Source organism: Hydrobacter penzbergensis (assembly GCF_900106985.1).
GTDB lineage: Bacteria > Bacteroidota > Bacteroidia > Chitinophagales > Chitinophagaceae > Sediminibacterium > Sediminibacterium magnilacihabitans.
Genome location: NZ_FNNO01000005.1, coordinates 115,343 through 173,013, shown reverse-complemented (window position 1 = coordinate 173,013; position 57,671 = coordinate 115,343). Strand labels below are relative to the sequence as shown.

50 protein-coding genes (2 of these 50 running past the window's edge) are annotated in these 57,671 nt (G+C 45.5%); 16 read left to right on the top strand and 34 right to left on the bottom strand.

Annotation, left to right across the window (positions count from 1 at the left end; translation table 11 throughout):
• The 4 genes from BLU98_RS07505 to BLU98_RS07490 all read right to left on the bottom strand — a co-directional run.
• Positions 1-1,626: the 5' portion of a RagB/SusD family nutrient uptake outer membrane protein gene (locus BLU98_RS07505; RefSeq protein WP_092723416.1), read on the bottom strand. It extends 165 nt beyond the left edge of the window; the window shows 1,626 of its 1,791 coding nt (coding positions 1-1,626); it begins with the start codon at positions 1,624-1,626; its stop codon lies beyond the left edge, outside the window.
• 19 nt (positions 1,627-1,645) lie between these two features.
• Positions 1,646-5,083, bottom strand: coding sequence for a TonB-dependent receptor (locus tag BLU98_RS07500; protein WP_257574800.1), 3,438 nt, complete (start codon positions 5,081-5,083; stop codon positions 1,646-1,648).
• Positions 5,084-5,284: 201 nt separating this feature from the next.
• Complete coding sequence (locus BLU98_RS07495; RefSeq protein ID WP_092723414.1) at positions 5,285-6,475, bottom strand: FecR family protein; 1,191 nt, start codon at positions 6,473-6,475, stop codon at positions 5,285-5,287.
• 77 nt (positions 6,476-6,552) lie between these two features.
• Positions 6,553-7,134, bottom strand: a complete 582-nt coding sequence (locus BLU98_RS07490; RefSeq protein ID WP_092723413.1) for an RNA polymerase sigma factor — start codon at positions 7,132-7,134, stop codon at positions 6,553-6,555.
• A gap of 732 nt (positions 7,135-7,866) precedes the next feature.
• Here BLU98_RS07490 and BLU98_RS07485 point away from each other — a divergent pair.
• Together BLU98_RS07485 and BLU98_RS07480 are read left to right on the top strand one after the other, a co-directional pair.
• A complete protein-coding gene (locus BLU98_RS07485; protein WP_092723412.1) occupies positions 7,867-11,313 on the top strand; it encodes a SusC/RagA family TonB-linked outer membrane protein in 3,447 nt (1,148 codons plus the stop codon).
• 22 nt (positions 11,314-11,335) lie between these two features.
• Complete coding sequence (locus BLU98_RS07480; protein WP_092723411.1) at positions 11,336-12,712, top strand: RagB/SusD family nutrient uptake outer membrane protein; 1,377 nt, start codon at positions 11,336-11,338, stop codon at positions 12,710-12,712.
• Between the two features lie 65 nt (positions 12,713-12,777).
• On the opposite strand, the gene BLU98_RS07475 is transcribed toward BLU98_RS07480, so the two are convergent.
• Positions 12,778-13,125: a hypothetical protein gene (locus BLU98_RS07475; protein ID WP_092723410.1), complete on the bottom strand. Its 348-nt coding sequence runs from the start codon at positions 13,123-13,125 to the stop codon at positions 12,778-12,780.
• A gap of 204 nt (positions 13,126-13,329) precedes the next feature.
• Positions 13,330-13,761 carry a hypothetical protein gene (locus tag BLU98_RS07470; protein WP_092723409.1) on the bottom strand — a complete coding sequence of 144 codons (432 nt, stop codon included), beginning with the start codon at positions 13,759-13,761 and terminating at the stop codon, positions 13,330-13,332.
• Between the two features lie 195 nt (positions 13,762-13,956).
• On the opposite strand from BLU98_RS07470, the gene BLU98_RS07465 reads away from it, so the two are divergent.
• From BLU98_RS07465 to BLU98_RS07455, 3 genes are all read left to right on the top strand, one after another.
• The gene (locus tag BLU98_RS07465; RefSeq protein WP_257574799.1) at positions 13,957-15,519 is read left to right on the top strand and encodes a sensor histidine kinase; all 1,563 of its coding nucleotides are present in this window, start codon (positions 13,957-13,959) and stop codon (positions 15,517-15,519) included.
• On the top strand, positions 15,519-16,271 hold the full coding sequence (locus tag BLU98_RS07460) for a LytR/AlgR family response regulator transcription factor (RefSeq protein WP_092723407.1): 753 nt from the start codon (positions 15,519-15,521) through the stop codon (positions 16,269-16,271). Before BLU98_RS07465 ends, BLU98_RS07460 begins: the two co-directional genes overlap by 1 nt.
• A 99-nt stretch (positions 16,272-16,370) precedes the next feature.
• Positions 16,371-16,616 (top strand): helix-turn-helix domain-containing protein, encoded by a 246-nt coding sequence (locus BLU98_RS07455; RefSeq protein WP_037327610.1) that lies wholly within the window; start codon positions 16,371-16,373, stop codon positions 16,614-16,616.
• A gap of 145 nt (positions 16,617-16,761) precedes the next feature.
• On the opposite strand, the gene BLU98_RS07450 is transcribed toward BLU98_RS07455, so the two are convergent.
• The 12 genes from BLU98_RS07450 to BLU98_RS07395 all read right to left on the bottom strand — a co-directional run bounded on the left by BLU98_RS07450 (position 16,762) and on the right by BLU98_RS07395 (position 38,499).
• Complete coding sequence (locus tag BLU98_RS07450) at positions 16,762-17,340, bottom strand: O-methyltransferase (protein ID WP_139173864.1); 579 nt, start codon at positions 17,338-17,340, stop codon at positions 16,762-16,764.
• A gap of 111 nt (positions 17,341-17,451) precedes the next feature.
• Entirely contained in the window at positions 17,452-20,079 is a 2,628-nt protein-coding gene (locus tag BLU98_RS07445) for a TonB-dependent receptor (protein ID WP_092723406.1), read from the bottom strand.
• A 116-nt stretch (positions 20,080-20,195) separates the two neighbouring features.
• Positions 20,196-20,906 carry a LytR/AlgR family response regulator transcription factor gene (locus BLU98_RS07440; protein ID WP_092723405.1) on the bottom strand — a complete coding sequence of 237 codons (711 nt, stop codon included), beginning with the start codon at positions 20,904-20,906 and terminating at the stop codon, positions 20,196-20,198.
• Complete coding sequence (locus BLU98_RS07435) at positions 20,906-21,949, bottom strand: sensor histidine kinase (protein WP_092723404.1); 1,044 nt, start codon at positions 21,947-21,949, stop codon at positions 20,906-20,908. The genes BLU98_RS07440 and BLU98_RS07435 overlap by 1 nt, the downstream gene beginning before the upstream one ends.
• Positions 21,950-22,077: 128 nt before the next feature.
• Positions 22,078-22,662 carry a LutC/YkgG family protein gene (locus BLU98_RS07430; RefSeq protein ID WP_092723403.1) on the bottom strand — a complete coding sequence of 195 codons (585 nt, stop codon included), beginning with the start codon at positions 22,660-22,662 and terminating at the stop codon, positions 22,078-22,080.
• Positions 22,659-24,047 (bottom strand): lactate utilization protein B, encoded by a 1,389-nt coding sequence (locus tag BLU98_RS07425; protein WP_257574798.1) that lies wholly within the window; start codon positions 24,045-24,047, stop codon positions 22,659-22,661. The genes BLU98_RS07430 and BLU98_RS07425 overlap by 4 nt, the downstream gene beginning before the upstream one ends.
• A complete protein-coding gene (locus tag BLU98_RS07420; protein WP_092723401.1) occupies positions 24,034-24,780 on the bottom strand; it encodes a (Fe-S)-binding protein in 747 nt (248 codons plus the stop codon). Before BLU98_RS07420 ends, BLU98_RS07425 begins: the two co-directional genes overlap by 14 nt.
• Before the next feature lie 41 nt (positions 24,781-24,821).
• A complete protein-coding gene (locus tag BLU98_RS07415) occupies positions 24,822-26,948 on the bottom strand; it encodes a bifunctional aldolase/short-chain dehydrogenase (RefSeq protein ID WP_092723480.1) in 2,127 nt (708 codons plus the stop codon).
• 49 nt (positions 26,949-26,997) lie between these two features.
• Positions 26,998-30,312: a glycosyl hydrolase gene (locus tag BLU98_RS07410; protein ID WP_092723400.1), complete on the bottom strand. Its 3,315-nt coding sequence runs from the start codon at positions 30,310-30,312 to the stop codon at positions 26,998-27,000.
• Between the two features lie 18 nt (positions 30,313-30,330).
• Positions 30,331-31,830, bottom strand: coding sequence for a RagB/SusD family nutrient uptake outer membrane protein (locus tag BLU98_RS07405; RefSeq protein ID WP_092723399.1), 1,500 nt, complete (start codon positions 31,828-31,830; stop codon positions 30,331-30,333).
• A 32-nt stretch (positions 31,831-31,862) separates the two neighbouring features.
• Positions 31,863-35,012 (bottom strand): SusC/RagA family TonB-linked outer membrane protein, encoded by a 3,150-nt coding sequence (locus tag BLU98_RS07400; RefSeq protein ID WP_092723398.1) that lies wholly within the window; start codon positions 35,010-35,012, stop codon positions 31,863-31,865.
• 133 nt (positions 35,013-35,145) lie between these two features.
• The gene (locus BLU98_RS07395; RefSeq protein ID WP_092723397.1) at positions 35,146-38,499 is read right to left on the bottom strand and encodes a glycosyl hydrolase; all 3,354 of its coding nucleotides are present in this window, start codon (positions 38,497-38,499) and stop codon (positions 35,146-35,148) included.
• Positions 38,500-38,671: 172 nt separating this feature from the next.
• Between BLU98_RS07395 and BLU98_RS07390 the strand changes: the two genes are divergently transcribed.
• Positions 38,672-39,703 carry a GntR family transcriptional regulator gene (locus BLU98_RS07390; RefSeq protein WP_092723396.1) on the top strand — a complete coding sequence of 344 codons (1,032 nt, stop codon included), beginning with the start codon at positions 38,672-38,674 and terminating at the stop codon, positions 39,701-39,703.
• A gap of 3 nt (positions 39,704-39,706) precedes the next feature.
• On the opposite strand, the gene BLU98_RS17750 is transcribed toward BLU98_RS07390, so the two are convergent.
• Genes BLU98_RS17750 through BLU98_RS07380 form a run of 3 tightly spaced genes read right to left on the bottom strand, consistent with a single transcriptional unit; the run spans position 39,707 to position 40,902 of the window.
• The gene (locus tag BLU98_RS17750; protein WP_257574797.1) at positions 39,707-39,841 is read right to left on the bottom strand and encodes a hypothetical protein; all 135 of its coding nucleotides are present in this window, start codon (positions 39,839-39,841) and stop codon (positions 39,707-39,709) included.
• A gap of 9 nt (positions 39,842-39,850) precedes the next feature.
• Positions 39,851-40,231, bottom strand: a complete 381-nt coding sequence (locus BLU98_RS07385; protein ID WP_092723395.1) for a hypothetical protein — start codon at positions 40,229-40,231, stop codon at positions 39,851-39,853.
• Between the two features lie 32 nt (positions 40,232-40,263).
• Positions 40,264-40,902 carry a TetR/AcrR family transcriptional regulator gene (locus tag BLU98_RS07380; RefSeq protein ID WP_092723394.1) on the bottom strand — a complete coding sequence of 213 codons (639 nt, stop codon included), beginning with the start codon at positions 40,900-40,902 and terminating at the stop codon, positions 40,264-40,266.
• A gap of 159 nt (positions 40,903-41,061) precedes the next feature.
• Between BLU98_RS07380 and BLU98_RS07375 the strand changes: the two genes are divergently transcribed.
• The 3 genes from BLU98_RS07375 (at position 41,062) to BLU98_RS07365 (ending at position 43,068) form a co-directional block, all read left to right on the top strand.
• A complete protein-coding gene (locus BLU98_RS07375; RefSeq protein ID WP_092723479.1) occupies positions 41,062-41,382 on the top strand; it encodes an ArsR/SmtB family transcription factor in 321 nt (106 codons plus the stop codon).
• Between the two features lie 2 nt (positions 41,383-41,384).
• Positions 41,385-41,882, top strand: a complete 498-nt coding sequence (locus tag BLU98_RS07370; RefSeq protein WP_026774464.1) for an SRPBCC family protein — start codon at positions 41,385-41,387, stop codon at positions 41,880-41,882.
• Between the two features lie 64 nt (positions 41,883-41,946).
• Positions 41,947-43,068, top strand: coding sequence for a pyridoxal phosphate-dependent aminotransferase (locus BLU98_RS07365; RefSeq protein WP_092723393.1), 1,122 nt, complete (start codon positions 41,947-41,949; stop codon positions 43,066-43,068).
• On the opposite strand, the gene BLU98_RS07360 is transcribed toward BLU98_RS07365, so the two are convergent.
• Both BLU98_RS07360 and BLU98_RS07355 read right to left on the bottom strand, forming a co-directional pair.
• Positions 43,046-43,834: a carbon-nitrogen hydrolase family protein gene (locus BLU98_RS07360; protein WP_092723392.1), complete on the bottom strand. Its 789-nt coding sequence runs from the start codon at positions 43,832-43,834 to the stop codon at positions 43,046-43,048. The two genes, BLU98_RS07365 and BLU98_RS07360, sit on opposite strands and share 23 nt — an antisense overlap.
• A gap of 64 nt (positions 43,835-43,898) precedes the next feature.
• On the bottom strand, positions 43,899-44,579 hold the full coding sequence (locus tag BLU98_RS07355) for a GNAT family N-acetyltransferase (protein WP_092723391.1): 681 nt from the start codon (positions 44,577-44,579) through the stop codon (positions 43,899-43,901).
• Between the two features lie 65 nt (positions 44,580-44,644).
• On the opposite strand from BLU98_RS07355, the gene BLU98_RS07350 reads away from it, so the two are divergent.
• The 3 genes from BLU98_RS07350 to BLU98_RS07340 all read left to right on the top strand — a co-directional run bounded on the left by BLU98_RS07350 (position 44,645) and on the right by BLU98_RS07340 (position 46,041).
• Positions 44,645-45,088, top strand: coding sequence for a hypothetical protein (locus tag BLU98_RS07350; RefSeq protein WP_092723390.1), 444 nt, complete (start codon positions 44,645-44,647; stop codon positions 45,086-45,088).
• Positions 45,075-45,572: a hypothetical protein gene (locus tag BLU98_RS07345; RefSeq protein ID WP_092723389.1), complete on the top strand. Its 498-nt coding sequence runs from the start codon at positions 45,075-45,077 to the stop codon at positions 45,570-45,572. The genes BLU98_RS07350 and BLU98_RS07345 overlap by 14 nt, the downstream gene beginning before the upstream one ends.
• A 94-nt stretch (positions 45,573-45,666) precedes the next feature.
• Positions 45,667-46,041 carry a DoxX family protein gene (locus BLU98_RS07340; protein WP_092723388.1) on the top strand — a complete coding sequence of 125 codons (375 nt, stop codon included), beginning with the start codon at positions 45,667-45,669 and terminating at the stop codon, positions 46,039-46,041.
• On the opposite strand, the gene BLU98_RS07335 is transcribed toward BLU98_RS07340, so the two are convergent.
• The gene (locus tag BLU98_RS07335; protein ID WP_092723387.1) at positions 46,038-47,018 is read right to left on the bottom strand and encodes a GlxA family transcriptional regulator; all 981 of its coding nucleotides are present in this window, start codon (positions 47,016-47,018) and stop codon (positions 46,038-46,040) included. The two genes, BLU98_RS07340 and BLU98_RS07335, sit on opposite strands and share 4 nt — an antisense overlap.
• Before the next feature lie 211 nt (positions 47,019-47,229).
• Between BLU98_RS07335 and BLU98_RS07330 the strand changes: the two genes are divergently transcribed.
• Both BLU98_RS07330 and BLU98_RS07325 read left to right on the top strand, forming a co-directional pair.
• The gene (locus tag BLU98_RS07330; RefSeq protein ID WP_092723386.1) at positions 47,230-47,670 is read left to right on the top strand and encodes a VOC family protein; all 441 of its coding nucleotides are present in this window, start codon (positions 47,230-47,232) and stop codon (positions 47,668-47,670) included.
• Positions 47,670-47,879 (top strand): hypothetical protein, encoded by a 210-nt coding sequence (locus BLU98_RS07325; RefSeq protein ID WP_092723385.1) that lies wholly within the window; start codon positions 47,670-47,672, stop codon positions 47,877-47,879. Before BLU98_RS07330 ends, BLU98_RS07325 begins: the two co-directional genes overlap by 1 nt.
• On the opposite strand, the gene BLU98_RS07320 is transcribed toward BLU98_RS07325, so the two are convergent.
• The 5 genes from BLU98_RS07320 to BLU98_RS17550 are packed head-to-tail and all read right to left on the bottom strand — an operon-like array spanning position 47,842 to position 51,367.
• Positions 47,842-48,432, bottom strand: coding sequence for a c-type cytochrome (locus BLU98_RS07320; RefSeq protein WP_257574794.1), 591 nt, complete (start codon positions 48,430-48,432; stop codon positions 47,842-47,844). The two genes, BLU98_RS07325 and BLU98_RS07320, sit on opposite strands and share 38 nt — an antisense overlap.
• 11 nt (positions 48,433-48,443) lie before the next feature.
• Positions 48,444-49,085, bottom strand: coding sequence for an SCO family protein (locus BLU98_RS07315; RefSeq protein ID WP_092723383.1), 642 nt, complete (start codon positions 49,083-49,085; stop codon positions 48,444-48,446).
• Positions 49,082-50,764, bottom strand: a complete 1,683-nt coding sequence (locus BLU98_RS07310; RefSeq protein ID WP_257574792.1) for a cbb3-type cytochrome c oxidase subunit I — start codon at positions 50,762-50,764, stop codon at positions 49,082-49,084. The genes BLU98_RS07315 and BLU98_RS07310 overlap by 4 nt, the downstream gene beginning before the upstream one ends.
• 10 nt (positions 50,765-50,774) lie before the next feature.
• Complete coding sequence (locus BLU98_RS07305; RefSeq protein WP_051347954.1) at positions 50,775-51,233, bottom strand: cytochrome c oxidase subunit II; 459 nt, start codon at positions 51,231-51,233, stop codon at positions 50,775-50,777.
• 11 nt (positions 51,234-51,244) lie between these two features.
• Positions 51,245-51,367 (bottom strand): cytochrome c oxidase subunit 2A, encoded by a 123-nt coding sequence (locus BLU98_RS17550; RefSeq protein ID WP_139173863.1) that lies wholly within the window; start codon positions 51,365-51,367, stop codon positions 51,245-51,247.
• Positions 51,368-51,566: 199 nt separating this feature from the next.
• Here BLU98_RS17550 and hemN point away from each other — a divergent pair, with 199 nt between their 5' ends.
• Positions 51,567-52,946 (top strand): oxygen-independent coproporphyrinogen III oxidase, encoded by a 1,380-nt coding sequence (gene hemN, locus BLU98_RS07300; protein WP_257574790.1) that lies wholly within the window; start codon positions 51,567-51,569, stop codon positions 52,944-52,946.
• 14 nt (positions 52,947-52,960) lie between these two features.
• Here the strand turns inward: hemN and BLU98_RS07295 are convergent, their stop codons facing one another.
• The 5 genes from BLU98_RS07295 to ric are packed head-to-tail and all read right to left on the bottom strand — an operon-like array spanning position 52,961 to position 56,736.
• Entirely contained in the window at positions 52,961-53,389 is a 429-nt protein-coding gene (locus BLU98_RS07295) for an RrF2 family transcriptional regulator (RefSeq protein WP_092723381.1), read from the bottom strand.
• Positions 53,390-53,393: 4 nt separating this feature from the next.
• Entirely contained in the window at positions 53,394-53,717 is a 324-nt protein-coding gene (locus BLU98_RS07290; RefSeq protein ID WP_092723380.1) for a metal-sulfur cluster assembly factor, read from the bottom strand.
• Positions 53,714-54,979, bottom strand: coding sequence for a hypothetical protein (locus tag BLU98_RS07285; protein ID WP_092723379.1), 1,266 nt, complete (start codon positions 54,977-54,979; stop codon positions 53,714-53,716). Before BLU98_RS07285 ends, BLU98_RS07290 begins: the two co-directional genes overlap by 4 nt.
• A gap of 4 nt (positions 54,980-54,983) precedes the next feature.
• Positions 54,984-55,778, bottom strand: coding sequence for a DUF2249 domain-containing protein (locus tag BLU98_RS07280; RefSeq protein ID WP_092723378.1), 795 nt, complete (start codon positions 55,776-55,778; stop codon positions 54,984-54,986).
• Positions 55,756-56,736 (bottom strand): iron-sulfur cluster repair di-iron protein, encoded by a 981-nt coding sequence (gene ric / locus BLU98_RS07275; protein WP_092723377.1) that lies wholly within the window; start codon positions 56,734-56,736, stop codon positions 55,756-55,758. The genes BLU98_RS07280 and ric overlap by 23 nt, the downstream gene beginning before the upstream one ends.
• A 170-nt stretch (positions 56,737-56,906) precedes the next feature.
• Between ric and BLU98_RS07270 the strand changes: the two genes are divergently transcribed.
• On the top strand, positions 56,907-57,671 hold the 5' portion of the coding sequence (locus tag BLU98_RS07270; RefSeq protein ID WP_139173862.1) for a hypothetical protein. Its footprint extends 450 nt past the window's final position; the window shows 765 of its 1,215 coding nt (coding positions 1-765); the start codon lies at positions 56,907-56,909; its stop codon lies beyond the right edge, outside the window.

Here is a 57,671-nt window from a genome sequence, read left to right as displayed (position 1 = left end):
CAGGTAATAGACCGGTGCATTCGCCGGCAAACCGGGAACCGGTTGTGCAGATTGTGCATTCCGCCAGATCGCAATATCGGGTACGCCATCGCCGGTTACATCTATGCCACCCAAAGCTGCTACATAAATACCTTGCGAAGGCTGTGCCAATGCGGGTCCTGCTTTCCAACGCAGCAAGTCGTTCCAGCGCTGTCCTTCACAGGCCATTTCAACGCGACGCTCTCTTCTGATCTCCAATAAAACGCCCTGGTTGTTTCCACCGGTTAAAGGATACCTGGCCATTTGCGCCGGATCGGGGCTGGCATTCGCGGCGGCCATATTCAGATCGGGCATCGCCACCCTCCTGCGTAAGAGGTTGATGGTTTTATCCAGATCTGCCTGTCCCAGTGTTCCCAGTTCTGCTTTGGCTTCTGCGTTGGTTAGTAATATTTCGGCGTAACGGAAAATAGGCAGGTCGGTGTAATCGGCATACCATCCCTGTCGTTGGTTAGGATCACGTGGGTAGAACTTCACTTGCAACATTCCACCGAAATCGGGTTTGATCAGGTAAGGTTGTCCGCCGGGTGTAGTGGAGAATCCCGGAGGCATGATGGTCTCCGCCATGCGCGGATCTCGGTTCTTGAACATCTGCACAAAATCCTGCTTATCGAAACCTGCCTGTGCGGTGAAGGATGTTCCATCGGTCATGAGAAAATCATTGGCCAGGCTGCGGCTCAATGCCCACTGCCAGTCAAGCACCACGTGTGTGTTATTGGCTACGCCCTGGGTTTGATCGTTCTTTTGTAAGAAGATGACTTCTTTGTTGCCAGATAAACTGAGACTGGAAAAGATGGCGCGAAAGTTAGCTGCACCGGCACCTGTGTTGTAAATGGAAAATCCGCCATTGGCTATTACCGTATCGGTTGCAGAAGCTGCGCGCTGTAAAAAGCGCTGTGCCGTGTTTTGCAGGTTCAGCTCTGTATGGTACTTCCTGAATGTGCCTTCAAAGAGCGCTACCCTTGCCAGCAAAGTGTATGCAGCCCATTTGGTAACGCGGGTATTGGTTCCGTTGTTCATGGAAGTACCAACATTGGTGGCAGCAAATTCCAGGTCGTTCATCACAGAATCCATTACCATAGCGCGCGGATCGCTGGCTTTGTAGAGCGACTGATCGGAGGTTTGCATCACGTGTGAATACCATGGCACATCGCCATATCTTTTCACCATATTGAAATAAAAGAGTGCGCGGTAGAAACGGGCAATGCCAATATAATGGTTGATAGCGGCCTGATCGCCGGTGGTCCTGGACATATTGTCGAGCATGAAATTGATGCGACGCAGTTTATCCCAGTTGTTCCATCCTCCCACATTGTCGGGAGAGAGTTTACCCCTGATGAGGTTATCCAGTTCAGCGCCTCCGTTATAAATGGATATGTCGTCGGAGAAATTATCGGCAGAAGGATCGCCGTAAGCAGCGCCCATCATGGAATAGAACCCATTGGTATATGTTTCCAGATCGCCAGTACTCTTGAAGAATTGATCGCTGGTGATCTCTGTTTTAGGATCGCGTTGCAGGAAATCTTTGGTACATCCCGTTAAAGCAGCGATCAAACAAAACGGTGTTATGTATTTAATATATCGTTTCATGATTCAGTAATTGGATGGATTAAAAGTTAAGGTTCAAGCCAAACGAATAAGTGCGCTGGAAAGGATAAATATCTCCGCCGCGTTTAGCGCCTAATGATTCCGGATCAAGCCTTACTTTTGTATGTGTGAACTCGAACAGGTTTTCAGCACTGGCATAGAAACGCAACCTGCTGATCCCGGCCCTTCTCAATAACGATTGTGGAAGCGTATAACCAACGGTCAGGTTCTTACAACGCAGGTAGCTGGCATTTTGCAGGTAGCGATTATTAGGTATAGCCAATTCCTGCATCCAGTCTTCCGCTATATAAGATTTCACCCTGGGGAAATAACCATTGGGATTGGTGGGTGTCCAACGATCCAGGTTCTGAACAGTAACGTTGGTCCATGGCTGGGCGTAAATTCCCCAGAAATAAATATTGCTGGGCTCCGGGTACCAATCTCTCTTTGCAATTCCCTGCATGAAGATGCGCGCATCAAAGCCCTTCCAGGAACCGGTAAATTCAAAACTGTAAGGGAGGTGTGGTGAAGAGTTGCCGATCTTATACAAATCACCCGGATCACTCACTGTATACTTTCCAAAATTCACTTTGCCATCTTTGTTCCTGTCGGTGAATTTGAGATCACCTACATAGAAAGTGTAGTTGTTATCGTCTTCCCCCACTGCAGAATAATCTTTGGCATTGATCTCATCCTGTGATTTGAAGAAACCGTCTACACCAAGACCCCATATCTCTCCCAGTTCCTGTCCTTTATAATAGTTATTGAGTGAAAGGGTAGGATTATCGAACCGTGTAATCCATGCCTTGCTGTTGGCCAGTGAAGCCGTGAAGTTGTAATAGAAATCAGCGCCGGCAACTTTCACTTTATCATGCCATGATAATTTCAATTCAAATCCTTTGGTTTGCATATCACCTGCATTCACCATAGGTACGCCAGTACCAAAAACCGCAGGCAATGTTTTACCAGGCACCAGCATTCCGTTTACTATCCTGGAATATTTATCGAAGTTCAGTTCCAGGCGTTTATCCAGTAACAACATGTCTACTCCGAAGTTGGTGGTATTCACTTTCTCCCAGGTATAGCTGGGTGATACGGCGCCGGGAACATTTACAGCAGAAGGCAGACTGCTTCCGAGTATCTGGCCTATCTGCGGTGTAAAACTCATAGTAGGTATATAACCATATTCCGATACAGATGCCTGGTTACCCAACGAACCATAAGATGCCCTGAATTTCAGGAAGTCGATACTTGTGGCTTTTTTGATACCGGCAAAGAAAGATTCTTCAGAGATCACCCATCCTGCAGAAGCAGAGGGGAAGAAGCCCCAGCGATCGTTTTTAGGGAAACGTGAACTACCATCGTAACGGCCATCCAGTTCCAGCAGGTAACGGTCTTTGAAATTGTAATTCAACCTGCCGAAGAAGCCCTGCACCGCCCATTCGCGAATGGTTTCAGATTCCGTCATGGAACCTGTACTAAGGTTTACGGTAGGCAGGTTATAAGAGATCAAACCATTTCTTACTGCTGAATTGGAAATACTGCTGCGTTCTTCCTGGTTGAAACCGGCCAGTACGCTTATGAAATGGTCACCGAATTTTTTATGTGCGTCTGTATAAAGATTGTACACATTGTAATTGGTGTTGTTCGTTTTATTGGTAGATGATCCGGTAAGTCCGCCCGCATATTTTACAGGCCCATTGGGTCCGTCTATGTAAGGAACAGGTATCTCATATCTTTTTTCGAGACTGGATGTTCTCTTGAAAGTAGCGTCTCCCTTGATGCTCCACAAATTTTTCAGAATAGAAGCATTGAAAGAGAATGTGCTCTGGTAATCATTCAGTCTTGAATCGGAGCGGCCGCCCTGCTGTATAGATCCCAACTGGCTGGCGCCTGCCGAAGTCCAGCTACCATCGGGGTTCTTGGGCACATCGAAAGCAGATTGCCTGTTGAGGTTCCAGAAATAATTCCCGTCGAGGTAAGTGGGTGAATTGTACAGTATGTTGGCGAAGCTGGTGTTATTACTAAACGTAAGCCAGGGTGTTACATTGAAATCAACCTTACCGCGCATGTTGTAACGCTTGTAGGTATCGGGGTTGTAACGTATGATACCATCCTGGTTATAATAATCCATAGAGAAGTAATACGCCAGTTTATCTGTCTTCTGTGAAAGGTTCAGGTTAATGTCTTGCGAAGGAGCAGTTTTGTTGTACCCTTCTTCGAGCCAGTTGGTATTGCCCATGTACAGGTACTTGTTGGGATTATTAGGATTCACGATCACTGCAGGCAGTGATGGATTCTGTGAACGCTGTTTGGCATAGTCTACCATATAAGCAGGCCATGCCGGGTTGTACAGGGGAAAGGCTGCCTGGTTCTTGATGGTGATCGCAGTGTACGGGTCGGTAACAATCTCAGGCAGTTTACCCACGGTTCTGTACGAAGAATAGGCATTGACGTTAACGTTGAGTTTATTGTTCTTGCCCGATTTGGTAGTAACCAGTATCACACCAAAAGAAGCCCTGGCGCCATATATGGCAGCGGAAGCGGCGTCTTTCAGCACAGTTACGCTTTCTACATCGGTAGGGTTCAGGTAAGTCAGCTCGGCTTGTGTAACGGGAATATTGTCTACCAGTATCAGCGGCTCTCCGCCATTGATGGAAACGGCGCCGCGTATGTTCAATGCAGAAGCGGTGTTAGGTCTTCCATCGCCATTGGTAATATTGAGGTTGGCAACCAACCCTTGCAATCCGGAGCCAATATTGTTGATGGGGCGGCTTTCGAATTCTTTAGCACCCACTTTATCGGTAGCACCGGTAAGGTTGGCCTTGCGCTGTGAAGCATAGCCCACTACTACAATTTCATCTACATTGGATTTCTGCTGTTCCATTACAATGTTGAGCGTGGCGTTTTTGGTAACACGTATCTCAACGGACTGGTAACCTACATAAGAGATCACCAGGGTACCGCCCTGTTCGGGTATCTCCAGGGTAAAGCTGCCGTCGTTGGCTGCCGTAGTGCCTCTATTACTTCCTTTCAGTTTGATGTAAGCACCGGATAACAGTTGCCCTTCGGCAGAAGTTACGCTTCCCTTCACCTTGATGGTGGGTGGCGGTGGAGCTGGTATAGGTGCAGGTGTGATCGCAGCCGGTTCAACAGTAACGGCTTGCTTTTTCTCTTTTACCACGATCGTCTTATCGATGATCACATAGCTGAGCGGTTGATTTGCAAAGCATTGATTCAGGGCTTGCTCCAGCGATGCGTTCTGTACATCGATATTTACTTTCCTGGATTCTTTCAAGGTCTTGTTCTCGTACCAGAAAAAAAACCGGGTCTGTTTTTCGATCTTTTTGAAGACCTGCTCCAGGCGGGCGTTCCGTTCCGAGAGGGTAACGGTTTGCGAGTAGCCGTTGGCGTTCGCTTTCAGCAGGCCCACGATGAAGAAGAAAATAACGAGTCTCATGACCAATAACATTTGAGCAATTGAATTCCTCCTTTTTTTACCGCAGGGGGAACTGCAAAGAGCTGGTAAATGCATAACTTTGTTTTGTTCCGATGACCTCGGAACAGGTTTGGGTTAAAAAATAAGCAGTGTCAACAATTGTATTTATGGATTAGCCCGACATTCTCCGGGTTCCGGGCCAACGGAATCCGGTTTTTTATGCTAGGGCATTACTACAATTCTTTTGTTTTCTATTTTGAAATGAATATTGCTTTGTTCCAGTATCTTCAGCACATTCGAAGCATTGGTGTTCCTGCTGATCTTTCCTGAGAACTCGCGTTCGGAAATATTACCTTCATAGCTCACTTCAATATCGTACCACCTTCCTATCTGGCGCATGATGGTTTTGATATCGGCATTGCTGAAATCAAAAAGGCCATCCTTCCATGCCATCACAGATTGCAGGTCCACGTCGTCATTCAGTTTGATATCGCTGTTGGCATGCATACTCGCTTGCTGACCGGGCGCCAGTAATTGTGAGCGATGGGTGTTGAGCTGGGTAACATTTACTTTACCCTGCAGCAGGGTTACTTTCACAGCAGCTTCATCGCTGTAAGCATTCACGTTAAAATGAGTACCGAGTACACGTACTTCGTTATCGCCATTCTTTACAATGAAAGGCATGGCGGCATTGTGCGCCACTTCGAAATAGGCTTCGCCGGTAATCTCCACCCTTCTTTCTTTACCTGCAAAGGCAGCGGGAAAATGCAGTGATGAAGCGGCATTGAGCCAAACCTTTGTTCCGTCTGAAAGCACAACCTGGTACTGACCGCCTTTGGGTGTGGCGATGGTGTTGTACCGTATTTCTCCTGTGTTGCCACTGGCTGTGTTATAAGCCAGCTCACCGTTGTTCAGCTTCAATATTTTGGTATTGCCTTCCTGGCCCAGGGTACCGTTGTGGGCGCTGTCGAGCAGGATGGTAGATCCATCGGCCAATGTAAGTATCGCTTTATCGCCACCCGGTTTGAAATCTTTAACAGCAAGCGGGCCTTTTTCATGGATGTTTTTTCCTTGTTTGTTGAAGAACAGTCCATAACCGATTGCTACCGCCACCAGTACAGAAGCGGCTACAGCCATTCTTCTCCATAAAACAGGCACCACTTTACCGGTTGGCTGTTTCTTTGAGGCAGATGCCTGAATATGTTCGGACAAGCTTTGGTACACTTGTTTTACTTCGGCAGTGTACGATTCCCTGTCGGGCAAGGATTCCAGTTGCCTTTGTACCAGGCTTTTCAGTAGTTCGGGGTCGTTGCCTGTTTCGAATTCCTTCATCAGCCACTCGGTTTCTTCCTTTGAGCATTCGTTATTCAGGAAACGGGCGAACAATTCTTCCAGTCTTTCGTTTGGAGACAAAATTTTGCTTTATAGCTAATACAATCCTGGAGAAAAATCCCTCTGCCCGGAAATTAAAAAAGTATGTTTCCTTATTGTTAACAGCTCCAAAGGGTAACCAACAAGGCAGGGATGATGAGTTCTTTGTTTTTGATACAATATTCCCTGAGAAAGCGGTTGGCTTTTACAATATGGTCGCTGATGGTGGAGATGGAAATGCCCAGCAGGCCGCTGACTTCATCGTAACTTTTGCCTTCTACCTTACAAAGCTCAAACACCTGCTTCCGCTGGGGCGGCAAGGATTCTATGGCGTTATGCAGGAAACTCTTTTGTTCTTTGGAAAAAAGGGTTTCTTCTACGTGTGCGTATTCTTCGGAAGATTTGGATACCAGTTGTTGCAGCAGCGCTTTTTCGCGGGAAGCTTTTTTATAGAAGTTGCAGACCATGTTCTCTGCAATGCGAAAAAGATAGGAGCGAAAAGACTTTTCTGTATCGATATGCTGCCGGTGGTCCCATATTTTCATGAACACATCCTGCAATATTTCCTGGGCTATCGATTCAGATTTAAGCAGTTTTAATAAGTTACCGTATAATCTTTCACTGTATAAAAAATAGAGCTGCTTAAATGCCGCTTCATCACCGGCAATCAATTGTTCAAGCAGGTATTTCTCATTACACATAACAATATCACCTAAGTGATTTGATTAATCGGAGGCAAAGTTAAAACCACTGAAAATTCAATGGTTCGCCGTCAGATTAACTTAGCATTACCAAATCTAGTGACTTGTTTTATACATTGATGTAAGTGTAATAAATCACACAACCGATTGCGTTAGGATAAAAATGAAAATGTAATCTCTGACACAACAACAATCATCTCTTACTGTCAATCAAAAAAAATATGTACACTTTCATCCTGATTATTTTTTATTGTAAGAACGACTGCTTCGAGATACAGATAAGTCCCATTGTTAAAGTACGTGTTTCTATTATGGTCAACTATGATACCCGGCGCCTTGTATAATAGATATACGAATTGAAAAAAAATTTCTGAGTATGAGTAAAATAATAGAAAATACCCTATCTTAGAGTTAGAATACACCCTGCTTACAAGTTACATTTTAGTATTATAGTGGCTTTAGGGGGGAGGAAATCTTGCGGACTGCATTTCAGCGCTTTCGCATTCAAAAAATGGACAAAACATTTATTCCTAACAATCACCTATAGGAAAGTGAACATTGAGTATAAATACGCTATCGCTTTTGTAAATACCAAACCTGGTATTACGCAGCATAATAAGGGTCAGCACATCCTGAGTACTTGTTATGCGCGTAAGCCAAAAGCGCCCGTTTAGTTCTTTTCTGCATTCCCCCCGCTTTATTATTCTTTCTTCATTTAAAAACTAACTGCCAATGAAACATCTCTGTGGCGTAATGGCCATGGTATTGTCCATGCTATACGCTTTCCCTCAATCGAAATTACCCGCTTCTAAATCCAATACCGGCGTACTAAGCATTGGAGATACATTACCTGCTATAGCTATACAAGTGTTTGATAAGGGTAACATTCAATCATCAAATACGGCTTCATATAAAGGAAAAGGGCTACTATTAGATTTCTGGGCCACTTGGTGTACGGCCTGTTACAAGAAATTCGGGCTGCTCGATTCTTTACAGAAAAAATACAGCAATCAATTGCAGATAATATTGGTATGCGCCAAAAATACCGGTGACAACAGGGAGAAGATCGATGCATTTACTAAGAACATTACTGTTGACCTTCCTTCCTTCAGCCTTCCCGTAGTAATAGGCGATACCATTGCAGACCACCTGTTTCCACACAAAATAATTCCTCATTATGTTTGGATAGACGCCCATGGCGTTATCAAAGCAATAACTGGCTCAGAACCTGTAACTGAGGAAAATATTGCAAGGCTGTTGAGTAACAAGTCAATTAAAAATCTTCCAACAGAGCTACCCGAAGTGGTTGTGCAAACCGGCTACCAGTCTGTGCCCAAAGAGCGGGCTACAGGTTCATTTACCCAGATAGACAACAAATTGTTTAACCAGCAAACCTCTACCGACGTGTTGAGCCGGTTAGAAGCTATAGCCAGCAGTGTAATGGTTGACAGGAAAACTGGAGTCGGGATGATGATCCGGGGGCTCAGCACATTGTCCGGAGACAAAAGCCCCCTTATTGTTTTAGACCAATTTCCCTACGAGGGAGATATTGGCAATATAAACCCCAATGATGTTGAAAGTATTACCCTGCTTAAAGATGCTGCTGCAGCTTCTATTTGGGGCGCAAGGGCGGGTAACGGGGTTATTGTAATCACCACCAAAAAGTCAAAGTTCAATCAGCCCATTTCGGTCGAGCTGAACACCAGTATTTCCATTATAACCAAACCGGATTTGTGGTACCTGAAACAAATAAACAGCAGCGATTATATTGATGTGGAACGAATGCTTTTCAGCAAAGGATATAAATTTTCCGATACCGCATCTATTAACAAGCTGCCCTTTAGCCCTGTTTATGAAATACTGTTTCAGCAACGAAGAAACGCCATTAGCGAAAACGAAGCAAATGCCCGTATCAACGCTTTAAGGCAGGCAGATGTGCGCAACGATTTCAGCAAATATTTCTACAGGAATGCCGTAAACCAACAATATGCATTCAACGTAAAGAGCGGCAACTCCAATTCAGCCTGGCTGGTATCGGGTGGTTACGATAAGAACATCAGCGAATTGTATGCGCCTTATTCGCGCGCCAGCCTTCGGTTCAATCATACAATGACGCCCGTAAAGAACCTGCAGGTTTCGGCAGGTGTTTATTTAGCTGAGTCCCGCACCGGCAGCGGGCGCCCCGCCTACGGAAGCATATCTATGGCAAACAGCGCCCTCCCTCCGTATACATCGTTTGCCGATGCAAACGGGAACCCTTTACCGGTTGCAAAATCGTACAGGCAGTCTTACCTCGATACGGCCGGCAGGGGCAGATTGCTCGACTGGAATTATTACCCTCTTACCGATTACTCACACACGGCTTTAACTGGTTCAACACAGGATGTACTGGTAAACCTGGGCATACGCTATTCGTTTAACAATGCCCTTTCTTTCGACATAAAATACCAGTATGAAAAGGAAGCATCTGCCAACAGCGTGTTGAGTAGTGAACAGAGTTACAGCGTACGCAATTATGTAAACCAATTTACCCAGTTGGGAAATACCGCCGCCAACGACATTTACAGGGTGCCGAGAGGCGCTATGCTTGACCTGTCTTCTTCAACCATGACAGTGAACAACCTGCGCGCGCAACTGAACTATAGCCATACATGGGGCAGTAGCAGCTTATCGGTAATAGCTGGCAGTGAAGTAAGAGAAGCGCATATTACCGGTAATAGTGGCCGGTCGTACGGTTATAACGATAATACGCTTAACACTGCCCAGGTAGACTATGCTACGCCATACCCCACCTTTATAACAGGATACAAAGCATATATCGTTGACTACACCAGTTACACTGATTTGCTGAATCGCTTTGTGTCTGTTTATACGAATGGGGCATACACCTATAAGAATAAGTATACAGTTTCTGTCAGCGGCCGTAAAGATGCTTCCAACGTATTTGGGGTAACAACCAATAACCGTTGGACGCCTCTCTGGTCGGCCGGGATCGCCTGGCAGATTGACAAAGAACGCTTTTATCATGCTGCAACATGGCCTTTCTTGCGATTGAGGGCTACTTACGGCTATAGTGGTAATGTAAATCAAAAAATTCCGGCCCTTACGACTATTTCATACTTATCCAATTCTCCATACACAGCAACACCCTCCGCTGTTATTAAACAATATGCCAACCCGGAATTAAGATGGGAGAAAGTAAGAACCCTGAATATGGGTATCGATGTCAGATCAAAAAATAACAGGGTATCGGGTAGCGTGGAATTTTTTATAAAACAGGGAATAGACCTGATGGGAAATACACCTATAGATTATACTACCGGCATTGGCAGTACTATTACAAAGAATGCAGCTTCTATGAAGGCACACGGGATAGATATTGATTGCAATAGCCTGAACATTGATCGCACATTCAAATGGGTTACACAATTAAACCTAAGCTGGTACACCGATAAAATAACCCGTTATTATTTGTCATCGAAACGGGCAAGCAATTTCATCAATGGATCAAGGCCGGGAATATCGGGCCTGGAAGGCTCACCGGTATATTCCTTCTTTTCTTATCAATGGGCCGGGCTGGACCCAGCCACAGGTGATCCGCAAGGGTATTATAAAGGCCAGGTAAGTAAAGACTATAATACATTAATGGGTAATACCATTGTTATCAACGATCTGGTATATCATGGCAGCGCTATGCCCACATTTTATGGTTCAATGGGCAATACTTTTTCATGGAAAAACTGGTCGGTAACCGTAAGAATGATGTACAAATTCGGCTATTACTTCAGAAGAAACACCATTTCCTACAACAATTTGTACGCTTCCGGGATAGGGCATGCCGATTTTGCCAAAAGATGGCAATACCCGGGAGATGAAAAAATAACCGATATACCTTCTTTAATATACCCTGCCATATCTGCCAGGGACGGTTTTTATCAAGCATCTGCTGCTACCATCAGCAATGCCAGCCATATACGGTTGCAATACGTTACCATAAACTATGAACTGGATAAGCAGAAAATAAAGCAATTGCCTTTTAAGCAAATACAGTTATACTGTAATGCAAGTAACCTGGGTATTCTTTGGAGTGCAAATAAATACGGCATAGATCCCGATTATTCTGAATCAGCCACACCACCGTCCATTTCTTTTACGGCAGGGGTTCGCATCAACTATTAATACACTTGTTAAAAGATCAATTATGACAACAATAAAAAGACCAATCATATATGCCATCATACTATGGGCTATCATCGGTAGTACCGGCTGGTCATGCAATAAGTATTTAGAAGCCAAGCCCGATAAAAGACTGGCAGTTCCTAATACACTGGAAGAGTTACAGGCGTTATTGAACACTTATACACAAGTGAACAAGCGAGATATTACTACTGCTGAATCCTGTGCCGATAACTTCTATCTTACCGATGCCGGTTGGGCTTCTTTTAACGAATACAAAAGGCGGCTCTATACCTGGCAAAAAGATTATGTGATTGAACCAATAAACGAATATTCTAATAGTGATTGGGGCAACTCTTACAGGCTTATCAATATTGCCAATACAGTCCTGGATAACATTCATAATATAAGTACCAGCCAAAATAACCTGCTTCAATGGAGCAACATAAAGGGGCAGGCGCTTTTTTGGAGAGCCAAATGTTTTCAGCAAGTAGCTTTTGTATGGGCGCTGGCTTATGATAAAAGTACTGCAACGAACGACCTGGGAATACCGCTGCGCTTAGACGCTGATTTTAACAAGCCCTCCGTTCGCTCTACAGTAAAGGAAACCTATGATCAGATCATCAGAGATCTTATGGAAGCAATTCCTCTTCTGCCAGAAGTTCCTGTTCATGTGGTAAGACCATCCAGGCCTGCAGCTTATGGTTTACTGGCGCGCACTTACCTTTCTATGCGGCAGTACGATAGTTGTGCTAAATACGCTTCGCTTTGCCTCTCTATTAAAAACGATCTGATGGATTATAATAAGGATATTAATGCTGGAGCTGCAGCTCCCATTCCACAATTCAATACAGAGGTGGTTTTTGAAAACCTGGCATCATCGTTTGAAATGCTGGGGCCTAAAGCTATTGTGGATTCTATGCTATATGCCTCTTACGAACCCAACGACATTAGGAAAGCCGCATTTTTCAGAAGCAACAATGATGGAACATATGGCTTTAAAGGGCATTATAGCACTGGTCCTTTTGGAGGAATTGCTACAGACGAAGTGTATTTGATGAGAGCGGAATGCAACGCAAGGGCTGGAAAAACCATTGAAGCGATGAATGATCTGAATTATTTGCTTATAAAAAGGTGGAAGAAGGGAACCTATGTTCCATTAACGGCTACTGATGCTACCGATGCAGTTTCGAAAATACTGGCAGAACGCAGAAAAGAACTTTTATTCAGAGGATTGAGATGGATGGATATCAAGCGGTTGAACAAAGATGGGGCTGGCATCACCCTTAAACGGGTTATCAACGGAGAAACCTTTTTACTGCCCCCCAATGATCCGAGATATGCCGTAGCAATACCCGAGGACGTAATAGCCACAACGGGTATGCAGCAAAATCCGAGATGATGAGAAAGGCATCTTAAGGATCAAAAGGAATAGAGCGTAACGCTCTATTCCTTAATTTGTTTTTGTCATTTTATTTCCTTGTAAGAAGTAACCTCAGGTTTCGAAAGCAGTGTGCTCATGCTATTACTTTGAGCATCGAGGAAAGACTGCAATGAGGTTGGTGAATTGAGTTCAATAGTACATGGCAACTGTACGGTTGGCGGAGTAGGGCATTGTGGTGATGGCTCACTTGTTACATCGGTATAGTTGCTTGCTTTGAAAGCTGCATCGCTCTCATTATTGGTCAAATTGTAACGCCAGATAGTAGCTGCGACTTTCTTGCCTGCTGTTGTTTTGAAAGACATAGCAGGAATGGCAATAGCAACTGTAGATGCCAGAGCGAATAACGCCAGTAATTTTTTAGATTTTTTCATGATTCAGGCTGCTTTTATAATCTCAAAAAACAGAAAAAATTCTTAGATTAAACGATAAGCCGGAATATACTTGCGGCTGTTTAAGTGTTTATACAAAATCAGCTAGGCTTTTATGCTTCGATTTTAAAACATACAAAGCATGTTTAACAATTACTTACTCTTTTCTACAGGTTTTCAGTATCCCCTGTGCATGCATGTTTTCTATTAAGGTGTGGCGATGTTACTCACCATCATCGTGCAGGAACTGCATGAGCAACCCGTTTTTACCCCACCATCACTGCCAATAACCGTAGTTACCTGGCAATCACAGCCCGTACCGTCACAGTATACACTGCTAAAAGCAACTTTATTGCCTGCGAGTAATTGCTTTTGAATGACCATTTTGCCGATCCCTTTATCAGAACGGTAGGAGACAAATGCATAGCTTTTCTCCTGGGTGCCCGCATAAGTAATCTGCTCTATTCTCTCCAGCTTACTACCGGGCGATACTCGGTTCAGCGCAGCTTGTAAAACCCGGTGCATTTCCCGGTTGCCCTTAAAGAAAGACGGCCTTTTATAAGAAACTTCCGCCGCATGGGAATTATTTATACCAGCGGCTAATGACAAAACAAACAATAAGTTGAATAAGGTTTTCATAAACATGGTTTTGAATGATGAATCTGCAGGTGATCTGAATTACACTCAAAACTGTTCAAATAAGAAAGCGCCATCAGGGCCCATCAGTGATTGGTAAGCAACCGATGTGAATTCGGTATGGCTTTTCAATAATCCGCTAGGTGATTGAATAGTTATTAAATAATTATTACATTGGATTGATAAAGAAGTATGGGAATGAAAAAGTTTTACTTATTTGTTTTCATGTTTTCAGGTTTCATTGACCTATGTAATGCGAATGCTCAGTCAGGCAAGAGGTACATCATTACGTTCATTGCAGAAATACCGCTCATGATTGAATCTGGTATTTATTCACGAGAATTATCGGCTAAAGAATCGTTTATTACAGTTTCGGGCAGACTTAGAATAGCATTGGCTCCAAGGGGAAAAATGGTTCAAAGTGATCATCTTTTTCAAACCGGCAACCCATTGAAAAAAGAACGGATCGCTCAAATAGAATACAGGTATTTCATCAATCAATCTGCTGTCAGTAAATGGCAAAACTTACATTATAAAGATCAGGAAAGAAATGCTTTTCCGCATAGCGGATTATTGATTGATACTGTATTAAGAATAGCCGAGAAGCTGACCATCCAGTTCAGATTCAAAACAAAGACAAGTATTATTCAGCAACATATCTTTAACCGGCCTCAGCTGATGCCCATTGTCGGCGCCTATCGATGTAAACAACTATACAACTCCGTTGACAACCATCATACCGCTAAAGCTGTAGCATCAGGGAAAGACATAATTCCCGGATTCAACAGTCTACAAACAACTTCCATAAATGTTACCCCGGGGAAATACCCTGAATTCCTCATTAATAAGCGCTCGCTGAACAAAGATTCCTGTATTTTTTATAGGGTCAAGAATGTCAAAGACAGGAATCACAGCGATTGGATATTGACCGGTCACCTGATAGCGCTTCCGCAGATCAAGGCCGGTCAGCAATACCAATTGGATATCAAATATGCCGGCGCCGATATACATAGTAGTTACCACGTAATCGCACTGCCTTTCTGGTATCAAACATCAATAGCCAAAAGCCTGATCCTTGCCTCATCCGTGACAACGCTGTTGGGAGCTACTTATTCTTTGTATCAACTCAGATTAAGAAAAGAAAGACAAAAATTAAAACAGGCGCTTTCCCAGTTAAAAACCGTGCAAAGCCAATTAAACCCGCATTTTGTATTCAATGCACTGAATTCCATTGAAGGGCTGATTACAAACAAAGAAAACCGAAAAGCAAATGAATACCTGTCTTCTTTTGCCGACATTATGAGGGCAACCCTCAAAAATAGCGGCCATTTATTGATTAGCTTATCGCAGGAGATTGATATACTCGAAAAATACATCCGGATTGAACAACTTCGTTTCGAGTTCCAATACAATATCATCATTGATCCTGCCCTTAATCTGCAGGCCATAGAATTTCCTCCCATGTTGTTGCAGCCATCTGTTGAAAACGCAGTGAAACATGGCGTGGCAGGAATGGGTAATGCTGGTAATATCATCATTGTCATTGGCAGAAGGGGAAATAGTCTTGAAATTGACATACAAGACAATGGAAAAAGATTTTATCCTTCTGACAAACAAAAATCCGGGTATGGTATTCTATTCACGAAAGAACGAATCGCCTATTTAAAAAAACTGTACAAAAAAGAAAAGATTACATATAACCTGGTTCATGCTGATAGCGGAACGTCCGTCCGTTTCTTTTTTAAAAACTGGTTGGTCTAATGATACGAGCTGTAATCATAGATGACGAAAGAAAAAACATCACACACCTGCGGGGCTTGTTAACTGAACATGCCAGCCGGGTAAATATTGTTGGGGAAGCATTCAATGCAGAGCAGGGGCTATCATTAATCGCCGCTGCTCATCCTGATCTCGTTTTTCTTGACATTCAGATGCCAGGCAAATCAGGATTCGATCTGTTGTCAGCAATCAGCGACTATGACTTTGATGTCATTTTTGTAACTGGTCACGATCAGTATGGCATTCAGGCAATTAAGTTCGCTGCTTTGGACTACCTGATGAAACCCGTGAAATCAGAGGAGGTTTCCCTGGCACTTTTAAAAGCGGTATCAAGACACCAAAAGAGACAAACACAGGAACAAATTATGAACTTGTTTTCTTTACTCAATAATCCACAGAAAGAACACCGCATTGCCCTTCCGTTGCTGAAAGAAATCAGGCTGGTGAATCCGGATGAAATAATCCGTTGCGAGTCTGTCAATAATTATACTAATTTTTACCTTCAATCCGGCGAAAAGCTCCTGGTATCCAAAGGCATTTACGAATTTGATGAAATGTTAAAAGACTACCAGTTCATTCGGTGTCACCAATCCCATCTCATCAGCCGAAAATTCATTCGAAGTTTATTGAAAGACGACAACGTGCTTGAATTGTTGTTAACAGATGGTACACGCATTCCGGTATCCAGGCTTAAAAAAGAAATGGTAAAAGAAGCTTTGATTAGTAAGAAATAATCTGTTTTTCTTCCAGATGCGGGTATTATATCATGTGTACAATCAAAAACTCTCCTATAGGTGATTGTTCAGGGAGAAAGATTTGTCCACTTTTGGACAATGCCCAATAAGCAAGTGGAAAAAACCAAGATCGATCACTATGCGATCGAGCGGGTCAAAGCAAAAAGACTCGAACTGGGAATGTCTCAGGCCGATCTTGCTTATGCCCTGGATATGTCCGTTGGCTTTATTGGCAAGGTTGAAAGTCCTAATTACCCTTCACATTACAATCTTAAGCACCTCAACGATATTGCGAAAATATTGAAATGCAGCCCACAGGATTTCCTGCCGAAGAAGCCCTTATAATTGTATTCTTAAAAGAAAGGCATTTAAAAAAACAACATTACCCTTATCATCTAATGGAAGCAGGTTATGTGTAGCCAGCTTCCATATTCTTGACAGATCAAACGCTGTTCAGAAATTGGTCTTTTACGCTCACAGTTGTGATGATCTATTTTTTCACTGCAATAATGATCCCGCTTGCCCAGGCTTGTTTTGTCACTACCAGGTCTTCTCTTGCTTCAAGGCATGCGATCAGTTTTGTTGCTTTATCCTGGTGCCCCTCCGGCCAATTGGCTTGCGGTAACATATCGTCTATGATATAGAGACCTCCTTTGTTCAGCATCGTCAATACTTCGTTGAGGAGCAGGTATTTCCCATGCCAGGTATCCGCAAAAATAAAATCAAACCGTTGATGTTTATTGCTTGCTATCCATTCGCCGCCATCGGCCTCTACCAGGTTCAGGCGATCATCAGGTTCAAGATTTTCTTTGGCGATCTTCAAAAAAGAAGGGTCGTTGTCTATGGAAACCAATGTAGCTGCCAAATCCATCCCGTCGAGTATCCATGAAGTAGATAGACCCGTACCTGTTCCTAATTCCAGCAATTTACCCGATGGCCTGGAAGCAGCGAGGGTTCTCAACAATGAACAAGTTAACACATCGGATGCCATGGTAAACCCCGATGATTGCGTAGCCACAACAATATTATGATATGCGTGGGGAAACGGCTGGTTGATCTCTTCTGTCAATGACGTAACTGTTTAAACGTTCAACAATAATTAATGCAGGGCCGGTTACTTACATAACCAGCCCTGTATTTGCTAAAGATACGTTTATTTTTAGTGAGTCGAAAACAGGAACTATTGCATGTTCACTCCTTCCATGCCACCGCCCTGGTTCTTGGTATTCTGGCGCTTGAAGAGCGACAGGTCCATCTTGCCAAAACGGTAAGTGAAATTCAATCTCACCATCTGCGGGTTGTTCAATCGATAATAATCCTGTGAGAAATAAGCGCTCTCTGAATGCTGGTCCGATTTACGCGTGCGGAAAATATCATTCACAGACAAAGTAACCGTAGCTGCATTGTTCTTCAGGAAACTCTTCTTCACCGCAAGATCCATGCCCCAGAAAGGTCTTACATATCCTTGTGAAGCCGATTGTGCCTGTTGCATGGGCGGACCGAAACCACCAGGACCATTGTTCACGGGCAGGTTGGTTTTAGACTGGTAATCGGCCGTAAGCTGTATGCTCACATTTGAAGGCAGTTTGAATGTACTGTTTAGTTTACCGAACCAGCTCCACAAAGCATCCTGGCTGTTGCCTATATTAGTGGTATTGATCTTTGAATTGTACAGGTTCACATTAGTGGTAAGGTCCCAGAACTTGGTTACGCTGTTCACGGAAGTAAGTTCTGCTCCCGCAGAATAAGCCGAGTTTGCATTGATGAATGTATTGATCAGGTCTTGCTTACCGGTAAGCGGGTTCGTAGATTTATCAAGAAAACGTGTAATCAGGTGATCGGTGTATTTGTAATATACCGAAAACAGGAGACTGTTGTTACCCTTGAAAGTTTTGCCGTAAGACATTTCACCCGAGTAGGTGAATTCCGGTGTAAGCGCCGGGTTACCCCTGGTAATGTTCAGGCTGTCTGTATAATCTACATAAGGTATGAGCTGGAAAAAATTCGGCCGGTTAATACGCCTGGTGATGCTCAACTGCAACTCTTGCTGCTTCTTCAGCTTTTGGCTCAGGAACAATGAAGGGAACAGGCTGATGGGATACTTGTTGCTGAACTGCTCGCCCGTATTGGTAAGCTCGCCGGTATAATCGGAACGCTCTGCACGCAAACCCACCTGGTAACCGAAATTCTTGATCTTGCTGGTTACCGAAACATACGCTGCATATACATTGTTGTCGTTCTGATAATTGTTGGTGGCAGAACCCAGTTTAACCATATCCGGCGAACCCGGTCTTTGCAAAAAGGTTTCGTTGTTATTGACCAGGTGATTCAACTGCGCCCGAAGTCCGGTCTCCAGTTTTGTTTGATCATTGAAGGGCTTCACATAATCGGTCTGTATGGTCATGAACCGGTTGTTTCCATCACTCACTACCTGCTGCAATTGTGTGCCAGCTACGGTATTGCCCTGGTAATACTGCGTAGTGTACAGGGAATTACCTTCGTTCTTACCTGAGAAATAGTTCATGTCGGCAGTGAGTTCTTCACCAGCCTTGGGGAAATTGTGTTTGATACCGAACTGCAAACCGCTGGCATTGAACTCACGGTCGCCCGTGGTGGCGCGCCGGCTTAATCCGCTCAGTTTGCCGCCGTTCAATAAAGTATCGGTTTGAATATCGATGGTTTCTCCGGGCTTGAACTTACCATGTACTTTGATACCTGCCAGTGATATGGTAGTACGGTTGGTAACAAAATAATCCACACCCAGCCTGCCGAAAAGAAAACCTCCCTTTGTTTTGTTGTCGTTCTGCTGCAATACGTGTGTGAGTGTATCGCCGTAGTTGAGGCGGTTGGTAGTACCGCTGGTATGATTGCGCATCTGGTTGGTCATGGTAGCCAACGAGATGTTGAATTTGTTTTGGCGAAGGCTGAGGTTACCGCCTCCGTTAAAACCACCGCGACTGTCCACTCCTGCCATCAGGTTTCCATTATAACCCGTTTTTTTATTTTTCTTGAGCACGATGTTGAGGATGCCTGCAGTACCGCCTGAAGCGTCGTATTTGGCAGAAGGGTTGGTGATCACTTCCACACTTTCAATGGCATCGGCCGGAATCTGGTCGAGCGAAAGTGTAGTGGGACGGCCATCTACATAGATCTGCGGAGCAGCATTGCGCAGCTTCACATTTCCGTCGATGTCTACCTGCAAGGAAGGTACGTTGCGCATTACATCCACAGCCGTTCCACCACTGCTCACCAGGTTCTTCTCTACATTGAATACTTTTTTATCAATATCCATTCTCAGCAAAGGCTTGGCAGTAGTGGTAACCGTTACGGTTTGCAATTGTGTTACGTCTGTTGTGAGCTTGATATTGCCCAGGTCTTTGTCGAATGCGTTGAGCGCTGCGCTCAACCCCGCCATGGCGTTGCCGCCCGATTGGCCCTGGCCCGCCGCGCCTGCGCCTCCGCCGGCAGGCATTTTCATCTGAAAACTGAGCATTTGCTTATAAGGCTTATAACCGGTAGCGGCAATCTTCAATTGCAGGGGCATAAAAACAGACAACTCCTCGAAATTGAATTCACCACTGGCCTTCGTGATGAAAGCCTTTACTGGCAAATCTTTCTTCTTTTTGGAAACGCTGTCGTAAGCACTCCTGGTAATCACAACCGACACATCGCTGATGCCTTTGCCGGTGCTGTCTACCACTTTACCATATACATGACCGATATTGGCATTCATAGGGCCTTTCGTTTGGGCGCCGGCCATAAACGCCATACAGAGGGCTAATAAAGATGTGTACAGGTACTTTTTCATATCATTATCATTTGCTTGCACAAAAATATCTTGCGGTAAGAGGCGGCATCCCGTAAATGAGATGAGTGGCTAAAATATTGCGACGAAACGGCCGAATGCCATACCAACGGACATGCTCAAAGCGCTTTTCCGGTCAGCGCCGCCAGTGCATCCCGGTAAGCATCGCCAACAGGCAGCTCCCGGGTTCCAATGAACACGGCATGTTTGCGCACCGACGTAATATAACGGGTGGAGACCAGGTAGGACTTATGGATACGAAGAAAGAGCGGCGGGGGTAACTGTTCTTCAACAGATTTCATGCTCACCCTCGCTATCAGCGGTTTGGCAGTACTTTGCAGGTGGATGGCCACATAATCTTTCAGTCCCTCTACCCATATCACATCTGCATACGCAACTTTCACCAGGCTGTAATCGGCTTTGATAAAGAAAAAATCTGTGGCAGTTGCCTGTTGTACCGGCCCGGTATGTTTCAACTGGTGCCATTCCTGTGCCTTGTTACAGGCCTTGATGAAGCGGTCGAGTGAAACGGGTTTCACGAGATAATCGATCACATCGAGGTTAAAACCTTCCAACGCATATTTATCATATGCAGTAATGAGAATGAACATGGGTTTCCTGGTGAGGCTCTGGATGAGTTGCAACCCTGTGAGGCCGGGCATCTGGATATCTACAAACACCAGGTCGATCTCTTCTGTCTGCAACAGTTGCAGCGCTTTGATGGGATCGTCGCAGGCTGCCACCAATTGCAGGAAAGGCACTTTGCCAATATTATCTACCAGCAGTTCCAGCGCCAGCGGCTCATCGTCTATGGCTATGCATTTTAACATCAGGAAAGTTGTATTTGCAGGGTAATGGTAAACAGGTGATCGTGGTTGGAAATATTGAGCTTATAGGCATCATTGTACAACAACTGCAGCCTTCTTTTTACGTTGGCGAGGCCGATGCCTGAAGTTTTGTCTTTCTCTTCAACAGTCATTCCATTGTAGCGATTCTCAACGGAAAAGTTCAGCAGGTTCTTTTCTGCCTGCAGGTTGATGTTGATCATCGGGTCTTCGAGCAACGTGGTACCGTGCTTGAAAGCGTTTTCCACAAAGGGTATCAACAGCATGGGCTCTATCTGGTAATGCTCATTATCGGCCTGCAGGTCTACCTGAACCCTTACTTTATTGCCAAAGCGCTGCCGCTGCAGGTCGATATAACTCTGCAGGTATTCTATTTCTTTATCGAGCGATACTTTTTCTTCATCAGCTTCATACAACATATAACGCATGAGCGAGGATAGTTTGATCAGCGAGGGCTCGAGCAGGTCTGATTTTTTTCGGGCCAACGCCACCATATTGTTCAGTACGTTGAACATGAAATGCGGACTCACCTGCGAACGCAGCAAAGCCAGCTCTGTTTTCAGGTTCTCGTTTTCTTTTTCAGACAGGCGCCTGTCTTCTCCAATTTTATCACTCACCATACGATAAGTGGTACTGCCGGAGAAAATGAGCAGGTAAATGAAAAAATTGACCAGCAGGTGTGGTCCCACACTGAAAACCTTGGTGCTAACCAGCAGGCGGAACAGCGAAGCGCTGGTGAACAGCAGTAAGAACAACAACAGCAATTGCGCAAATGCAAACCACCAGTAACGTTTCCTGTAAATAAAACGCGGCACCAGCCAGAAAGCATTGAAATAAAAAACCGATACCCAAAGGACATTCATAATGAGGCCAAAAAGAAAGAAGGTCCCGGGTTCGTCTACCGGTTTTTTCGCCCCTTCGTTTTTATAGGAAGAACGCAGGAGGTACGGCAGAGAAAATAAGAATAGCCAGGTAATCACGTGGAGAGAGAACACCGCCCATTTTTGCTGGTACCATGGCTTTTTCATGGCAGCAAAGTAGCCATTTATTGCACACCCGGCAGGCAGTCCGGCCCTTTCTGCGACGAAACAGGTCTTTTCTGCTACCAATGGCAGCAACAGCTCTGGCAAAGTTCTACTTGAAAACTGGCTCGTGTCTACAAGAGATATACCGTCAGTTGCCTTGCCCCGTGCGCACCAATCACCAGCGACTGTTCGATATCTGCTGTTTTAGACGGCCCTGCAATGAATACTCCAAAACCATTTGTATGCAAGGATATTCTTTCCATGGCCTGGTGAAGGGTAGGAACAATGGCACTTCGCTCCAGCACCAATACCAGGTGCTCGCAGATAAACGGCAGCAAGCGATGTGGCAGATGCCGGTCTTCCAGCCATATAGCACCGTTTTCCGCCACACCCAGTGTTCCCGGCAGCCAGGCCTGGTATAATACATTCAACCCAGGGGCGGTAAGGGTTTGAGCCAGTAGCGCATCAGTTTCGCCGATGGCCGCAACGCCATTGAGGATGAAATGTTCCGATAACCGCATTGTTTCCAGCGCCTCGCGTACCCGGCTAACATGATCTGCCTCTACAATAGTGGCTCCGATGTTTTGCAGCGATTGTTTGAACTGCACCAGCACATCGGAATAGTGGATGAGCACCCTCTTATCTATTGCAGGTATTGCAACCGGTGAAGGTTGGCTGGAAGCGATGGCATTCAATATTTTTTCTCTCGCACTCATGGTGTTTTCTTCTGTTGCAGGTACCAGTTACGAAAGCTTTTTGCCGGAGGGGCAGGCATTTCTCTTTGCTTGTACCAGGGATTGTATCGACGATGGAGCAGTCCGGGCAGTTTATGCATCACCCACCGGCCCATGCCGCCCGCTATACGATAAAGTACAGGATGTGCGAACAGCAGGGCCATTCCTTTCATACCCATTTTTTTACCGCCTGATACATATCCCTCTGCTGCAACCACCTGTCGCCATTTCCATAACTGCTCGTGGATGTCAATTTTAACTGGACATACATTGCTGCAGGAGCCGCAGAGCGTAGAAGCAAAAGGCAGATCTGCATGGACTTTGAGGTCGGTATTGGGGTTGAGGATAGAGCCGATGGGACCCGCCACCGCCGTATGATAGCTATGTCCGCCGCTTCTGCGGTACACCGGACAGGTATTGAAACAGGCGGCGCAGCGGATGCATTTGAGTGAATTCCGGAAATCACTGCGACCTAATTGGCGGCTACGGCCGTTGTCTACAATCACCAGGTGCATGACCTGGCCCGTCCGGGGTCTGGAATAATAACTGGAATAAGTAGTGATGGGTTGGCCAGTGGCACTCCGCGCCAGCAGGCGCAAAAACACCGAAAGGTGCTGTGCTTTGGGAATGATCTTTTCAAAACCCATGCAAGCGATGTGCACCGGAGCTGCATGTACTCCCATATCGGCATTCCCCTCGTTCGTACATACCACAAAACCGCCGGTCTCGGCTACGGCAAAATTCACACCGGTGATAGCCACTTCGGCATCGATGAATTTTTCACGCAGGTGCTCCCTGGCCGCGGCAGTAAGATATTGTGGATCGTAATTCCCTTTTTTGGTTTGCAGGTGTTCATGGAAAGTATGGCTCACCTCTTCTTTCTTCAGGTGTATCGCCGGCAATACAATATGGCTGGGTGACTCTTTTCTTAACTGAACAATGCGTTCGCCCAGATCGGTATCCACCACCGTTATTCCCTGTTGTAATAAATATTCATTGAGATGGCACTCTTCGGTGAGCATGCTCTTGCTCTTTACAATATGCGTTGCACTGTGTTGGCTGATGATACCATGTACGATGCGGTTGTGTTCAGCCGCATCAGCTGCCCAGTGCACGCGGATGCCATTGGCGATGGCTCTTTCCTCAAATTCAAGCAGGTACTGCTCCAGTTGCGAGAGGGTATGCGCTTTGATGGCAGAAGCCCATTCGCGCAACTGCTCCCATTCGGGAAGACCATGCGCAGCCCTGTCGCGCTTTTGCCGAACCATCCACAGTGTTTGATCGTGCCAGTCGGTACGCTGCTCGTTGGCAATGAACTTTTCTGCTAAAACAGCATGTTTTTCTCTCGGCATCCTATCTGTTGTCATGACCGCTGTTGAGAATTTCCGCAATGTGAATGACCTTAATACCACTGCCTTTGCGCCTGAGTATTCCTTCGAGGTGCATGAGGCAGCTTACGTCGCCTCCTGTGATATAGCTTACCTGGTTGTACTCGTGTTCACGTATCCTGTCTTTCCCCATTTTCACACTCACCGCTTCTTCAAATACACAAAAAGTGCCTCCGAAGCCACAGCACTCATCGCTTCTATCCGGGCTTCGCAACTGCAATCCTTTTACCATATTCAGCAACCGAACCGGCTTGGAGAAAACAGGTGTTCCCTGCTCTGTCATCGACGAGAGATGCAGGCCACGCTGTCCGTGGCAACTGTTGTGTAATCCTACGGTGTGGGGGAAGCTGGCCTCTATAGTATCTACCCGCAACACATCGGTAAGAAATTCCACCAGTTCATAAATATGTTCCCGTATATGACTGGCTGCACGTTGCGCTTTGCGGCTAACAAGGTGCTCTTTTACATGCAGTACGCAACTGCCCGACGGAGCTACTATATAATCGCAACCTGCAAAATTTGTCACGAAATTTTCATCACAACCCTTGCTCAAAGAAGCAAACCCGCTGTTGGCCATGGGCTGGCCGCAGCAGGTCTGGTTCAACGGATACAGCACTTCGCATTGTAATCTCTCCAGCAACTGCAGTGTGGCAATGCCTACCTGCGGATACAACTGATCTATATAACATGGTATGAACAATCCAACCTTCATCAACCTTTCATTTCCTCTGTAACCGAATAATATTTGTTTTTTTACCGCACAAATGCCGGGGCAATGCCCCCGTCTACGCTGAGTATATTGCCGGTAGATTTATTGAGCAATCCTCCTACAAACGTGAAGCAGGCATTGGCCACATCTTCGGGCATAATGACTTCCTGCAGCAGGGTGCGTTTGGCATAATATGCCGGCAGCTCTTCTATCGTAACACCATAGGTTTTGGCCCTTCCTTCGGCCCATCCGCCGCTCCAGATATTGCTTCCCGAAATAACAGCATCGGGGTTCACTGCGTTCACCCTGATCTTATCGGCACCCAATTCGGCTGCGTTGAGTCTTGACAAATGCAGTTGAGCCGCTTTGGCAGAGCCGTAACCGGCGTTATTGGGCCCGCTTACCAGCGCATTTTTACTCACAATGTTGAGCACGTCTCCGCCAAAACCCTGCTGGCGCATGATGGCCACCCCTCGCTGCGTAACCTGGAACTGCCCCTTTACCAATACATCATACAGCAAATCCCAGTCCTGCTCGGTATGGTCTTGCAACGATTTAGAAATAGACAATCCGGCATTATTCACTATAATATCTACACCTCCAAATGCCAGTATGGCCATCGCAAAAGCCTGATTGATCGTATTGCCGTTGGTTACATCCAGTACGCCTGCAGCGAACATATCTTTCCCGAACAAAACTGTAAACTCCTGCCTGGCTTCTTCCAGCCGCGCTGCATGATTATCATTCAGTATCACACAGGCGCCTTCTTCGGCAAATTTCCTGGCGATGGCTTTGCCAATGCCACCCGCGCTGCCGGTAACCAACGCCACCCTGCCACTCAAAGCCTTAGGCCTGGGCATGCGTTGCAGCTTGGCTTCTTCCAGCAACCAATATTCAATATTGAACGCTTCCTGCCTGGGCAGGGAAGTATAAGCCGAAATGGCTTCCGCTCCGCGCATCACATTGATGGCATTGATATAAAATTCTGCGGCAACCCTTGCCGTTTGTTTGTCTTTGGCAAATGTGAACATGCCAATACCAGGATACAGGAGCACAACGGGGTTGGGATCACGTATGGCGGGACTGTCCGGATGCCTGCAGTTGTTGTAATAGTCGGCATACATTTGCCTGTAAGCAACAAACAACGGCGTTATCTTTTCTTTGATACGAACAGTATCTGTAAGATCTTCATCCGGCGCCAGGTTCAGCACCAGCGGCGATATTTTGGTTCGCAGGAAATGATCGGGACAACTGGTACCCATGGGTGCCAGCCGGTGCAGGTCTTTTGAATTGATGAATTGCAATACACGTTCATCATCGGTAAAATGGCCGATCATTCTGGTATGTGATGAACAGAAACCACGCAATATGGGAGCCAGTTTAGCTGCCTGCTGCAACCTTTCAGGCTGCGTCTGTGATTGCACAACAGCGCCGCCGAAAACAGGTCCTTTCTTACCGTCATGGTCTTCCAGGTATTGCGCGCAGCGTTCGATCACTTCCAACGTATTCAGGTAACAGGCATACGCTGTATCACCCCAGGTAAAAAGTCCATGCGATCCCAGCATGATGCCACGGATACCGGGATTGGCATCCAGACAGGCTTTCAGCTGCAGGCCCAGGTCGAAGCCCGGCTTCTGCCAGTTCACCCAGCCAATGCTGCCCTGAAACAATTCTTCTGTAATTTTTTCTCCGTCTTCGGACGCGGCGATAGCGATAGCCGCATCGGGATGGAGGTGATCGATGTGTTTGAAAGGAAGGAAACCATGCAGCGGTGTATCGATGGACGGCGTTTTCGAAGCCAGATCGTAAATACAATGGTTGAACAACCCTACCATCTCATCTTCACAGGCAATACCACGGTAACGGCTTTTGAGGTTACGCAGCCGGTCTACATACAACGCAGCCAGCCCGCTTCTTTTCATCGTACCCAGGTCGCCGCCGGAGCCCTTCACCCACATCACTTCCGCTTCATCACCGGTAAGCGGATCTTCGGCCATGTCTTTACAGGATGTATTGCCACCGCCGTAATTGGTCAGTCGCAGATCAGCTCCCAACAGGTTGGAACGGTACACCAGTAAAGCCACTTCATCTCCCGCCAAAACTGCGGCTTCTGCCTCATTCCATAAATAGCTTACGTGCTTGAATTTTTCTGTTTCTATGTTCGTGTTCATGCTATAAGTTTTAGATAATACCTCTACCTGATTGTTCATTTTTCACATGTTACTGCACCGATAAAACCTGCACGGGTCCCAATAAGCCTGACGGCAGCAAAGAGGAACTTGCCTTATAAAAGGGCATAGTGGTATACGTGTATTTCTTTTGGATGCCCGGCTGCAGATCGCCGATCAAACGGTTTACCCAAAGATTGGTAACTTTTACCTGCAATATATTTTCACCGGGTTTCAATGCATGGGTTACATCTACCCTGAAAGGTTTCTTCCAAACAATACCCAGTGATTTACCATTTACAATTACTTCTGCAAGATTTTTGACATCTCCCAAATCCAACCAAAGTTTTGCATCTTTTGCAAACCAGTTCTTATCGGCGGTAATTGTTTTCAGATAAGTGCCTGTGCCGGAAAAATATTTGATGCTTTCCTCCTTATTTTCTGCCCATGACAACAGTTCATTTACGGTAATGGAAGCAGGTGCACCACGATCTTTTTGGAAATTGATGGTCCATTCCCCGTCTAGAGTTGCCAGCTTGTTTTCTGTTGCTGCAGGCAATGTAAATGAAGCGGCAGGCGCTTTGTCTTTGAATACCACAAATACGGCATCGTTAGGCTGCAGGTGCAGTGCCACTTTGGTAAACTCATGCTCGATGCTGTAAGAGACCGGTTCCGTTTTACCGGTTTCAGGATGCCATACCTGTGGCAGTTTGCCAGCAATACGAAATGTTGCTGCAATATTTTTTGCATCGTTCTGACGGTTGTTTACCCAATACACATCACGATCTGCCAGTTTTCTGTGTACATACAAAAGTTTGGTCTCCGCTTCCGGTTTACTGTAAGTAAAATCGGGCATCACCTTTAATGAAAGCAAGGCTTCACCCAACGTTTTACCTGTCATTACTTTTTCGTTGGCAGTACCCCATATTTCATTTACAATACGCTCGAATTCGGCTTGATCGTCGCTCAACCCTGCTGCTGTTTCCGGCTTAACACCCGCAATGGTGGCACCCTCTTTAACCAGTTCCTTTATCTTACGCAAAACAGGTAGTGACATTTTTTTTGCATTGCTGTCCAGCATCAATACCTGATAGTGCATACCTGATGGTGTTACCAGCTTTCCTTCTTTTACCGATAACAAATTGATCAGCGCATGGGCATTGATAAAGTCATAGTTATAGCCTTCCGGAACATCGGGCAGTTTTGCTCCGAACAGGGAAGTGATGTTGTTGTCTTCGCCATAGAAGTAAACCACATCGGCTATAAACTTACCTTGCTGCAGCAGGTAGCTGCTCCGGGCCAGGTAGTCTGTCCATGCTTTCGCCTGACCTGCCCAGGTTTCATGACGGGTAAACCACTGACCAAAAGGGCCCAGGCCCAGGCCGGGAATTTTATCATCCACCGGTTGGTGAACAGAAGTGTGGATCACAAAACGGTTGAGGCCGCTGGCCAATTCCAGATCGGCCGTTGGTTTTAAATTTTCAGGAGAGTAAGACCAGGCATTGTTTGAAAAACCACCTGCCGTCAGCGATTCAGCTGCTACCAGGTTCTGGCCATAGATATGTGCTACGGATGCCGATTCGCGGATATCGGCTTGTGCCATAGTTTGGGTAGAGCCTGATGATGTCCACATAGCCGACATGGGTATAGCAGCTTTGCGTTTCACATCCATGCCATCAACAATATATACACGGCCGTTCTCGTGCGATTCGGTATAACGCTGCATACCATATTTAGCCAGGATACCGGTAAGCTGGTCGTAGTGATTCTCTGCTATCAGTTCGCCAATTGTTTTACGGAAGTCCCACAAGAATTTTTCACTTTCTTCAGCGCTTTTTATGATGGTTCCGGTTAGAACCGGCATCCAGGGCAACAAGCTGTAGCCGCGCCTGTGCTGGAATTCCTGCACCATTCCTGGCGTCCAGTTGTTTTGTCCCGCCTCGTAACTATCGGTAACCATGTATTGTAAACCCCTGGCCCCCATCAAACCCCGGGTGGCACTCTTGTATTGGTCCAGGTAGGTTTCAAAATAAGCTTTGATGGCAACAGCATCCAGTTTATCTACTTCCAAACCTGTGGCTTCGGGTGAAGCAGGATGGTTTTGTTTACCGGTAAGTGAATAACCAAAACGTACGATCTTCCAATTACCTGCTGGAGGCGTCCAGTTGAGCGTGCCATCGGCATTCATCTTGCCGGTTATATCTATGACGTCTGCCGTAGCTATAGCATCAGTTGTAGCCGGCGTTGCATGCTGACTGAGATTGGTGGTGGTGGCAAAACCGGCTTTTTCTTCAAAGTGATTGATGCGCGTAACAGGATGCAATACAATTTCTGCAACTTCAGTTCCCTTGGGCAGCTTGGTGGCAGTCCCGCTCAAACTTCCATAGTTCATAGGAGCAGGAGGGTTTTTAAACGTTACACGAAAATACCTGGCAGTTGTGGCCGGAATGGTAATCGTTTGTTGCGCAACAACGCTCAGTGGAATAAACGCAATCCGGTGAAAGTTGGTACCGTCATCACTCGCTTCCAGGCTGCGGTCTTCAGATGTGCCGGCCATCCCAAAAACCCTTCTGCTGCCACCACCAACGACGGTAATGGCTTTGATGGTCTGGGGTTCCGCAAATGCATATTGAATCCAGGCAAATCCACTTGCGGAATCGGCTGGTAAAAGGCTGGTCCTGGCCAGGTCTCCATCTGTTAATTGTTCCAGGGTAAAATTCCCGCCGCTGGAACTGACTCCGGGATGCAGTTCCTGCATAGACAGATCTGCTGCCGATAGGCGATAGGCGATGACTGAAATATCTTTGTAATACTGCGGAGGCGTTACTGCTTGACCGGTAGCACCAAAAGCCGGTTGAACCGGTATATTCTGAAAATCGCCGGTAGTAGCCGGAGGCTTTGGCAGGCTACCGGTAAAAGGCTCACCGCCCTTTATCCGTATCTCGTTCCACACCAGTTTTTTCATGCCGTCTTTAGCAGGCACCCAAGGACCACCACTTTCACTCCAGCCGGGAGAGCCGGCGATGGCCATTTCCAGATGCAGTGAATCTGCGAGCTTTGCAGTAAAATGAAATGCATCTTTCCATTCTGGTGTCATATAACTCAATCGCTTCTCCACTATTTGCGGTGTATTCAACGATGCGTCAAAATTCTGAAACCCGCCAATGCCAGAGCGGTACATCCATAAAAGGTCCTTGGCAATGCCATCTTTGGTAATGTTACCATTCATCCAATGCCACCATACGCGAGGCTTTGCAGCATTGGGGGGTGCTATAAACCCTTCCAGTAAACCATCGTTTTTTTTTGTTTGGGAAAAACCAGTGATTGATAAAAGGGAAGCGGCAGAAAATATAATCAGCTTTTTCATCGGTTACTGTTTTATTTTTTATTGCGGATTCTGTGCGAGGTTATCGAGCGTTACTTCTTTTTGTGGGATCAGCAACAGCAACTTATTCGGATTGACGTTATAGGAACCGATAGGATAAGGTTGCGTGGGTTTCAGCAGTTTTTCCCTCGCACCGTTTGCATTCATGACTGCTACCGCTTTTCCTGAACGAACAAGATCATACCAGCGATGGTTTTCAAAAGCCAGCTCAACCTGCCGTTCTTTGAAAATCAGGTCGCGCAGTGTTGCCTGGTCGATCACCGCAAGGGGCAATAATCCTGTTCTCGAATGTGCATGCACCTGGTTCAGGTAGGTTAGGGAAGATGCCTGGTCGCCCGATTCATTGAGGCATTCGGCAATCATCAACAACACATCGGCATAACGATATACCGGAAAATTGTCGTTGGTTCTGCCAATGTCGGCAGGGGCGTGGTTGTATTTTTTAATATAAGGGATCATTTTCCCCTTGAGCGGGTCTGACGGATTCATGGAAATAAAATCAGTGCCGATGGAAATGTTTTTGCGCAGGTCGGTACTGTCATACGCATCGATGAGATCCTGCGTTGGAATATTCCATCCACCCGGATTGGAAGTAGTTTTGGGATCTTTTGTGACGGCGCTTCCCGAAGTCCATGGCGCAAACTGGTACATGAATGTGCTGGAGAGCTGCGGATCTGACCCCAGGTACTGGATCTCAAAAATAGATTCTGCATTGTTTTTATTGGCCGGGTCAAAAATGGCAGCATAGCTGGGCAGCAGCTGGTAGCCGATCGCTTCCACTTTTCTCAGTTCCGTAAGCGCTTCCGTTGTTTTTTTACGGGTCAGATACACTTCCGCCAGCATCGTTCTGGCAGCCCCTTCCGTGGCCCGTCCTACATCTGCTCCTGTGTATTTTTTGGGAAGCTTACTGGCTGCATCTGTTAAGTCGGCAATGATCTGGGTATATATATCATCTACAGAAGCTCTCCCCTTAGACTTGGTTTGATCGGTGGTTTGTGTTGATGTGGTCCGCAGCGGAACACCACCCCATTGGCGCACGAGGGTGAAATAATGAAAAGCCCGCAGAAATTTCATCTCACCGGTGTATTGGTTTTTATTGGCATCCGGCATATTGACTGTACCGATATGATCGAGCACTTCATTGGCACGGTCGATGCCGGTATACAAACGCTGCCAGAACGTACTCAACGGTTCATCTGTTGCCTGTGACACAAACTGTTCCATCAGTTCCCGCTGCTCCAGTCCGCGGTTTGTATTGTTGTAATGAAAAGTGGTATTGTCTGAACGCATCTCTCCGAATATCCAGTAGTCGGCCAGCCCCATTTGCAATACCGAGTTATAGGCGCCATTGACAGCCTGTTTGACCTGCGACTCGTTGCTGAAAAAATTAGAAGCGCTGATGATGCTTTCCGGATCACGCTGTAAGAAATCTTTGGTACAACTGCCCATGAACAGTGAAACGGATAAGGCAGATAAGTATAGATAATTATGCTTTTTCATTGTTGTGGTTTTAAATGTTTTCCATAGAAATACTAAAAAGTGAAGTTGACGCCCACTGTATAGATACGTGCCAAAGGATAACCAACAAAGTCTTCACCCGGCACCAGCGCGTTGGTACTGGCGTTACCTGAGATCGTATTCCTGCTGATCTCGGGGTTGCCTCCGCTGTAGTTGGTGAAAGTGGCCAGGTTCTGTGCACTCAGGTAAATACGTGCCTGGTGTATGACTTTGGACCTTTGCAACAGTTTGGCACCCACTGTATAACCCAATGTAATGTTTTGAATGCGCATAAAACTTCCATCTTCTACCCATGATGAGTTAACATCCCTGTACATAACCCTGGCGCCGTTGGTAGTAGGCGTTTTACCATCTCCCGGGTTCTGCGCCGAGCGCCAGCGATTGAAATAATATTCATGGGTAACATTGAATACACCATCGATATTGTTCAGGAACTGTTTCGATGTTTTCAGTATCTGGTTGCCCTGCGAACCCACCAATACAACATTCAGGTCGAACTGCTTATAGCTGAGGTTGTTGGTAATGCCGTAAATGAAATCGGGTTGTGGTTTGCCAAGTACGGCAAAATCTTTGAAAGGCTCTACCACACCATTGCCGTCTATGTCTTTGTATTTGATAGATCCTTCAATAGAAGAAACATGCTTGGGCACTTTGGGATCCATGATATCTGCTTTGCTGTAAACTCCGTCGATCACATAACCAAAGAATTCTGCAATGGGGTGCCCTACCTGGGTAATATGCGTAAAGTTGCCTTCTCCGCTGCGTCCGCTGTAAATGGGTGCATTGTTATCATTCAATGCCAGCACTTTGTTTTTGTTGAACGCGATATTGGCGCTGGTAGTCCACTTGAAATCTTTCTTAGCGATATTGGTTGTAGTGATGCCAATTTCTAAACCCTGATTCTGGATCTTACCGGTATTGATGGTGGCCGTAGTAAAGCCGGAATTCAACGGTAATTCTGTGTTGTACAAATTGTTCCGGCTGATCCGGTTGTAATAATCAATGGTAATATTCACTTTTCTGTTGAACAGGCTAAAGTCGGCACCCAAATCAAACTGGCTGGCTTCTTCCCAGGTCAAATTGGGATTGTTCAGTGAAGTAACCACCCGTCCGCTCGCAATTTGTCCGCCGAAAACATAATTGAGGGTGTTTACATTCGACAGGTAAGTGTAGTTACCGATGTTGTAGTTACCCGACAATCCATAGCTCGCACGCAATTTGAATTCATTCATCCATACAATGTCTCTCAGGAACTTTTCCTGTGAAACCACCCAGCCAATGGCTGCAGAAGGGAATGTACCATAACGCCTGTTTTGGCCAAAACGTGAAGAGCCATCTGAACGGATCGTTCCGGTCAAGATGTATTTGTCTTTATAAGTATAATTAACACGGCTCAGGTAAGAGATGACCGCCCATTTCTGGATATCCTGGTTCCAGGCGCTGACCTGCGTGGCAGCGTTGATAGATTGAACCGTATTATCGGGGTAGTTGCGCGCTGTGAGCGAGACAACATTCGACTTTTCACTTTGCGCCGAATATCCCGCTACTATATTCAATCGATGATTGGTTCCGAAAGATTTATCGTAAGTAAGCAGTATCTCCGACAGGTAGTTGAACCTGTCACCACGCACTGTATTGGAAAAGGGCACTACCGGAGGCGGTGCATTCAAACCGGTAGGTACAAAATCGGGGTTGAACATGAATGAATTGAACTCGTTGTAGTCAATATTCATGCTGTATTTGGCTGTAAGTCCGCGCACCATCTGCCATTCTGCATAAGCATTTCCCAATCCTCTGAAGTTCTTCAACCTTGTGCCCGCAAATTCCAGCACATTGAGCGGGTTGCCCATGCCTAAAGTGCCGGGCGACTGTATAAAGGGAATGCGTTTGCCATTTGCATCGGTTATGGGTATCAACGGACTCAACCAGTTGGAACTGGCCAGCAAATCGGTGAAGCCATTCTCGAAGTTGGATAATTGCTGGACACTGTATGTGGGTGCCAGATTCAACCCTATTTTCAACTTCGTGCCCAGGTTGGTTTCTACGTTTGTTCTGATGCCATAGCGTTCATATCCTGTATAACGTACCGTACCATCCTGCTTCAGGTAATCGAGTGAAACCAGGTAACGGCTATTGTCTGAGCCACCGCTGATGCTGGCATTGATATTATGCTGCATGGCATCCTTCAGCAATGCATCATACCAGTTGGTGCCCGTGCCATATTGAGCAGGGTTGCGGTATTCAACAGGAATATCTGTATCGGCAGGTACCTGTCCGCGCGCCGCAAAAGCATCAATAATGATCTCTTTCCTGAACTGCGCGAACTCCCTTGCATTCAACATATCGGGTCGTCCTTTCTGTGGAACCTGTTGCAAGCCGGTATAGGCATTGACATTCACAACCGGCAAACCTTTTTTACCACGCTTGGTCGTAATCACCACTACACCATTTGCGCCCCTTGAACCATAAATAGCGGTGGAAGAAGCATCTTTCAAAATCGTAACGGACTCTATATCATTCGGGTTGATGGAAGCCAGTGGGTTGGACAATTGACCGCTTGCCGATGGCAGTGGAAAACCATCTACCACAAACAACGGCTGGTCGCCTGCCCCGATAGAGCCAGAGCCTCTGATCTTAATATTTGTACCTCCACCGGGTGTTCCTGTAACAGAACTGATCTGCACACCAGGCACCTGCCCCACGAGTTTCTGGTCAATACTTGATACAGGCGCATCTTTAAAAGAATTGGCAGAAACAATAGACAAAGCGCCGGTAACATCCTTTTTTCGCTGCTGTCCGTATCCTACCACAATAACATCTGACAGTGCCTGTGCCTCTCCGTTCATACGGATGTTCAGGCTCACCGGCTGGTTGCCATCAACAACAGCCTTTACTTCTTTTGTTTCAGCACCTACATAAGAAACAACCAGTATATAATTACCGTTGTTGAGGTTTTTTAAGAGGAAAATACCATCGGCTCCCGCGCTGGTGCCGCGCTGGCTTCCTTTGATCATGACAGAAGCGCCACTGGCAGGCTCTCCCTTGGAGTCGGTTATTTTACCAGAGATAGAACCGGATTGTGCATGCACCGCAGAAGCGATGAATGTAAGCATAAGGCAAAACAGCCCAATGGCCAGATTTGGCCATGTTAGTTTTTGTTTCATTTGGCAAGCGTTTGTAGGGTTTCGAATCTATTAAAGCGTGGTCTCTAATTTTTGACAAGGTAGAAACAGGCAGACTGTTTACTGTCCTGCGCTTACTGCACTGTCCTGTTCCATCCCGTATTGAAATGATGGGTTATTGCGTAACAGATAAAAGTTTTACTGGGCCTAATAATCCAGATGGCAACAGCTTTGAATTCGCCTGGTAAAAAGGCATTGTTGTATATGTGATCTTATGAACAACATCCGGTTGTGCATCTCCGATCAGGCGGTTTACCCAAAGATTGGTAACCTTGATATCTATTGCGTTGTCTCCCGCCTTCAAAACATCTTTTAGGTTCACACGGAAGGGCTGCTTCCAAACAATACCCAGTGTTTTTCCATTGACTGTTACTTCAGCCAGGTTCTTTACTTCACCAAGGTCCAGCCACAAAGATGATTGACTTGCTAACGATGTTTTATCAACAGTAAGTGTTGTATGGTAAGTAGCTGTTCCTGAAAAATATTTTATACCAGGGTCTGCATGAGTAGTAAAAGAAACAAGTTCATTCATGTTAATCGATTCAGGCGCTCCCCTGTCTTTTTGAAAATGTACCTGCCAGGGCCCATTTATTGTTGCCAGTATTTTTTCAACAGCAGCAGGCTGTGTAAACAGATGTGTTGTTGCTTTTTTTCTGAAAACAACAAACACTGCATCGTTTGGCGTTAGCGAAAGTTGCACACTGGTAACGCCATTTACTCTTTTATACGCAACTTTTTCCGACACGCCTGTTTCTGCATGCCATAATTCCGGTTCTCTTCCGGTGATACGGAAACTTGCCTCCAGGGCTTCGTTTTTATCGTTCCGGTTATTCACCCAGTACAGATCTCCATCGGCCAGTTTGCGGTGTACATATAAAAGACGGGTATCGGTTGCTGGCTTTGTATATGCAAAGTCTGGAACAATGTTCAGGGCCGTCAATACTTCTTTCAATGGTTTATCTATCAATACATTTGCACGACGGGTATTCCATATCTCATCTGTCAACGTTTTAAATGTCGACTGATCATCGCTCAGACTGGGCGTACTTTCCGGCCTCACACCGGTAATGATTGCTCCTGCTTTTACCAGCGCATTCAATTTTCGTAAAACAGGAAGGCTCATTTTCCTGGCATTGCTGTCCAATACCAACAGGCGATAAGTCATGCCGCTGGGTGTAACCAGTTTACCTTCTTTTACAGTGAGCAGGTTAATCAGTGCATCGGCATTGATGAAATCATAATTATAACCCTCCGGTACCTCCGGTGGCTTTTTGCCGAACAGCGCGGTGATGTTATTGTCTTCTCCATAGTAATAAACGATATCTGCCACAAATTTCCCCTGCTGCAACAGGTAAGAGCTGCGGCTGAGATAAGTAGTCCATGCCATGGCCTGCTCTGCCCATGTTTCATGGCGATTGAACCACTGGCCAAAGGGTCCAAGACCCAGGCCGGGTATTTTATCATCCACAGGCTGGTGAACAGAGCAATGAATAACAAAGCGGTTCAGGCCGCTGGCCAGTTCCAGATCGGCGCTGGGCTTTAAAGATTGAGGATCGTATATCCATGCAGCTGCAGGAACACCTAAGGCAGTCAACGATTCGGCAGCTACCAGATTCTGGCCATAAATATGTGATACGGAAGCAGACTCGCGAATATCCATGGTATGAGCCGTTTGGTCGTTGTGGTTGATGAATATGTTGGGGGTCCACAATGCCGACATAGGCACTGCGGCAGTCCTTTTCACCTCCATGCCATCAGCAATCAAAGCCCTTCCGTTTTCGTGCGATTCTGAGTACCGTTTCATGCCATATTCTTTCAGAATACGGGTTAGCCCGTCGTAATGGTATTCAGCAACCATATCGCTCAGGGTTTTTCTGAAGTCGAACAGGAACTGTTCGCTTGCTTCAGCGCTCTTCACAATATGTCCGGTTAAAACAGGCATCCAGGGAATCATGCTGTATCCGCGGCGTCGGTGGAATTCAGCGGGCATATTGCCTGTCCAGTTTTGAGCACCCGCTTCCCAACTATCGGTAATGATGTATTGCAAGCCACCTTTATCGCCCATCAGACCACCGGTAGCTTTTTTATATTGATTGAGGTAATTGGTAAAATAATCCCTGATGGCCAGTGGATCCAATTTATCTACTTCCGGGCCTGTGGCTTCGGGAGAAGCCGGATGGTTATCGATGCCCAGCAGAGAATAACCAAAACGGATGATCTTCCATTCACCGCCTGACGGGGCCGTCCAGTTCAATGTACCATCAGCATTCAATTGATGGGTAAGATCGATCACATCGTTAAGAGCTACCGGATCATTAGCAGGAGCTGTCGCTTTTTCATACAAACCGGTGGCTGGTGCAAAGGCATCTTTTTCTTCAAACATCTGGATGCGTGAAGCGGAGTGCAAAACAATTTCTGCTATTTCGGTGCCTGGGGGCGTGACCGGCGGTGTATTGACACCTACCAGGGCCTGGAAAGGGTTGCCTTGTGCCGGAGGGTTCCTGACGGTTATGCGAAAACAGGCCGCCCTGGTTTCAGGTATGGCAATGGTTTGCTGTAATATGCTGCCAATGGGAATATGACAAACAAGTCTGAAATGAATACCATCATCACTGGCTTCCAATGCGCGCGCATCGTTGGCATCGCCCCCCCTGCCAAAGAGTCCCGGTTTGCCACCGCCTACCATAGTGATAGCCTTGATGGTTTGTGGTTGAGGAAAAGCAAACTGTATCCAGGCATATCCGTTTATGGAATCCCTGGGCAGCAGGTGGCTGGTGGCCAGGTCGCCGTCTGTTAACTGATCCAGGGTAAAATTTCCTCCGCTGGAACTAACAACAGCTCCTAATTCTGCTAGTGATTGGTCTGTTGCAGGTAATTTGAAAGCGATCACAGCAACATCCTTGTAAAAGACAGGAAGTTTGGTGCGTTCAACAGACAGTATCATATCCGATTGTTTCGGTATGTTCTGAAAGGGACCGGTAGTACCGGAAGGCGCGTCTATTTTGATACGGGAAGTGCCGCCTTTTACGCGCAATTCTTTCCATACAATTTTTTTCATCCCGTTTTCCGGTTTTACCCAAGGCCCTCCGCTCTCGCTCCATCCCGGAGAACCTGCGATGGCCATCTCCAGCTTCAGTGAATCGGCCAGTTTCGTAGTGAACCGAAAAGCATCTATCCAATCGGGCGTCATGTACGTCAGGCGTTGCTTCACAATCTGGGGTGTCATTAAACTGGCATCAAAGTTTTGAAAACCGCCCACCCCCGAGCGGTGCATCCATTCAAGGTCTTTGCGTATTCCGTCTTTTGTAATATTACCATTCATCCAATGCCACCATACCCTGGGTTTAGCCGCATTGGGAGGCATCGTAAATCCGGTGTAGAGATCATCTTTTTGCTGAGAGCCTTTTGTTTGTGAATAGCAATAGATGCATACGATCATTGTTGAGAAAACAGCAAGGAGTTTTTTCATGTTGGCAAGCGTTTGTTGATGCAGGAATCAGTCTGGGAAGGAATCCCGGGCACTGAACAAGGTAGAAACAAACAAGAGATAAACTGTCCTGTGCTTACTGCACTATCCTGTACCATCCTGCATGACGACTACAAAAAAGAAATAGTGCTTACATTCACACTATATACTAATAATGTCATCTGAAAATATATACAACGTCGTTCGCATCGATGAGCAATCCATTACACCTAAATACCTTCAGCTCACGAATTCAGTGCTGCAAGCTATTGAGGAAGGAAAAATTGAAAAAGATTACCTGCTACCTTCTATCAACGAGATGAGTTATGAGCTGGAAATATCAAGGGATACAGCAGAGAAAGCATACAAACAGTTAAAGTCACTGGGTATCATCGGGTCGGTTCCTGGCAAGGGTTATTTTGTTACCAAGACAGACTACAAACAAACGATCAAAGTATTCCTGTTGTTCAATAAGCTGAGTTACCATAAAAAGATCATTTATGATTCTTTTGTTGCTACGCTGGGTGAGCAGGCAATGATTGATTTTTACATTTACAACAACGATTTTCCTCTTTTCAAGAAATTATTGCAGAACCGGAAAGGTGATTATACCCACTATGTTATCATTCCTCATTTTCTGGAGGGTGGTGAAAACGCTGCACAATTGATCAATGAACTTCCTGCTGGCCGCCTCATACTGATGGATAAACTGATCGATGGCATTAACAACAAGTTCGGTGCTGTATACGAACATTTTGAAAGCGACATTTTTCAAGCGCTCAGGGAAGCGTTGCCCAAATTAGAAAAATATGATACCATCAAGATCATTTTCCCCGCTTATACTTATTTTCCTGAAGAAATACTGCTTGGGTTCCATTCTTTTTGCAGCGAATATGCTTTTGCCCATAAAGTAGTTCACGAGATTGCCAAGGAGCCCATCCAGGAAGGAGAAGTTTATATCAACCTCATGGAAGATGACCTGGTGGTGTTGCTGGACAAAATTCAGCAGACCAAGCTGGAAGTAGGCAAGAATGTAGGCATCATCTCTTATAATGAAACTCCCTGGAAAAGATTTATCCTGAACGGCATCACTACGATTTCCACCGATTTTGTAAAAATGGGCGAGATCGCTGCCAAACTGGTACTTAACAACGAGCGAACAAAGATGGCTGTGCCTTTTTCCATCAATTTGAGGAATTCATTGTAGCTTTTACGGGTAAATATTACTCAGTTGCAGTTTAATCGTCTTTTTTGCAAAGCCGGGTGCGTCAGTGCCGATACCTGGTAAGATCTTGAAAAAACCAATATTCGGACCGGCGCTCCCGGCTTGTTTCGTTTCATACACACTTCAGGTTTAGGATACTTTGATACGTTCACCCGTTGCGTCGAACATATCCATTAAGTTACCTGCTACATGGTCATCATCTTTTTTCTCCAGCTTGATGAACACATCATATCCTTGGGCGCTAAAATAAACTGTGACTGATTTTTCCTTTTCTTCCACTTTTGTAAACTGGGTAGTATCGGGTTTTTCTTTTGAAGTAAGATAGCCCGTAAGTTTACCGTCTTTACGTTCCAGGTTGAAGATCATTTTACTGTCGCCATTCGGAGTACCTTTTACTTCTATATTCCACTTGCCAATAAAATAATCAGGGGCAGAAGGCGTTTGCGCCCTGGTTTGCAAAGACAAAGCCAATAAGAATAAGGCAGAAAAAAAAGAGCAAAGCTTTTTCATAATCGTAATTGTTTTGTTATTAATGTTTGAGTTTAAACGTGAATAGCGGCTGCTTTTTCTTTGACTCGCATCTTGGTAAGATGTTGGATATGCGCTTCAAGCAATTGAAGGCCTTTGGGAGTGCAAAAGCCTCTGATCATCACTGCAATGGTATTGAGCAAAATATCGAAAGATGTTGTCTTGAACTGGTTGAATTGCCCTTCGCGGGCGATGGCTTTGAACAAAACAGATATGGCTTCAAAAATCACTTCCGTGATGATGCCATGCAGGAAAAGGTCTTCCGCAATTCCCCTCTGAATGATTTGGATCAGTTGTTTCTTGTATTTTTTGGTCAGCAATGCCTCGTATTGCTCATGCAATGCAGGATAGTAATAACGTAAATCCTGGTAAAATATCTTATTAACATTGTACTCTATTTCAATGCCTGAATACCAGAGATCAAAAAACAAGGCGACCGTGTTATACGTAGCCAGCCTTTTTTCCCATTCTTTAAAGCTTTGTTTATAAAGCAAGTATAAAGCTTCTTCTAACAACTGCTCTTTATTGGCAAAATATTTATACACGGTTTTGGTAGAAATACCGAGTGGTTCGACAAGCTTTTGGATAGACACTTTACGAATGCCGTAATGCAGGAATTGCTGAAGCGAGGTTTGGAGTATCTCTTCTTTCATCTGGCAGGAATGGAAAATAAACAGTGTTAAATATTTTCCACTCAAAGGAAGTGGAAAATATTTATACAAAGAAATTTTCCTTTAAGATTTTCCCAGAAAAACTTGCAACTATAAAGTTGCGTATTTATATTTGCAACCATAAAGTTGCATATTATGGTTATGATAGCCCGTCGCGATGTCTTCCAGGCCATCGCCGATCCTACCCGCAGAACGATCTTAAGCCTCCTGTTGGCCCAGGCCATGACACCCAATGCGCTGGCCGAACATTTTAACAGCAGCAGGCAGGCCGTATCGAAACATGTGAGCGTACTGGCCGATTGTGGCCTGGTACGTCAGGAGCAATCGGGCCGCGAAATTTATTATCACCTCAACACAAAAAAAATGAAAGAGATCGATGCATGGCTCGAACCTTTCCGCAAACTATGGGAAGGTCGCTTCGGCCAATTAGATACCCTACTTGATAAACTTAAAAAACAATAACAATGATCAACACACTTGAAACCAAGATCACGAGAGACCCTTCGGGTAAAAAATTGATTGTGACGAGGGAATTCAACGCTCCGCTCGAAAAAGTATGGAGGGCATGGACAGAGAGCAGCTTGCTCGATGAATGGTGGGCGCCCAGGCCTTACAAAACCGAGACCAAATCTATGGACTTCAAAGCAGGCGGACGTTGGCTCTATGTGATGGTGAGTCCGCAAGGCGAACAACACTTTTGCAAAGTGAGTTTCAAAAGCATCGAGCCTCAAAAAAGTTTCACTGCGATAGACAGTTTTTGTGATGAAAACGGAAACGATAGCGGTATAGCGCCTTCCATGCATTGGTACACACGCTTCCAGACTGCAGGCGATGGCACGCTGGTAACGGTGGAAGTGAGTTTTGACAGTGCAGCCGACCTGGAAAAGATTGTGGAGATGGGCTTCCAGCAAGGATTCACCATGGCACATGGCAATCTCGACGAATTGCTGGCGAAATATTAAACGCATTTTTAACAGCCCCGGGCCCATGCAAACGCTTAATTTTAATAGCATAAAACCAACCCTTATGCTATCTAACAGAAGAAATTGGCTGAGGCAAATGGGCCTGGGTGCTTTAAGTATCAGTGCTTCCCGCCTGAATGTTTTTGCAGAGAAACCATCTCCCTATGCGTTTCACAAACTCTCTTCCGGTGAAAATCTCATCAGACTCCGTTCGAATGAAAACCCTTATGGCCCTTCGCCCATGGCCCGTGTTGCCATGAATGAACACGTCAATACGAGCAACCGGTACAATTGGGATTTATACCCCGAATTGATCGACGCAATTGCCCGCAAAAACAATCTTACGCCTGGTTATATCTTGTTGGGTGCAGGCTCAACAGAAGTGCTTGACCTGACTTCCAGATTAGCCGCGCTGAATAAAGGTAGTTTTGTGATGTCGCTTCCCACTTATCCTTTCTGGTCTGCGACCCTGGAAAACCTGGGATTAAAAAAAATCAGTGTTCCGCTGACAGCCGATAAGAAGAATGATCTGCCTGCCATGTTGAACGCCATCCAGCCAGATACACAACTTGTTTACCTGTGCAACCCCAATAATCCTACTGGAACGATTTGTAAACATGATGAGCTCGTACATTTTATCCAGGAAGCATCTAAAAAAGCATGGGTATTGGTAGATGAAGCTTATATCGATTTTACCAGTGAACAATCTTTATCGCACCTGGTGAGCGAAAACAAAAAACTGGTGATTGCCAGAACATTTTCCAAGATATATGGACTCGCAGGTGCGAGGGTAGGATATGCAATGGCAAACCCCGATACCATTGAACTGCTCAGCCGGATGCAGTCATGGCCCAATGGCGGCATTAGCGTGGTTTCTGCAGCAGCGGCACTGGCTTCATTGAAAGACGAGGCTTTCGTGAAGCAAACATATACATTGAACCAGGAGGCCAGGAGCTTTACCATTGAGCAAATGGAGCTACTGCATATTCCCTGCATTCCATCGCACACCAATTTCATTTATTTTTCATTGGTCAACCATCAGCAGGATTTCTTTGCACAATTGAAACAGCACAATATCCTGGGAACCGATATTTATGAAAAGCAAGGTAAATGGTCACGAATTACGGTGGGTACAATATCTGAAATGCAGAAACTGATCAACGCTATTGATACAGCACATGCTTAAACCGTCTGGCCAATAAAGCAGTTGCTTTTGCAGCATCTATATCTGCAACGATCACGCCTGCCTCGCGGTATGGTGCGTTTGTTATACAAGTGCCATCTGGTGCAATGATGGAACTCGCAGAGTCTGGATAAAGCGAAGCATAATTGCAACTGGCAAAATAAATAGTGTTCTCCATAGCCCTTAACATGGCTGCCTTTTCATAATAGGGATTCTCTTTGGCGCCCCATTCCATAAGCGTTACTCCATTGGTATTACTGCCGGTGAAATGCGGGTGAAACACAATGCTGGCACCTTGTTGCGCAGCCCATCTTACAGATTCGGGATACCGGAAGCCTTCATGGCAGATGGTGATGCCAAATCGCAATCCTTTCACTTCAAAAATATGTCGCTCTGTTCCCGCAACCCATAGTTCATCTTCAGTAGGATCCAACTGGTTCTTTGTCTGGAAGCCCAACACTTCACCTTTATCAGAGATCACATGGGCAATATTCATTACTCCGTTCGGGCTATGCCAGTCCATCGGCACAATGATCGCAATGGCATATTTTGCTGCAATGGCACATACTTTATCAAGCGCCGATTCCAACGATTCATGCGAGCGATCTTCAGCAGCGTATCCCATACCAGGATAACCTGGCAGATAAGATTCCGGGAAACAAATGATTACGGCTTGTTGCTGTGCGGCTTCTTTCGCCAGCTTTTCAAGCTGGTACAATCCATCTGCAATAGAAGCAGGAAACGGAGGTGAAGCCAATGCAATTTTCATACTGCAAGTAAGTACAATTTCTTTAGAAAACAATTCCCAGTTATGTCTATTAAAATGAAGTCAGCTATCTGCAAAATTTTGTAAAATCAATACTTCTTCTGCGACTGAACCCCAAGTATTGATACAACCGGATGGCTCTTTCATTGCTCTGGGCTACATGTAAGAATGGAATGATGCCTTGTTCCAGGTTTTTATTAGATACATGTGCTACCAGTTGCTTTGCAAAACCACGGCCGGCAAAATCGGGATGTGTAACAACAGCACTGATTTCTGTAAATCCATCCATTCTCATCCGTTCACCGGTAACTGCAACCAGGCGGCCTTCGATCCGGATACCAAAATAATCTCCCATCAGGCGGGTGTTATGTTTATAGTAACCTGGTTGCACTAAGTTGATCAGTTCGTACACCTCATCTTCATTGGCTTCGCCTAAAGGTATTATGGTTTCAGTAATAGGTGCAGGGATATGGGCACTACAAACCATTTGTTCGCACGCCAATCTTGTCAGTAATGAGTAATGCGCAGGTAGCTGCGGCAGATCACCGATGATGAAAAAGGGTTCATGCTGTTGAATCAGTTGATCAAACTGATCTTGCACACTTTCATTTCCAGTCTGATACGCTGTAAAGGCAACCACATCTGGCCGGTATCTTTTCACGACTGTATTGCCTATCACAAATGCTGCATGCGTTTCTGTAAGCGCATGCCAGGCAGGGTTATCTAGCTTATGGTATTCCTTGCTCATCTATTCAGATAACAAGTTAGCACATTTTCAAAATTGCATGAATCCCTTATTAACTTTACCATTGTATGTCCGGCGTTTATCATTGGTTCACCAGGTTATCGGTCAGGCACAAAACTTTACTGTTACTGGCCATAGGCTTGCTGTTGGCCGGGTTGATCAATTATTATCTTTTTCAACCCCAGATACTGTTCTTCGAACCATTCCATCCTGTTCGAAGGTCATTGAATGATCATTCTTTTTTACAGCTTTTTTTAATTGGCTACTTTTCCGATGCTGCGTGGTGCAGCGCGCTGATGCTGGTAACCGTTGTACTTTCCGAACACAGGGTATTGTATTTCAGGAATAAATTGCTTATCTTCCTATTGCCATTCGCCATAGAAGCAGCACAGGGGTTCGGATTGCTCAAAGGAACATTTGACTGGTACGACCTCCTCACTTACGGATCAGTGGAATGCGCATCCATTATCCTTTTCCCAAGTCTAATATTTCCCCTGTATGAAAAGAAATAAAGCAGACCTGCTGTCGTTTACCATTGTATTGACTTTTCTGTTGATGGCGGTTGCCAGCGCGCCTCCTCGCCAAACTTATCATTCCAAACCCCAGCCTTGCACCAAACACCAACCCATCAATTATAGCCCCGTGTTGGTGAAAGTCAACATCACTGGCAGTTATAACATGAAGGATATAACAGAGGTACAACGCATACGACCCACCCTCGTACTGGACGATCTCAACATTGCAAATTATTCCAAGTACAAACTGGCCGATGGCGTTACGCCCAACCTCAACCTGTACATTACGCTCAACAATGATAACTACGGGCACTATGGCGCTTCCGTAACCGCTTATGTGTATGATGGTGATTTTAACTTTACCATCAATACCGATTATGTGACCCTGGAAAAACTCTATTCCGATATTGCCTATAAGATCAATGGCTATGTCACCGGGGGATGGTGTAAGAATTGCCCCAGTCCGTGTGTGATCAATTGATCATCAGAGCCTTGAATAATCCATCAAAATAATGCTACCGTCATGACTTGGGCTTCATGAATAAAATCAGTATATTCATTCATAAACCATCGCTATGAAAAAAGTAAAAATCGCTTACTGGATCGTAACTGGCATCCTGTGCCTGATGATGACTTTCAGCGGCATAGTGAATGCCATGAGTACACCTGAATCAATTACATTATTCAAATACCTCGGCTATCCCAACTACCTCATTCCCTTCCTGGGTATTGCCAAATTGCTGGCAGTAGTTGCCATCTTGTTTCCAGGCTTTCCGCGACTCAAAGAGTGGGCTTATGCCGGTTTGATTATTGACTTTACCGGAGCGCTTTACTCATCGATTTCCGTAGGTGATCCCGCATCGCAATGGAGCTTCATATTGATCGGACACCTGTTGGTATTCGCGTCTTATATTTTATATCACAAGAAGAAAGCGGTACCTGCCAGTTAAACGGCGATCATTTCTTTATTGTACCGGTTGCGATAAGCCACCGGTGAAAGACCTGTTACCTTACGGAAAATGGTTCTGAAGGCTTTGGTATCGGAATAGCCTACTTCATACATGACTTCGTTGATGTTTTTGCGGCTGAGTTCAAAATCTTTCTTGGCCGCTTCTACTTTCACACGCTGGATGTATTCGGCAACCGTATTGCAGGTGGCTTTCTTGAAGCGTCGTTCAAAACTGCGGCGGCCTAATGAGAGCATAACAGCTAATTGGTCTACCGTTATTTTTTCCTGGAAATTGGCTTCGATGAATTCCTGCGCTTTTTTGATGGGCTCGTCTTCGTGTTCCTTCTGACCCCTAAACACTGTAAAAGGCGATTGTGTATTCTGGTATATCTCTATGAGGAAATATTTGGAAGCCATCACCGCCATCTGCCTGCTGGCATATTTTTCTGTCAGATAGATCAACAGGTTCCAGTAAGATTTGGCGCCGCCGCTGGAGTAGATGCCATTTTCGTCGGTCACAATTTTATCATCCACCAGGTTCACCTGTGGAAACATATTCCTGAACTCGTTGGCGTACATCCAATGCGTAGAGCATTTTTTACCCTCCAGCAAACCGGTGGCAGCCAGGAGAAAAGCACCGATACAAAGGCTGGCTACTTCAGCGCCTGCGCGATGTTGCTGCACAATCCAGGGTATGAAATCCTTGTTGATCTCAATGGCGTCTTTCATATCACCACTCAGCGCCGGGATAATGACAAGGTCTGTCTTTTTCACTTCATCCAACAAGGCATCGGTGTTTACTGTAAAAGAACCATCGTGCAGGGGAACCTTGCGGTCAAGGCCCACCAATTGTATCTTGTACATGGGTGGTTGCCGGGCCGACAGGAGAAAATCATTCAAAGATTGAAACAGGTGCCTGGGGTCGTCGACACTGCCTAATACGGCTCCGCGAGGTACGATAATGGATATATGTTTCATCCGTTGTCTTTTATTTTATTTTGGCCGGATGGAACCTCGCAATGACATCCCGCTAAATGTAAGATAATGATCATGCTCGGTTTCATGTTATAAAGATACAAAAATCGGTGTCGCAATCAACCCCATAGATTGCCGTATTACCACCACTTTTCTCTGGAAAAGCCTGTTAGCTTTGTGAAACTATCAATCCTTAAAACAAAAATCATTGGCCATGCAACACATGAATCCTTACATCAACTTCAACGGCAATACCGAAGAAGCCTTCAATTTTTATAAATCTGTTTTCGGCGGTGAATTCGCCTTCGTACAGCGTTTCAAAGACGTGAAAGACCAGCCCGGCTGCTCCAATGTTCCCGAGCAGGACATGAACAAGATCATGCACATTGCACTGCCCATCGGTAAAAGCGGTATGCTCATGGCAACAGATGTACTTACTTCAATGGGCCAGCCGGAGGTTTCGGGCAATAATATTTCTATTGCGTTGAGTCCGGATAGCAAAGCAGAAGCCGATAAGGTTTTCAGCGGCCTTTCTGCAGGCGGACAGGTAATTGTGCCGATGAGTGATATGTTCTGGGGCGCTTATTTTGGCATGTTTATAGACAAGTTCGGTATCCAGTGGATGCTCAATTTCGATCAGAAAGTCAATGGATAATGGTGGAAGTTTTTAAAACGAATGTTGTGAAGCAGGAGCAGGCCCAGCAATTGACGGGCCTGCTCCTGCAACGTTTTCCTTCAAGCAAGATCAATTTCGACCTGGAGGATTGCGATAAGATACTGCGCCTGGAAGGGCACGATTTCATCGTTGATGATGTGATGCGCCTGGTCAGGAAGGAAGGTTTTGCCTGCTCCGTGTTGGATTAAGCTCATCTGATACAATATTTACAATACCGGCTTTCATTTTACGGGCATAGGAGCGAATCTGTACTGCATACACCAACGCCCTCACCAACACCAGCACAGCACCGATGTAAATGATGAAGAAAGTGCCATCCTGCGAAGAAGGGGGCGTATAAGCTGCTCTCTTACGTCCGGGTTTGGCAAACGGCGCCTTGGCTTCTCCTTCCGACTTAGCGCTTTCCAATTTGATATAAGCAACAACATGCTTGATGTCTTCTTCACTCAGATCGGGATGATCGGGCATGGTTACTTTATTGAACTTTTCAAATAAGGCCGTTGCGTCTTTATCGCCTTTACGGATCATCCCTTGTGAAGAGTGTACGAAGCCAATGATCCACTCGATCGGGTGGCGCTGATCTACTCCTCCGAGAGAAGGGCCAACCACTACCTTATTCACCGCATGGCAGGCGCCACAGCGTGCATTGAAGATCGTTTTACCATGATCGGTGTCACCGGCTTTTGCTTGTTGCAGCCACCCGGCAAGGCAAAACCATAAGAAGAAAGTTAGTCTTTTCACTTTTAGAACTTTTAATCTTGAACATTCAATTTTTTTATATCCGCAATCAGCTGTTGTATTGCTGCATCATCTGTTCCGGTATAATATCCCCGGATCCTTTTCTGCTGATCAATGAGTACCAGCTTTTCCGTATGAATAAAATCTGTTGGCCCGCCATCGCCATCTGTTGCCACCACCATGAAACTGTTACGGGCCAGTTTATAGATATCTTTTTTACGCCCTGTTAGCAATTGCCAGTTACGGGTATCCAGACCGAAGCGGACAGCGTACTGTTTCAACACTGTCGCGCTGTCGCGTTCCGGATCAACTGTAAAAGAGCAAAACAATAACCGGTTACTGGAGCGATATTGTTCCTGTATTTTTTTCAAACTGGCGGTGAGTTTGGGGCAAATAGCCGGACAATGCGTGAAGAAAAAATCCACTACCACAACTTTGTCTTTCCACTCACCGGCCGACACCATATCCCCTTCCTGGTTCACCAGCCTGAAGTCTGCAATGGTATGCTGCCATTCCCTGCCTGCGCTGTCTGTTGCCGGTCCCAGTACCGGCAAAGTCTGAACCCTGCTCTCATACCAATCCATTCCCACCCAGGCAATTGCCGGTATTACAAAGACCAATATCACAAAAAACCATATCGTCTTTTTAGTTCTCATTTGTTGTCACTTGCAAGTGGTGTGGGGTTATCGATATTGAATCGGGGAGCGCCCGGTCCGCTGTTCTTATTAACATTGATCAAAGCAGGCGTATAAGCCAGTACCAATATGATGATCATGGCAATGATCCAGAGTTTGAACTGGTCGAACAAAGGCACTCTTTTTTCATCGTGATAAGCTTCGCTTACCGGAATTTCCAGCGAGCCTGCTGCTTTTCTCTTCCGCAGAATGGTTCCGAAGAAAGCTATAATAAACAACATGCCGGCAGTGAACATTACAATGCCTCCCAGCATGGCCAGTGTGGTCGTAGGAACCCAGTCGCTGCGGAACAATTCGCTCTTAGGATTGAGATAACTGATGCCCAGGTTGGTCCTTCTTGGTTCTCCGCGCAAGCCACCCCAGCTCATCCCGAAAGAAAAGATCAGCATACCCATCATCCATAAGTAGGGAACGATGGTAACGATCTTACGCATGAATACCGGTTTTCCACTCATACCTGAATAGAGATACAGACTCATACCCACAATAGCAAGGAATACCGGTCCGGCTACCGTCATGTGAAAATGCCCGGGTAACCATGCTGTATTGTGTACTACTGTATTCAGGGAATAAGAAGCATTGATGATACCGGTAACGCCACCGAAAACAAAAAGGATGAGTCCGCATATAAAATAAGAGAACAGGAAATTGTTTTCATCGAACCAGGGTAGTTTTTTCATCCATCCAAACAATCCTTTCGCGCCTCTTTGTCTTCCTGCATATTCCAAGGATGCCGCTAATGTAAAAGCGGTGATGAAACTGGGGATGGTTACCCCATAGGTAAGCATTCCCTGGAAAAATTTAACTCCTTGTGTGATGGAAGGATCACTGTATTGGTGATGCACACCTACCGGAACAGAGAAGAGCAGGAACAGGAACAGCGCCATTCTGCCGGCCAGATCAGAGTAAAGCTTTCCGCCCGCCACTTTAGGCAAAATGGTATAGAACATGATATAAGCCGGTAACAACCAGAAATACACCAGTGCGTGGCCAAAGAACCAGAACAGGGTCCTGGCGAGGGTTACATTCACTGTGGTTGTCCAGCCTAGCGACCAGGGTACCAGTAATACCAATACCTCATATGCCACTGCCAGGGTGCACACAAACCAAATGGTGAAATTTATCAATGTACCGATAACAGCCAACGGCGTCTTGGTTTCGGCATGAACTTTCTTCCATTGCGTGTACATCACGGCCCAGTTAAAAAAAGGCACCCAGGATCCTACGATGAGCAATGCCGTTCCGATATAAAACAAAGGATGCGCTTTCAATGGCGGGTAAAAAGTATACAATACCGATGCTTTTCCGGCCAGCATGGCCCAGGATGCCATCAACGTTCCGCCCAGCATCAGTGCAAAGCTGAACCACATTAATTTTTTATTAGGCTCCTGTTTGAGGTAATAGGTCATGGTGGCGTGGCCGAACGCCACCGCAAAAAAAGTAGTAAGCACAATGGCGTTGATCACACCATGCAGGGTCAGGCCCTGGTAATAACCCAGTTTGGCAAAAGAAGTGTCCTGTAACACACCGGCACGGTAAATGGTTTGCATCAATCCGTGGTAGATACCAATGATCAGCAGCGCAACGGGGATGGACAATTCCAGGAAAATGATTCGTTTAAAAGTCTTTGATACTTGCATGACGTTGGTTTTACTTAGCATCGGGATAATTCACGTATACCTGTGCGTGCATGTTCTGGTGTCCTACGCCACAATATTCATGGCATACGATATCATACACGCCGGGTTTATCAAATTTGACAGTTGTTTTGTTGATGGATCCGTATACTGCCATCATGTTCACATTCTTCTGTGCAATATTGAATCCATGCACTACGTCTTTGGACGTTACATAAAAATCCACTTCACTGCCCACAGGAATGTATATCTCAGCCGGCTGGAACTGCCACATGGAAGCCACACTGAAAACCTGGTAGGTCTTATCGTCCAGCTTATTCACTTTGGGTTCTGCATATGCTTTATCATAAGGCAGGCATTCGGGTACATTACTCTTATATTTTTTCATAGCATAGAGCAATGAAAAAACAAAGAGGCCCATGACTGCCATGGAAGAGAAGATGATACGCTTTTCTATTTTGTCTATGGCCATGGCTATTGATTTTAGGTTCTGTTAATCATTAAAAAATAAATACTGTACCAGAAGAGCAGGGCCAGCACTACGAGCGCAATGAAAAATGCGATGGCGCCGGAAGGGAAGAAGGGTTTTTCGTTCGATGCATCCATAAATTGAAGTATTGCTGAAAATGATTGCACAAAACTATTCAGACCCCGCTGCGTTAAGCATGACCTGGGGGATTTAGAACACCTGATTTTAATCAGTTGGCATCTTGAGGTGGGTCAGTTTTATCCCGGGCTGATGAATATCTGTTGCATTACTAACATCCGTCACCTGCTGCACAAAAAGTCAATGTTAGTTTTGGGCATGATGAATGAAATAACCATACCTCCTTTGTTGATCAAGAAATACAACCAGCCTGTTCCGCGTTACACCAGTTATCCAACCGTTCCTTTCTGGCAGGATATTATTTCCCGGCCTCAATGGACCGACCGGTTCCAGCAAGAGTTCTCACTCGAAAATGTGCGCAACGGAATCAGCATATACATACACCTTCCTTTCTGCGAATCACTGTGTACTTATTGTGGTTGCAATAAAAAAATAACTTCCAATCATGCGGTGGAAGAGCCCTATTTGCAGACCATAGAAAAAGAATGGAAACTGTACAGGGGGCTGATGCAGCAAACACCGGTGATCAGGGAACTACACCTGGGCGGCGGCACGCCTACTTTCTTTTCTCCGCTGAACCTGCGCCGGCTAATTAACACTATACTAAAGAACAGCATCGTACACCCCATGCACGAATTCAGCATTGAAGGTCACCCGAATAATACCACAGCGGAGCATTTGAAAGTACTCGCGTCTCTGGGATTCAAACGCATCAGCTATGGCGTGCAGGACATGGATCCGGAAGTGCAACGCGTTATCAACCGGATACAACCGTTTGCAAACGTGCAACATGCAACAGAGGAGGCGAGAAAAGCAGGCTTTAGTTCTGTGAATTTTGATCTCATTTATGGCTTGCCGCTGCAAACAGCAGCAGGACTGCGAAACACTTTCAACCAGGTACTGGCCCTGAAACCCGACAGGGTCGCTTTCTATAGTTATGCGCATGTTCCCTGGACCAGTAAAATGCAGCGGCTATTCAACGAATCACAACTGCCGGCTCCGGAAGAGAAAATGCAACTGTACCTGGAAGGCAGGTCTTTATTGATAAATAATGGCTATCATGATATTGGCATGGACCATTTTGCATTGCCCAACGACTCCCTGTTCCTGGCCAAAGAAAAAGGCAAGCTGCACCGTAATTTTATGGGATACACTACGCAAAATAATGAGTTCCTGGTGGGACTCGGTGTATCCGCTATCAGCGATATCGGTAATGCCTTCGCCCAGAACGAAAAGAGCCTGCACGATTATTATCATGCTATCAGCAATGGCATGCTGGCAGTAAAAAAGGGGTATTTCCTCAATAAAGAAGACCTTCATTTCAGGCGTTATATCAAAGAGATTGCCTGTAACGGCTCTACATCATTCAATAAAGAAGATAGGGAGCCATTGGAGACTTATTCTTTTCCGATACTGGCTCAATTGCAAAAAGATGGACTGGTCGATTATGATCTGAAGGGTGCTTCGCTTACAGCTATCGGTCATTATTTTATCCGCAATGTCTGCAGCGCTTTCGACATGTACCTGCAAAGGAGCTCGGTGGCAGATAGCAGAACATTATTCAGCAAAGCAATATAAAAGCCATTTGTTGTTCAGATCAAATATGCCAGGCCGTTGTTTACCGGGTTGCACAGGTCAGCGATCTTCTTGCTGGCAAATATTTTATACGTCAGTTCACGCACCGCTTTATACTCATAGTGTATGGGACAGGGGCGCGATGCTGAACATTTTTTCAAACCCAGTCCGCATTGTGTAAACAACTCCTTCCCTTCAATGGCATCGACTATATGAATAATGGGGCGTTTCAACTGCTCTCTGGAAATATGAAATCCACCCGAAGGCCCTTTCACACTGTTGATGATCCCCGCTCTTGCCAGCGTTTGCAATACCTTGCCCACTGTATGTTCGCTGGCATCTATATAGCCGGCAATTTCCCGGATACCGGCGTTATCGTTACCATCCTGTTGAGAAGCCAGGTAAATAACGGCTTTAATGGCTGTCTGACTCATCTGGTTGAGCATAGTATCAACGATTTAAAAAAAGTTTGCCTGCCTCCGATATCCTGTCGTGCTTCCATGGCGGATCGAAACTCAGGTTGACTGCAATCTGTTCGCCGGCAAAAGTAGTGGACAACAGCTTTTCAACAGCATGGGTAATAGATGCCCCCATGGGACAAAAAGGAGTGGTCAGGGTCATGGTAACTTCTATTTTCTGGCAGGTGTCATCAAAATCCAACCGGTAAACCAGGCCCAGGTCAACAATATTCAATCCGATTTCCGGGTCTATCACTTGTTGCAGCGCCGCCAGTGCAATAGTACACTTAATATTATTGTTGGTCATTACATTCATGTGTGAACCGGTTGATGCATGAATAGTTTAGCCACATTCAGGTTAAAAAGCAAAGAAGCAATTAATAGCAGTACCGAACCCGTTTGCAGAAATGAGATCTGTTCTGTAAAAATGCCTGTCAGAAAAACGCTGAACCCGGTCATGTAAACCAATGCCATCGCCGCAAACCATTTATGACTGTATAGGTTGCCCGGGCCCTGCTTCTTATCTGAAACCACAGCATCATAGCGCCTTTTGTTCCAGATGATAAAAGGCAGCGTTTTAAATGTCATACCCAATATCAGGGTAGTGATCCAGCCAAAAAAGATCACAAAGCCATACGCTTTGAAAAGCGCCAGTTTACCTGATGATACTCCCGGTGCAGCCAATAGGGACAATAGAAGCAATACAGGCAAAAAAGTCATCACAATAGACAGAAGGGATAATTTCACCGGTGTATCGGTTGTTTTGCGAATACGTTCCTGGTATGCTCGCCGGCAGTAGTAACCAAATTGCAGTATCGCCGTTAACAAGCCGGTAATGGGTACAAAATACCAGTCCGGCGGCGCCTGTCCCAGGAACAAAATAACAAAAGCAATAAGGCTTGCATTGATGAACCAGTAAATGATTTTCAATAAGTGAGCACTTTCATATTTCGACAACAGGAACATAGGTATCAGCCTGGTTCCCACGCCTACTATCATCAACAAGAACCAACCGGCAATACCCATGTGTGCATGAAGAGAAAGATAATACAGGGAATCTTTTGAAAGTACATTGTTACTGAAATTGAATACCAGCAGTAAACCCACCAATGTGGTCAGTAACAACCAGCAGGCAGCAGCAACCATGAAAAGTCCATGCATGTTTTGATGCCGGCTCCTGGTATAACTACCCACCTGGTTAATCACATAACAAGCAACAGATACATTGATCAATATGGCACCTGCCTGTGCAGGTATACCCATATCGAAAACGTAAAAAGCATATACCAGGAGCGGAATGCCGGCAGCTGCTGCAAAAAACGAAACATACGCCAACGTTTCGCTGAACAGATCACTTTCGGTAATAACGGGCATCAATTGATAACTGGCGCCCAGGATCATCATCGTACCCCAACCCAGGGCCATACTGTGTGTAACAGCCAGTATATGGGGATGAAAATAATGCCCAGTAAATGCCTGAACCGACAAGCAAAGCAATGACATCGCCACGCATAACGATACGGCTGCATACCCATAGAAAGGCAATACTATTGTTTGGGGTGTTGTTTTCGCGATCATTAGATCAGCTTTTATAGATCAATAGTTGCACGCCTTCATTTCCCAACTCCCTGATGCGATAACCAAAGCGTCGCTGTTCCAGTTCGGGTAACAGGAACACTGGTACTCTTTTGTGATGAACCAATAATGCCTCGCCAAGTTCCAATTGATCCAATGTTTCCAGGATCTTCATCATAGGTAAAGGCATCGCAAGCATCCGCACATCCAATTCACGTAACCGGTGTTCAAAATCCGTCATTAACCGGTACCAGTCATCATGCATATGAGGTTTATCTTCCGGTATGGTGGTAGTTCCTTCCTTATAAAAAAAGGTTTCTACCACTCCGTTGTGCAATGCTGTTGCATAGGAAGCAAATCCCTGTTTTTTTAACAACAGCATTAAAGGAGTAGGTTCAAAGCTATTGATGATCTTCAATGCCTGTTGATCCTGTAATTGTTTCACTTGTTCAAGAATATCGGGAAGTGGATCTTTTCCTGCAGCAATGATGGGTCGCACATCCAGTTCAATGAAGTTGTCCGGGTATATCCGTGCTTCCGAATGAGGTAATGTTTTTACCGGATCCGCTGCCATATTCGTATTCACCTTAAAACCAAGCGGTTCCAGCTTATTACGAAAATCATCAATGGTACAACCGGCAACTTTACAAGCCATGGCAACACTGGTTCTTGCCGCCATCAGCTTACGGATCAGGGGATTGCGTAATTTCTCAAAATGTGTACTAATGCCGATTATAGCATCCAATGCTCCCGGATGCTCCTTGAGTATATTGCTGATCTTAGTATTTGCATGAACTTCCATTATCCGTTATTTGTTTTTCCCTTTCCACTGCTTTAGGGAATAAGATATTATTCTCCAGGTGGATATGCGTATACAGGTCTGTTTCAAATGCCGCTAACATTTTATACAGCAGGCTATAGCTGGCACAAGCATCTTCCGGAATGGAAAAATTTCCACTGAGCGTCCTTATCTTATGCATGGCGGCCCCTACCAGCTCGTGTTCCATTTCCATCATATTGATAGGATTTTTTACTGTTCCGAAATGCGCTGCCTGGTGTAATTGAGACTGGTTACGAGCCGCCGCCAGGTCTTTTATGTAAGGGAATAATACTTTTTCCTCCTTCGTCATATGTGCCATCATCTCTTCGTAAATTACTTCCACCTGCCGCTGTATCTCTGCTAATTCAGGGTGCTCTTTTCCATGTACCCTTAACACTTTCAATGCATATCCCCTGATCTCAGGAAGATTTTTCCGTGTATAAGCATGGTGAACATTAACAATGTAATCGGCCAAAAAGCCGGGCGCCCATTCGTTATAAGGAAGTGAAGCAGACACGGGCGCCTCGTTAGCTTGTTGCAGCTCCTGTTCAATCTTCACTATATCCAATCCTTTTTCCAAACAAGCTTCTTTCACCGTTTTCTTTCCCCCGCAACAGAAATCAAGTCCATTTTTTTTAAACACTGCTGCTTTGCGCAGGTCTTTTGCCGCTATTTCGCCAATCGTTTCGCCGTTTTCCTCGCTGGAACGCTTGGTAATATTCACTTTCCACCACCTGGGGCCTTGTTCAGTGTATTCCCATTTAAAAATATTTCCTCTCTCCCCCAATAGCTGGTAATACAGGGGCTTGGGGTCATGATCGTTATGAATAGTCAGTGTTTCTCCGTCGTTGAGTTGATCAAAACGGTCGAAAATGGTTGGGTGCTTCTGGCGTGGCTCCAGCATTGTCACATCCAGGATATTCTGATTGATTACTTCCATCGTGTTTATTTTTTGATGATAGCACAAAATTAGACTTTTGTCAAAATAAAAGTATTTACTTACTTTTATTTTACATAAAACGAAACAGAATCATGGAGGCACCTGATTAAGATCAGGAGGCATGATATTTGTATCATAATAAAAAAATCATCACTTTTATTTCTTTGCATGTGCAAATCGGAACATCTATACAACACCCTTCTTTACCCGTGTTGGAAAAGCGTTTATACCGGATCTCCTTATTCAATCTCTTTCTTGTTTCGTTTATTGGTTTGTACCTGCGTTCTGCCCCGGTAACAAGTATCTGGGCCGGATCGTATAAAAATATATTACACGCCCATTCTCATTTCGCATTTGGCGGGTGGATCATGCCGGCGCTGGTAGCCTTGATCATCCGGTTCTTTCCTGAACTGGCCAACACTATTTCATACAAGCATTGGAGGAATCTCTCGGCTCTGCTACTGATAGCCGCATATGGCATGCTGTGCAGTTTCCCCTTCCAGGGATATGGTCCGGTCAGTATTTGCTTTTCTACATTGTCTATCATTGCCTCTTTCTATTTCGCCTGGCTGGTGTGGCACGCTAGGGTTTCAAGTAAAGACAGCATTGCGCATCAATTTCTCCGTGCAGGCCTGTTTTACCTGGTGCTTTCATCAGCCGGCCCGTTCGCCACGGCACCTCTTATTGCCATGGGCAAAGCTGGTAGCGCATTATATTTCAATGTCATTTATTTTTATCTGCACTTTCAGTACAATGGCTGGTTCACTTTTGCCTTACTGGCTGTATTATATAAAATAACCGGTCATGCGCCAGGACGTTATAGTAAAAACGCCTTCGCATTATTTAACATCTCCTGTATTCCCGCTTATTTTCTTTCGGTATTGTGGAGCCATCCCGCACCTGCATTTTTCATAATAGCCGCAGTAGCCGCTATT

What these genes read in the sequence shown, in the direction of transcription:
- BLU98_RS07325 (WP_092723385.1), top strand. Translation starts at nt 47,670, where the DNA reads ATGGTGGAAGTTTTTAAAACGAATGTTGTGAAGCAGGAGCAGGCCCAG.
- BLU98_RS07310 (WP_257574792.1), bottom strand. Translation starts at nt 50,764, where the DNA reads ATGCAAGTATCAAAGACTTTTAAACGAATCATTTTCCTGGAATTGTCC.
- BLU98_RS07340 (WP_092723388.1), top strand. Translation starts at nt 45,667, where the DNA reads ATGAAAAAAGTAAAAATCGCTTACTGGATCGTAACTGGCATCCTGTGC.
- BLU98_RS07465 (WP_257574799.1), top strand. Translation starts at nt 13,957, where the DNA reads ATGAAAAAGTTTTACTTATTTGTTTTCATGTTTTCAGGTTTCATTGAC.
- BLU98_RS07360 (WP_092723392.1), bottom strand. Translation starts at nt 43,834, where the DNA reads ATGAAAATTGCATTGGCTTCACCTCCGTTTCCTGCTTCTATTGCAGAT.
- BLU98_RS07370 (WP_026774464.1), top strand. Translation starts at nt 41,385, where the DNA reads ATGATCAACACACTTGAAACCAAGATCACGAGAGACCCTTCGGGTAAA.
- BLU98_RS07455 (WP_037327610.1), top strand. Translation starts at nt 16,371, where the DNA reads ATGCCCAATAAGCAAGTGGAAAAAACCAAGATCGATCACTATGCGATC.
- BLU98_RS07490 (WP_092723413.1), bottom strand. Translation starts at nt 7,134, where the DNA reads ATGTGTAATGAGAAATACCTGCTTGAACAATTGATTGCCGGTGATGAA.
- BLU98_RS07375 (WP_092723479.1), top strand. Translation starts at nt 41,062, where the DNA reads ATGATAGCCCGTCGCGATGTCTTCCAGGCCATCGCCGATCCTACCCGC.
- BLU98_RS07475 (WP_092723410.1), bottom strand. Translation starts at nt 13,125, where the DNA reads ATGAAAAAATCTAAAAAATTACTGGCGTTATTCGCTCTGGCATCTACA.
- BLU98_RS07485 (WP_092723412.1), top strand. Translation starts at nt 7,867, where the DNA reads ATGAAACATCTCTGTGGCGTAATGGCCATGGTATTGTCCATGCTATAC.
- BLU98_RS07315 (WP_092723383.1), bottom strand. Translation starts at nt 49,085, where the DNA reads ATGAGAACTAAAAAGACGATATGGTTTTTTGTGATATTGGTCTTTGTA.
- BLU98_RS07415 (WP_092723480.1), bottom strand. Translation starts at nt 26,948, where the DNA reads ATGAACACGAACATAGAAACAGAAAAATTCAAGCACGTAAGCTATTTA.
- BLU98_RS07380 (WP_092723394.1), bottom strand. Translation starts at nt 40,902, where the DNA reads ATGAAAGAAGAGATACTCCAAACCTCGCTTCAGCAATTCCTGCATTAC.
- BLU98_RS07400 (WP_092723398.1), bottom strand. Translation starts at nt 35,012, where the DNA reads ATGAAACAAAAACTAACATGGCCAAATCTGGCCATTGGGCTGTTTTGC.
- BLU98_RS07425 (WP_257574798.1), bottom strand. Translation starts at nt 24,047, where the DNA reads ATGACAACAGATAGGATGCCGAGAGAAAAACATGCTGTTTTAGCAGAA.
- BLU98_RS07445 (WP_092723406.1), bottom strand. Translation starts at nt 20,079, where the DNA reads ATGAAAAAGTACCTGTACACATCTTTATTAGCCCTCTGTATGGCGTTT.
- BLU98_RS07470 (WP_092723409.1), bottom strand. Translation starts at nt 13,761, where the DNA reads ATGAAAACCTTATTCAACTTATTGTTTGTTTTGTCATTAGCCGCTGGT.
- BLU98_RS07335 (WP_092723387.1), bottom strand. Translation starts at nt 47,018, where the DNA reads ATGAAACATATATCCATTATCGTACCTCGCGGAGCCGTATTAGGCAGT.
- BLU98_RS07365 (WP_092723393.1), top strand. Translation starts at nt 41,947, where the DNA reads ATGCTATCTAACAGAAGAAATTGGCTGAGGCAAATGGGCCTGGGTGCT.
- BLU98_RS17550 (WP_139173863.1), bottom strand. Translation starts at nt 51,367, where the DNA reads ATGGATGCATCGAACGAAAAACCCTTCTTCCCTTCCGGCGCCATCGCA.
- BLU98_RS07395 (WP_092723397.1), bottom strand. Translation starts at nt 38,499, where the DNA reads ATGAAAAAACTCCTTGCTGTTTTCTCAACAATGATCGTATGCATCTAT.
- ric (WP_092723377.1), bottom strand. Translation starts at nt 56,736, where the DNA reads ATGGAAGTAATCAATCAGAATATCCTGGATGTGACAATGCTGGAGCCA.
- BLU98_RS07420 (WP_092723401.1), bottom strand. Translation starts at nt 24,780, where the DNA reads ATGAAGGTTGGATTGTTCATACCATGTTATATAGATCAGTTGTATCCG.
- BLU98_RS07350 (WP_092723390.1), top strand. Translation starts at nt 44,645, where the DNA reads ATGTCCGGCGTTTATCATTGGTTCACCAGGTTATCGGTCAGGCACAAA.
- hemN (WP_257574790.1), top strand. Translation starts at nt 51,567, where the DNA reads ATGATGAATGAAATAACCATACCTCCTTTGTTGATCAAGAAATACAAC.
- BLU98_RS07480 (WP_092723411.1), top strand. Translation starts at nt 11,336, where the DNA reads ATGACAACAATAAAAAGACCAATCATATATGCCATCATACTATGGGCT.
- BLU98_RS07460 (WP_092723407.1), top strand. Translation starts at nt 15,519, where the DNA reads ATGATACGAGCTGTAATCATAGATGACGAAAGAAAAAACATCACACAC.
- BLU98_RS07385 (WP_092723395.1), bottom strand. Translation starts at nt 40,231, where the DNA reads ATGAAAAAGCTTTGCTCTTTTTTTTCTGCCTTATTCTTATTGGCTTTG.
- BLU98_RS07440 (WP_092723405.1), bottom strand. Translation starts at nt 20,906, where the DNA reads ATGTTAAAATGCATAGCCATAGACGATGAGCCGCTGGCGCTGGAACTG.
- BLU98_RS07500 (WP_257574800.1), bottom strand. Translation starts at nt 5,083, where the DNA reads ATGAGACTCGTTATTTTCTTCTTCATCGTGGGCCTGCTGAAAGCGAAC.
- BLU98_RS07305 (WP_051347954.1), bottom strand. Translation starts at nt 51,233, where the DNA reads ATGGCCATAGACAAAATAGAAAAGCGTATCATCTTCTCTTCCATGGCA.
- BLU98_RS07430 (WP_092723403.1), bottom strand. Translation starts at nt 22,662, where the DNA reads ATGAGTGCGAGAGAAAAAATATTGAATGCCATCGCTTCCAGCCAACCT.
- BLU98_RS07405 (WP_092723399.1), bottom strand. Translation starts at nt 31,830, where the DNA reads ATGAAAAAGCATAATTATCTATACTTATCTGCCTTATCCGTTTCACTG.
- BLU98_RS07410 (WP_092723400.1), bottom strand. Translation starts at nt 30,312, where the DNA reads ATGAAAAAGCTGATTATATTTTCTGCCGCTTCCCTTTTATCAATCACT.
- BLU98_RS07435 (WP_092723404.1), bottom strand. Translation starts at nt 21,949, where the DNA reads ATGAAAAAGCCATGGTACCAGCAAAAATGGGCGGTGTTCTCTCTCCAC.
- BLU98_RS07345 (WP_092723389.1), top strand. Translation starts at nt 45,075, where the DNA reads ATGAAAAGAAATAAAGCAGACCTGCTGTCGTTTACCATTGTATTGACT.
- BLU98_RS07280 (WP_092723378.1), bottom strand. Translation starts at nt 55,778, where the DNA reads ATGGAAGTTCATGCAAATACTAAGATCAGCAATATACTCAAGGAGCAT.
- BLU98_RS07390 (WP_092723396.1), top strand. Translation starts at nt 38,672, where the DNA reads ATGTCATCTGAAAATATATACAACGTCGTTCGCATCGATGAGCAATCC.
- BLU98_RS07330 (WP_092723386.1), top strand. Translation starts at nt 47,230, where the DNA reads ATGCAACACATGAATCCTTACATCAACTTCAACGGCAATACCGAAGAA.
- BLU98_RS07290 (WP_092723380.1), bottom strand. Translation starts at nt 53,717, where the DNA reads ATGAATGTAATGACCAACAATAATATTAAGTGTACTATTGCACTGGCG.
- BLU98_RS07355 (WP_092723391.1), bottom strand. Translation starts at nt 44,579, where the DNA reads ATGAGCAAGGAATACCATAAGCTAGATAACCCTGCCTGGCATGCGCTT.
- BLU98_RS07295 (WP_092723381.1), bottom strand. Translation starts at nt 53,389, where the DNA reads ATGCTCAACCAGATGAGTCAGACAGCCATTAAAGCCGTTATTTACCTG.
- BLU98_RS07285 (WP_092723379.1), bottom strand. Translation starts at nt 54,979, where the DNA reads ATGATCGCGAAAACAACACCCCAAACAATAGTATTGCCTTTCTATGGG.